At 46.1% G+C, this 51,457-nt stretch carries 45 protein-coding genes and 10 pseudogenes; 36 read left to right on the top strand and 19 right to left on the bottom strand.

The annotated features are described in order from the left end of the window. Positions 1 to 210 precede the first annotated feature (210 nt). Positions 211 to 1,023 carry a hypothetical protein gene (locus DES54_RS12445; protein WP_240635070.1) on the top strand — a complete coding sequence of 271 codons (813 nt, stop codon included), beginning with the start codon at positions 211 to 213 and terminating at the stop codon, positions 1,021 to 1,023. Positions 1,024 to 1,128: 105 nt separating this feature from the next. On the opposite strand, the gene DES54_RS12440 is transcribed toward DES54_RS12445, so the two are convergent. Then, complete coding sequence (locus DES54_RS12440; RefSeq protein ID WP_113867823.1) at positions 1,129 to 2,271, bottom strand: Fic family protein; 1,143 nt, start codon at positions 2,269 to 2,271, stop codon at positions 1,129 to 1,131. A gap of 523 nt (positions 2,272 to 2,794) precedes the next feature. Between DES54_RS12440 and DES54_RS12435 the strand changes: the two genes are divergently transcribed. Continuing rightward, positions 2,795 to 4,045: a tyrosine-type recombinase/integrase gene (locus DES54_RS12435; RefSeq protein ID WP_113867821.1), complete on the top strand. Its 1,251-nt coding sequence runs from the start codon at positions 2,795 to 2,797 to the stop codon at positions 4,043 to 4,045. Positions 4,046 to 4,430: 385 nt separating this feature from the next. Then, positions 4,431 to 4,756 (top strand): annotated as a pseudogene (gene tnpB, locus DES54_RS12430) (IS66 family insertion sequence element accessory protein TnpB). A 93-nt stretch (positions 4,757 to 4,849) separates the two neighbouring features. On the opposite strand, the gene DES54_RS19105 reads toward tnpB, so the two are convergent. From DES54_RS19105 to DES54_RS12420, 3 genes and pseudogenes are all read right to left on the bottom strand, one after another. Continuing rightward, a complete protein-coding gene (locus DES54_RS19105; protein ID WP_276309751.1) occupies positions 4,850 to 4,984 on the bottom strand; it encodes a hypothetical protein in 135 nt (44 codons plus the stop codon). Positions 4,985 to 4,989: 5 nt separating this feature from the next. Next, positions 4,990 to 5,598: pseudogene (locus tag DES54_RS12425) on the bottom strand (ISL3 family transposase); the annotation flags it as partial. Between the two features lie 3 nt (positions 5,599 to 5,601). Further along, positions 5,602 to 7,083: a DHA2 family efflux MFS transporter permease subunit gene (locus DES54_RS12420; RefSeq protein ID WP_113867819.1), complete on the bottom strand. Its 1,482-nt coding sequence runs from the start codon at positions 7,081 to 7,083 to the stop codon at positions 5,602 to 5,604. A 1,366-nt stretch (positions 7,084 to 8,449) separates the two neighbouring features. Between DES54_RS12420 and DES54_RS12415 the strand changes: the two genes are divergently transcribed. The 11 genes and pseudogenes from DES54_RS12415 to DES54_RS12360 all read left to right on the top strand — a co-directional run bounded on the left by DES54_RS12415 (position 8,450) and on the right by DES54_RS12360 (position 17,353). Further along, positions 8,450 to 9,379 carry a hypothetical protein gene (locus DES54_RS12415; RefSeq protein ID WP_113867817.1) on the top strand — a complete coding sequence of 310 codons (930 nt, stop codon included), beginning with the start codon at positions 8,450 to 8,452 and terminating at the stop codon, positions 9,377 to 9,379. A gap of 140 nt (positions 9,380 to 9,519) precedes the next feature. Continuing rightward, the gene (locus DES54_RS12410) at positions 9,520 to 9,705 is read left to right on the top strand and encodes an AlpA family transcriptional regulator (protein WP_113867816.1); all 186 of its coding nucleotides are present in this window, start codon (positions 9,520 to 9,522) and stop codon (positions 9,703 to 9,705) included. A 246-nt stretch (positions 9,706 to 9,951) separates the two neighbouring features. Further along, positions 9,952 to 10,536: a DUF2857 domain-containing protein gene (locus DES54_RS12400; protein WP_113867812.1), complete on the top strand. Its 585-nt coding sequence runs from the start codon at positions 9,952 to 9,954 to the stop codon at positions 10,534 to 10,536. Next, positions 10,526 to 10,735 carry a TraR/DksA family transcriptional regulator gene (locus tag DES54_RS12395; RefSeq protein WP_113867810.1) on the top strand — a complete coding sequence of 70 codons (210 nt, stop codon included), beginning with the start codon at positions 10,526 to 10,528 and terminating at the stop codon, positions 10,733 to 10,735. The genes DES54_RS12400 and DES54_RS12395 overlap by 11 nt, the downstream gene beginning before the upstream one ends. Positions 10,736 to 11,183: 448 nt before the next feature. Continuing rightward, positions 11,184 to 11,405, top strand: a complete 222-nt coding sequence (locus tag DES54_RS12390) for a hypothetical protein (protein WP_113867808.1) — start codon at positions 11,184 to 11,186, stop codon at positions 11,403 to 11,405. Positions 11,406 to 11,508: 103 nt separating this feature from the next. Further along, positions 11,509 to 12,174 carry a lytic transglycosylase domain-containing protein gene (locus DES54_RS12385; protein WP_113867806.1) on the top strand — a complete coding sequence of 222 codons (666 nt, stop codon included), beginning with the start codon at positions 11,509 to 11,511 and terminating at the stop codon, positions 12,172 to 12,174. After that, on the top strand, positions 12,171 to 12,452 hold the full coding sequence (locus DES54_RS12380; protein ID WP_113867804.1) for a TrbC/VirB2 family protein: 282 nt from the start codon (positions 12,171 to 12,173) through the stop codon (positions 12,450 to 12,452). The genes DES54_RS12385 and DES54_RS12380 overlap by 4 nt, the downstream gene beginning before the upstream one ends. A 9-nt stretch (positions 12,453 to 12,461) precedes the next feature. Continuing rightward, positions 12,462 to 15,209: a VirB4 family type IV secretion/conjugal transfer ATPase gene (locus tag DES54_RS12375; protein WP_113867802.1), complete on the top strand. Its 2,748-nt coding sequence runs from the start codon at positions 12,462 to 12,464 to the stop codon at positions 15,207 to 15,209. A gap of 23 nt (positions 15,210 to 15,232) precedes the next feature. Then, on the top strand, positions 15,233 to 15,952 hold the full coding sequence (locus tag DES54_RS12370; protein ID WP_113867800.1) for a TrbJ/VirB5 family protein: 720 nt from the start codon (positions 15,233 to 15,235) through the stop codon (positions 15,950 to 15,952). Between the two features lie 11 nt (positions 15,953 to 15,963). Then, a pseudogene (locus tag DES54_RS12365) lies at positions 15,964 to 16,238 on the top strand (EexN family lipoprotein). A 74-nt stretch (positions 16,239 to 16,312) separates the two neighbouring features. Continuing rightward, a complete protein-coding gene (locus tag DES54_RS12360) occupies positions 16,313 to 17,353 on the top strand; it encodes a TrbL/VirB6 family protein (RefSeq protein ID WP_113867798.1) in 1,041 nt (346 codons plus the stop codon). Between the two features lie 334 nt (positions 17,354 to 17,687). Here the strand turns inward: DES54_RS12360 and DES54_RS12355 are convergent, their stop codons facing one another. Continuing rightward, complete coding sequence (locus DES54_RS12355) at positions 17,688 to 19,193, bottom strand: SIR2 family protein (protein WP_240635020.1); 1,506 nt, start codon at positions 19,191 to 19,193, stop codon at positions 17,688 to 17,690. A 160-nt stretch (positions 19,194 to 19,353) separates the two neighbouring features. After that, positions 19,354 to 19,674 (bottom strand): annotated as a pseudogene (locus DES54_RS12350) (IS66 family transposase); the annotation flags it as partial. 319 nt (positions 19,675 to 19,993) lie between these two features. Here DES54_RS12350 and DES54_RS12345 point away from each other — a divergent pair. The 8 genes from DES54_RS12345 to DES54_RS12310 all read left to right on the top strand — a co-directional run bounded on the left by DES54_RS12345 (position 19,994) and on the right by DES54_RS12310 (position 28,345). Further along, the gene (locus DES54_RS12345) at positions 19,994 to 21,463 is read left to right on the top strand and encodes an AAA family ATPase (protein WP_113867796.1); all 1,470 of its coding nucleotides are present in this window, start codon (positions 19,994 to 19,996) and stop codon (positions 21,461 to 21,463) included. Then, positions 21,460 to 22,473 (top strand): hypothetical protein, encoded by a 1,014-nt coding sequence (locus tag DES54_RS12340; protein WP_113867794.1) that lies wholly within the window; start codon positions 21,460 to 21,462, stop codon positions 22,471 to 22,473. The genes DES54_RS12345 and DES54_RS12340 overlap by 4 nt, the downstream gene beginning before the upstream one ends. Positions 22,474 to 23,742: 1,269 nt before the next feature. Next, positions 23,743 to 24,426, top strand: a complete 684-nt coding sequence (locus DES54_RS12335) for a VirB8 family type IV secretion system protein (RefSeq protein WP_113867792.1) — start codon at positions 23,743 to 23,745, stop codon at positions 24,424 to 24,426. Continuing rightward, positions 24,423 to 25,316 carry a P-type conjugative transfer protein VirB9 gene (gene virB9, locus DES54_RS12330; RefSeq protein ID WP_240635022.1) on the top strand — a complete coding sequence of 298 codons (894 nt, stop codon included), beginning with the start codon at positions 24,423 to 24,425 and terminating at the stop codon, positions 25,314 to 25,316. Before DES54_RS12335 ends, virB9 begins: the two co-directional genes overlap by 4 nt. Next, positions 25,313 to 26,530 (top strand): VirB10/TraB/TrbI family type IV secretion system protein, encoded by a 1,218-nt coding sequence (gene virB10 / locus DES54_RS12325; protein ID WP_113867790.1) that lies wholly within the window; start codon positions 25,313 to 25,315, stop codon positions 26,528 to 26,530. Before virB9 ends, virB10 begins: the two co-directional genes overlap by 4 nt. A gap of 11 nt (positions 26,531 to 26,541) precedes the next feature. Then, a complete protein-coding gene (virB11, locus tag DES54_RS12320; RefSeq protein WP_113867788.1) occupies positions 26,542 to 27,570 on the top strand; it encodes a P-type DNA transfer ATPase VirB11 in 1,029 nt (342 codons plus the stop codon). Further along, positions 27,557 to 27,958 carry a cag pathogenicity island Cag12 family protein gene (locus DES54_RS12315; RefSeq protein ID WP_113867786.1) on the top strand — a complete coding sequence of 134 codons (402 nt, stop codon included), beginning with the start codon at positions 27,557 to 27,559 and terminating at the stop codon, positions 27,956 to 27,958. The genes virB11 and DES54_RS12315 overlap by 14 nt, the downstream gene beginning before the upstream one ends. An 84-nt stretch (positions 27,959 to 28,042) precedes the next feature. Beyond that, a complete protein-coding gene (locus DES54_RS12310; protein ID WP_113867783.1) occupies positions 28,043 to 28,345 on the top strand; it encodes a TrbM/KikA/MpfK family conjugal transfer protein in 303 nt (100 codons plus the stop codon). Between the two features lie 74 nt (positions 28,346 to 28,419). Here DES54_RS12310 and DES54_RS12305 read toward each other — a convergent pair whose 3' ends face one another. Then, complete coding sequence (locus DES54_RS12305; RefSeq protein WP_113867781.1) at positions 28,420 to 28,833, bottom strand: GNAT family N-acetyltransferase; 414 nt, start codon at positions 28,831 to 28,833, stop codon at positions 28,420 to 28,422. Between the two features lie 877 nt (positions 28,834 to 29,710). Between DES54_RS12305 and DES54_RS12295 the strand changes: the two genes are divergently transcribed. The 4 genes from DES54_RS12295 (at position 29,711) to ccdB (ending at position 32,981) form a co-directional block, all read left to right on the top strand. Further along, complete coding sequence (locus tag DES54_RS12295) at positions 29,711 to 31,585, top strand: type IV secretion system DNA-binding domain-containing protein (RefSeq protein ID WP_113867777.1); 1,875 nt, start codon at positions 29,711 to 29,713, stop codon at positions 31,583 to 31,585. Between the two features lie 8 nt (positions 31,586 to 31,593). Beyond that, the gene (gene mobC, locus DES54_RS12290; protein ID WP_113867775.1) at positions 31,594 to 32,340 is read left to right on the top strand and encodes a MobC family replication-relaxation protein; all 747 of its coding nucleotides are present in this window, start codon (positions 31,594 to 31,596) and stop codon (positions 32,338 to 32,340) included. A 114-nt stretch (positions 32,341 to 32,454) separates the two neighbouring features. Next, positions 32,455 to 32,673 carry a type II toxin-antitoxin system antitoxin CcdA gene (gene ccdA / locus DES54_RS12285; protein WP_113867773.1) on the top strand — a complete coding sequence of 73 codons (219 nt, stop codon included), beginning with the start codon at positions 32,455 to 32,457 and terminating at the stop codon, positions 32,671 to 32,673. Between the two features lie 2 nt (positions 32,674 to 32,675). Then, a complete protein-coding gene (gene ccdB, locus DES54_RS12280; RefSeq protein ID WP_113867771.1) occupies positions 32,676 to 32,981 on the top strand; it encodes a type II toxin-antitoxin system toxin CcdB in 306 nt (101 codons plus the stop codon). 130 nt (positions 32,982 to 33,111) lie between these two features. Here the strand turns inward: ccdB and DES54_RS18955 are convergent. Then, a pseudogene (locus DES54_RS18955) lies at positions 33,112 to 33,210 on the bottom strand (hypothetical protein); the annotation flags it as partial. Between the two features lie 16 nt (positions 33,211 to 33,226). Beyond that, positions 33,227 to 33,463: pseudogene (locus tag DES54_RS12270) on the bottom strand (integrase core domain-containing protein); the annotation flags it as partial. A gap of 77 nt (positions 33,464 to 33,540) precedes the next feature. Between DES54_RS12270 and DES54_RS18590 the strand changes: the two are divergent. Then, positions 33,541 to 33,717, top strand: coding sequence for a hypothetical protein (locus tag DES54_RS18590; protein WP_169050481.1), 177 nt, complete (start codon positions 33,541 to 33,543; stop codon positions 33,715 to 33,717). A gap of 341 nt (positions 33,718 to 34,058) precedes the next feature. Here the strand turns inward: DES54_RS18590 and DES54_RS12265 are convergent, their stop codons facing one another. From DES54_RS12265 to kwaA, 4 genes and pseudogenes are all read right to left on the bottom strand, one after another. Continuing rightward, entirely contained in the window at positions 34,059 to 34,718 is a 660-nt protein-coding gene (locus tag DES54_RS12265; protein ID WP_169050482.1) for a DCL family protein, read from the bottom strand. 133 nt (positions 34,719 to 34,851) lie between these two features. After that, a pseudogene (locus DES54_RS12260) lies at positions 34,852 to 35,037 on the bottom strand (zincin-like metallopeptidase domain-containing protein); the annotation flags it as partial. 170 nt (positions 35,038 to 35,207) lie between these two features. Continuing rightward, the gene (gene kwaB, locus DES54_RS12255) at positions 35,208 to 36,191 is read right to left on the bottom strand and encodes an anti-phage protein KwaB (protein WP_113867767.1); all 984 of its coding nucleotides are present in this window, start codon (positions 36,189 to 36,191) and stop codon (positions 35,208 to 35,210) included. 9 nt (positions 36,192 to 36,200) lie between these two features. Next, positions 36,201 to 36,683, bottom strand: a complete 483-nt coding sequence (kwaA, locus tag DES54_RS12250) for an anti-phage protein KwaA (RefSeq protein WP_280523370.1) — start codon at positions 36,681 to 36,683, stop codon at positions 36,201 to 36,203. Between the two features lie 328 nt (positions 36,684 to 37,011). Here kwaA and DES54_RS12245 point away from each other — a divergent pair. From DES54_RS12245 to DES54_RS18495, 5 genes and pseudogenes are all read left to right on the top strand, one after another. After that, a pseudogene (locus DES54_RS12245) lies at positions 37,012 to 37,924 on the top strand (IS5 family transposase). Positions 37,925 to 38,009: 85 nt separating this feature from the next. Then, a complete protein-coding gene (locus DES54_RS12240) occupies positions 38,010 to 38,387 on the top strand; it encodes an ASCH domain-containing protein (RefSeq protein ID WP_113867766.1) in 378 nt (125 codons plus the stop codon). A 156-nt stretch (positions 38,388 to 38,543) separates the two neighbouring features. Next, positions 38,544 to 39,131, top strand: a complete 588-nt coding sequence (locus DES54_RS12235; protein WP_113867765.1) for a ComF family protein — start codon at positions 38,544 to 38,546, stop codon at positions 39,129 to 39,131. Further along, positions 39,128 to 39,685: a hypothetical protein gene (locus tag DES54_RS12230; RefSeq protein ID WP_113867763.1), complete on the top strand. Its 558-nt coding sequence runs from the start codon at positions 39,128 to 39,130 to the stop codon at positions 39,683 to 39,685. The genes DES54_RS12235 and DES54_RS12230 overlap by 4 nt, the downstream gene beginning before the upstream one ends. Before the next feature lie 37 nt (positions 39,686 to 39,722). Beyond that, positions 39,723 to 40,010, top strand: coding sequence for a hypothetical protein (locus tag DES54_RS18495; RefSeq protein WP_147247299.1), 288 nt, complete (start codon positions 39,723 to 39,725; stop codon positions 40,008 to 40,010). Between the two features lie 613 nt (positions 40,011 to 40,623). Here DES54_RS18495 and DES54_RS12220 read toward each other — a convergent pair. From DES54_RS12220 to DES54_RS12200, 5 genes and pseudogenes are all read right to left on the bottom strand, one after another. Next, complete coding sequence (locus tag DES54_RS12220) at positions 40,624 to 41,046, bottom strand: hypothetical protein (protein WP_113867759.1); 423 nt, start codon at positions 41,044 to 41,046, stop codon at positions 40,624 to 40,626. After that, positions 41,043 to 42,914 carry a DEAD/DEAH box helicase gene (locus DES54_RS12215; protein ID WP_113867757.1) on the bottom strand — a complete coding sequence of 624 codons (1,872 nt, stop codon included), beginning with the start codon at positions 42,912 to 42,914 and terminating at the stop codon, positions 41,043 to 41,045. Before DES54_RS12215 ends, DES54_RS12220 begins: the two co-directional genes overlap by 4 nt. Before the next feature lie 58 nt (positions 42,915 to 42,972). After that, positions 42,973 to 43,155, bottom strand: a pseudogene (locus DES54_RS18945) (integrase); the annotation flags it as partial. Between the two features lie 128 nt (positions 43,156 to 43,283). Then, positions 43,284 to 43,772 (bottom strand): annotated as a pseudogene (locus DES54_RS12205) (GNAT family N-acetyltransferase). After that, positions 43,769 to 44,062, bottom strand: coding sequence for a type II toxin-antitoxin system TacA family antitoxin (locus DES54_RS12200; RefSeq protein WP_113867755.1), 294 nt, complete (start codon positions 44,060 to 44,062; stop codon positions 43,769 to 43,771). Before DES54_RS12200 ends, DES54_RS12205 begins: the two are co-directional and overlap by 4 nt. A 417-nt stretch (positions 44,063 to 44,479) precedes the next feature. On the opposite strand from DES54_RS12200, the gene DES54_RS12195 reads away from it, so the two are divergent. Continuing rightward, the gene (locus DES54_RS12195; protein WP_113867753.1) at positions 44,480 to 45,739 is read left to right on the top strand and encodes a tyrosine-type recombinase/integrase; all 1,260 of its coding nucleotides are present in this window, start codon (positions 44,480 to 44,482) and stop codon (positions 45,737 to 45,739) included. Between the two features lie 902 nt (positions 45,740 to 46,641). Here the strand turns inward: DES54_RS12195 and DES54_RS12180 are convergent. Beyond that, complete coding sequence (locus tag DES54_RS12180; protein ID WP_010301503.1) at positions 46,642 to 46,863, bottom strand: helix-turn-helix domain-containing protein; 222 nt, start codon at positions 46,861 to 46,863, stop codon at positions 46,642 to 46,644. A 120-nt stretch (positions 46,864 to 46,983) separates the two neighbouring features. On the opposite strand from DES54_RS12180, the gene DES54_RS12175 reads away from it, so the two are divergent. The 3 genes from DES54_RS12175 to DES54_RS12165 form a co-directional block, all read left to right on the top strand. Then, positions 46,984 to 47,244 carry a helix-turn-helix domain-containing protein gene (locus DES54_RS12175; protein WP_113867749.1) on the top strand — a complete coding sequence of 87 codons (261 nt, stop codon included), beginning with the start codon at positions 46,984 to 46,986 and terminating at the stop codon, positions 47,242 to 47,244. A 103-nt stretch (positions 47,245 to 47,347) separates the two neighbouring features. Continuing rightward, positions 47,348 to 47,614: a helix-turn-helix domain-containing protein gene (locus DES54_RS12170; protein WP_113867747.1), complete on the top strand. Its 267-nt coding sequence runs from the start codon at positions 47,348 to 47,350 to the stop codon at positions 47,612 to 47,614. 148 nt (positions 47,615 to 47,762) lie between these two features. Beyond that, a partial coding sequence (locus DES54_RS12165; RefSeq protein ID WP_244910740.1) for a hypothetical protein occupies positions 47,763 to 51,457 on the top strand: 3,695 nt, incomplete at its 3' end.

The following is a 51,457-nucleotide window of genomic DNA, read 5'->3' as shown; positions in this document are numbered from 1 at the left end:
TGAATGCTATGATCGGCATAACTCAGTCCGGTTGGTGATTTGTTTTGATTTGGCGATTGATCAGATCGCTCAAACCGGATTGAGTTCCCTTCAGTGATCTACTATTAGGCGCAGTTATTTAGTTTACTTGCTGTTTTCTCTATTCTGTTTCAATGGGCCAGATTTAACCAAATTGAATTAAATCCTTCATATCAGACGACAAGGGCTGATATGGTAAACATATTGCTTAAAAACAATACAAACTTGGTCAATGAGGAAGTAGAGAAGATAATAGACTTTCTTATTCTCAATCCCAATAAGATAAGAAAGTTACTTGGTACTGATTCTGAATGCTTTGATGTTCCTATATCTGATCACAATAAACGAGATCATCGATATAATATTCGCCCACTAATAGAAACAAGCAATAGTAATATAATCTGGGGCGCTGCGGCAGCTTATCGAGCTGGGACAATATGGATTGTTCATATTGCAAATGGATATCTTCCTGCCGAGTTTGAATGGAGCCACATTTCACATGAGGTTGGTAAGATAAAAGAGGGCATTGAAAAACAATTAGAAATAACCACTTTTAATATTGTAAAAAGGTTCGCAACCCAAATTGAACTTGGCATCGACTTTAAGAAACGCTTTCCAAAGAAAAAATTTCCTGATGTAGGTGATTTTGATACTTTAGCCTATTTTTCTGATAGCAACACCTGGTTGAATATAGAGTGTAAGTATAATCAGCCCTACTATTGCATTAAAGATATGCGTCGTTTACGAGAGAAAATATTTGGTAGAGGTGATAAAAGAGGACAGATTGGGAAAATAGAAAAAAGAATTAATTTTCTAGCGGAAAATTATAATGATATTCTTACCCTACTAAACTGGAATAACTCCAGAGATAAGCATGACGTCAAATTCATTAATTTGTACATTAGTAGACAAATTTACTGGTGGTTGAGATATCCACCCTATGAAACTAATATTAACTTTGTACAAGTAGATGCGTTAGAATCTTGGTTACAAGAAAATTTATAGCATATTAATTAACATATATTAAATTAAGGTGGTTTGGGAAATAACCACCTTAATATTTATAGAAGACAAAAACATGGAGTCTGTAATTTAATTTACTCATTAAGATTATAGGTTAGGAATAAATCCTTCTTCCCGCAGAACCCTAATCACTCCACGAATAAGATACGAGTTAGAAAACTTTGCCGTATAGGAACGAGCACCTTCTTCCACTGGTTGGAGCAGTCCCCGGTCAATCAATTTACCGAGCTGATAAGTCACCTGAGCTGGTTTCATGTCAGGTAAAGCGGTACGGAGATCACCCGCTTTTATCGTCCCTAGCTCAACAGCGCGTTTAAGAACTTTAGATTCCAACGGGTTTATTAGCCCTCTTTCAGATGAAAAGTCGATCGCCGGATACAGTATTTTTGTACTCAAAAAAGCATGGTTTGTCAGTTGATCGACTTTCTTCAACTCAGATGAAATTCCCGAAAGTACATATAAACACCATTCTTCTAAGCCCCGCTCTGTTCCCTTATCCGCTAACGAAAGCATGGCGTAATAACGCTCACGATCATTACAGAATACCGCTGTCGGATTAAGAACCCGGCCACCTGCCTGAACATTAAAACCATACTTGATCAATAACGCATAAGTCAGCAGTCTGACCGTTCTGCCATTACCGTTGCCAAAGGGGTGTATCCAGCCGAAGCGGTGATGCACCAGCGCAATTTTCATCAGATCATATTTTGGTTTATCGGCACGGTTAATAAAGGCTGTCAGTTCTGACATATAGTCAGGAACATGGATATGATCCGGCGGTAAATGGTCAGACTGAGCGATGCTGACGTTATGCTGCCGATAGGCACCGGGCGTTTTATCACCTTCCTGTTGCAATCCGACAACCGCCAGACTATGTAGCTCGCGGATAAAATATTCCGTTATCTCATCACCATTATTTAGATGCTCGTCGATGAATTCCATCGCAGCTTCAATATTATTGATTTCTTTGAGCTGATCCGTTGAACTCTGTGTTCCTTCAACTTTGCTTTCAACATAGTCGGCAAGCGTGGTGTGGTTTCCCTCAATCCTCGCAGAACCCAGACTCTCCAGCATGTGGAAAACGGCTTTCAACTGCGCAAACAGAATAGGGTGAACATCCGTTTCCAGCTTCAGATGCCGGAGTAACTCCAGTTCCGTCAGCGCATCGACCAAAGGGGAGTCAAAACTGGGGTTCAGGAGCGAGAGTTCAAAGTGATTAAATTGAGCCATGATATGTAGTTATCTCAAATCGAGAATGAGAACATCTCAAAATAATAGCAAAAATACCAATATAATCCATATATTATAAATCACACTTTTTATGATTATCTCAAAAATTAAAAATCCAACATATCAAATCTACGTTTAGGAGATATTCAATACAGAGAGCTGTCGACTGTTGCCTGCATAGGAGATGGAACGACGTTTTTAGCGCCGTTAGCCGCTAAAACACCGATTCATCGTGACAACCATCACAAAAACAAAGCGATTTTTTATGGGGGCTTTCGTGGGGGCGCTGCTTACGATAAATATCAACAAAATAGATAATTAACAGCAAGTTAATCGTGAGCATGATCCCGAGTCCGGGCACCACCATTTCTTTTTTATGCTTTCTTATGAATCCCTATATATCTTAAATTCAATAAGTTGGCGTAAGAACCCTTTCCGATACGTTTTGATTTATCCCTAGGTATCCGGAAAATGTGGGGTCAAATTGCGGGTCATTCAGTTCGATGAATGGAGTGACCCACACATGGCTCTGACCGACAGTAAAATCCGCGCTGCAAAAACCTTGGTAAAATCCTACAAAATCACCGATGCTCACGGCCTGTATCTACTGGTATCCACCAGCGGCTCGCGCCTCTGGTATTTCCGCTACAGCTTCGGCGGCAAGGAATCCCGCCTGGCTTTAGGCGCCTATCCGCAGGTGACGCTGGCGGAGGCCCGTGAAAAGCGCGACGCCGCGCGCAAGCTGCTGGCATCCGGCATCTGCCCTTCCCTGTCCCGTGAATCCGAAAAAACCGCTGTAGACAAAACCCGCACCTTTAAACATATCGCAACCTCGTGGCACACCAGCAGCCTCAGGCTCTGGTCGGCAAGCCACGCGGATAAAATACTTACCTGCCTGAAACGCTATGCGTTCCCTGACATTGGCGAAATGGATATCGCGGAGGTAGAAACCCGGCATCTGGCGCAATTAATCAAAGCCATTGATGACAAGGGCGTCCATGACGTCGCCGGGAGAATGCGCCAGTATCTGACCAAAATCATGCGTCACGCCGTGCAACAGGGCCTAATCAAATACAACCCCGCGTTTGATCTGGGCGGTGTCGTGACGCCGATCGTGGCCCAACATCTTCCCGCTTTGCCGCTGCGACGCTTGCCCGAACTGCTGGAGAATATGGATAATTACAAAGGTCGGGTACTGACCCGTCTGGCGCTCAATCTCAATCTGCACGTCTTTCTGCGCTCAAGCGAGTTGCGCTTCGCCCGCTGGGAAGAGTTCGACCTGAAAGCACGTATCTGGACGGTGCCCGCGCAGCGCGAAGCCGTAAAGGGCGTGAGATTTTCAGAACGTGGCGCAAAGATGAAAGACGAGCATCTGGTGCCGCTATCCAATCAGGCAGTTGCTCTGCTAAAACAGATCAAGGCGCTTAGCGGCGAGTCGGTCTTCGTTTTTCCGGGTGCGCGTGGTCTGGACAAACCTATGAGCGAAAACACCATTAATAAAGCGCTACGCGTAATTGGTTATGACACCAAAACCGAAGTCTGTGGCCACGGGTTCAGAACGATGGCCTGTAGCGCCCTAAACGAGTCAGGGCTATGGTCAAAGGACGCCATTGAGCGACAGATGAGCCATAAGGAGCGCAACGGCGTGCGGGCCGCCTATATCCACAAAGCGGAGCATCTGGAAGCCCGCATGGAGATGATGCAATGGTGGTCGGATTATCTGGACGTGAACCGGGAAGGATATGTTGCACCGTATATTTACGCACGACTGTAGTGATGTAATGGACGCACCATCCAACGTAGCCAGTGCCCTACTTTTCTGTCTACGTTAATTCCGGTAGCAACATCACATCACTACCGCCGAAAAAGTTTGCTGCTTAAATCGGCGCGAGATTCACAATATTGCGCCACTTGGAGGAATGACTTGTAAAGATGGAAGTTGTGACAAAGGCAACGCCGACTGTTAAGAGTGCAATCTTGCAGTAGGTATCTCAACTATCAACTTCGACCGCGCTTCATCAATCGACATGATCGCTAGGATTGTCGAATATTCTGCGACAATTCATCTCGTAACCTGTTCAGAAGATGGTATCTACATTGGCATGTAGAAGCTTGCGCTCGTCTAAATCTCAACAGGGATCAGGATAAAGATCTAATTTATCGTTGTTGGCGCTGAGCATCGGGGGAAGGCCTTGCGGAAGGGTTTCCATGGCCTGGCCGAAAAAGTCGAGGGCACTCTGCGCGAAGACCCGTTATTCGGTCATGTTTTGTCTTCCGGGGTCGGCGTGGCAATCTGATAAAGGTGCTTTGGTCAACCGGCGACGGCCTGTGCCTGCTGGCAAAACGTCTTGAACGGGGCCGTTTTGTCTGGCCGCTGACCCAGGAGGGCAAGGTGTTCCTGACGCAAGCCCAGTTGTCGATGCTCATGGAAGCCATCGACTGGCGGCAACCAAAACGCATTCCGTTTAACCAATCGATATTGTAATCACGCCCCTGCCACACATACCATCCCGGCATGAAACCGAAAAAACACGCCCTGCCCACTGATATGCCTGCAGTGCAGTCCTCCATCGCGTATTTACAGGACGAACTTAACTCGCGTAATGCGGAAATCGACCGCCTGCTGGCACAACTGACGAAACTGCGCCAGCTTTACTTCGGCGGCAGCTCGGAAAAGGCCGACCGGCAAGTTGGCGAAAAAAACGGTGCTCATCTACTGACATTGATGAACCCCTGCTTTAACAGCGTGTTGTTTCTCGTTTTCAGCATCCTGTAGATGTCGAGCGCCAGCTGTTGTGCCATTTTCAACTGGGGCTCTTTTTTGCACATCAGCCTGATGAACCGCGATGTATAGTTTTCTTCCCCTCTGATCATTCGCCAGGGCATCAGCCAACGACTGACCCGCGAGGCTGAGGGTAGACTTCCAGGAGCAGCAACCGAGGCGTTTATTCCCTTACGCCACATGGCAACGGCGTCCCTGACCGTCGTTTCATCGCCGGTAAAGCCAGCAGCCACCATTTCCCGCCATAACTGACTGGCGTTATGGTGGCCACTTTCCCGTTGTTGTTCCAGCCAGACACAGCATGGATCAAAAAGTTCGGGCCTGGGTGGTTTGGTCATATTTCAAGGAACGCCCCGACTGTATCCATCGGCGAACAGTTACGCGGGATAACCCGGTGATGCGGGATATTTCCCGCATCCTTTTTTATGGAGCGAACTCACTTCCATCCAGCGTTTATGCCTCTTTTTACGCCGCTGTTGTTTAATCCGCCCCGGACGCAGCAGTGATGATGACGTGGTTTGAGAACATGAAATGCTCGGTGATGGAAGTCATCTGGTCTTGTTTAAGGGGACGGGGCGGTGGCGTCGGGCGATCAGCGTGAGTGCAACTGAGCCGACGACGGCGATGAGGGCGATGACCGATGCTCCGATGTAGGCGTCCTGAATGCCGGTGGCGATGCCGCTTTCCGGACCAGCTCTGGTAGAGCCGATCGTCATGAGCGTGACGAGCGTCGCCGTGCCGGCGGCGCCGGCGAGCTGCTGCACGGTCGAGAAGGTCGCGCTGCCATGGGAGTAGAGCGCAGCGGGGAGCGGGCTGAGTGCCGAGGTCATCAGCGGAGTGAAGAGGAAGGCCAGGGCGATGTGCATCACGGTGAACATGGCCATCGCCAGCAACGGGGAACCGTCCTGTGCGAGCGTCATCGCGAAGACCATTTGCGACAGGGCGAGCAGGACTGACCCGGGCACGACGAGCGGGCCGGCACCGACTCGGTCGTACAGACGCCCGATGATCGGCGAGAGCACCGCCAGGATGAGGCCGCCTGGCAGTAGCAGCAGGCCCGTGGCGAGCTTGCCGACGCCCAGTTCGTCCTGCAGGTAGAGCGGGAGCACGGTGAGCGTGCCGAACAGGGTCATCGCCACCAGGGCTGTGACGATGATCGCGATCGAGAACTGAGCCGTGCGGAACGTGCGCAGATCCAGCAGCGCGAGGTCGTGGCGGGCGAGACGTCGTTGCCGGACGACGAATACCAGCAGAAAGGCGGCGCCGATGACGAGCGGTATCCAGGGGGCGATGAGCGCCTCCCCGTGTGCGGACTCGCCGATGCTCACTAGTCCGAACACGATGCCGCTGGACGCGAGAGCGGCGAGGACGACCGAGAGTACGTCGATGGGAATGCGGTGCGTCTGGGTCACATTGCGCAGTCGGAAGATGCCCAGTAGGAGCGCCGCCGCCGCGATCGGCAGTACCGTCCAGAACAGGAAGGGCCAGTCCAGCACACTGAGCACCGCCCCCGACACCGGGGGACCAAGCGCGGGTGCGGCCGCGGTCACGATCGAGATCGTGCCCATAATCGAGCCGCGTCGTCGTGCAGGCACCGTGTGCAGCACTGCCGTCATGAGTAGGGGCATCATGACGGCAGCTCCTGCCGCCTGCACGATGCGTCCGGCCAGGAGCATGGCGAAGCCCGAGGACAAGGCGGCAATCAGAGTGCCGATGGTGAACAGCGACATGGCGGTGATGAACAGCTGGCGGACGGTGAAGCGCTGCAGCAGGAAGCCCGAGGTCGGGATCACGATCGCCATCGTGAGCATGTAGGCTGTCGTGAGCCACTGGGCTGTCGCAACAGAGATGCCGAGGTCGTCGATGATGCTCGCCAGAGCCACGTTCATGATAGTCTCGTTGAGCACGACCACGAACGTCGAGACCACCAGGATACCCAGCACGAGCGGCGTGCCAGGTGCGAGGCGGTCGTCGGTGACACGCCCATCAGCCGAGGCGCGCTGCGTTGGGGCGCTCAGATCGCTAATCATTCGCCCACCGCCGTCTCCGATAATTGTTTTTATTTATGCGTGAATATGCGTAAGATTCTATGCAATTTTCCTTCATTTCACCCGTCATTAATCCAACCAAATAGTTCTCATTCTTGTTAGGTTCTATACTAACATCCTTATAATAGTGTTCACTGTTCATGATGAGTACACCTCAAGTCATTAGTATGATTATTGATAACTAACTGACATTTTCAGCGCATTCAATTACTTTTGATAATAAATGATTTCATAATGTTTCACATGGGTGTTCTTACCAAACGGTCGTTGTCACAGCTTTAGATATGGTTTTGTCCCAAAAACAGCACCAAGTTTAGTCACCGTTCGCACTACGTGAAGTCACTTAAAGATAATATTTGTAATTATTTTTAATAAATTTAAATGCTATAAGTGTAATGTCTCACTGGTTTTTGGGGGCTTTCTTCTGTGGAAAATCTTCATCTTTCGTCCACGATAACAACTTGCTAGGCTGAGGTTATTGGAGCGAAATTTATCTTCGGACTGAATCCATGAGGACAAGATAATAAAAAACTCTCAATTAATTCGCTACACATCGCGCACCAACTGCTCCGTCATTTAATACTTGTTTAAACCTGTTCTCTACGGCGCTAAAGCAAGCCTATCTCCACCATCAAATAAAGACAATTTAGAGTTGCAGACAGGTAATTCCTTGCGGTTCCAACCATATTCAGCTTCGCTAAGGCTCTTAGTGAGGCAAGGGCGGCCTGTAATGCAGTTTTATCTTTCACTACCCTAGGCATCAAACGGTTAACGGAATACCTATTGTAGTGTGGATTTTGGCCAACATTTCATCCAAGCATATAGTCTATAACGTAAAACAAAATACTAACGCCATACTTTATCCGAAAATACCGCCTTGATTATGCAGAATACACAGTTTTCATCTTCAGGTATTTTATAAAAAACACCTGGCAGCTTTCAGTTCCTAATCTTGATTAATGTGTATATATTAAAAACAAGCAATCCGTTTATTATTACCTTTTCATTCAGATAAAACTGTTTACTAACATGCCACCCGTCTAACGTAGCGCGGCACAGATACAGTCGAAGCATGCATGTATTTTCTGTCGAAATTCATGAGTGCATTTAATAGTAAACATTATCTTAACGGTTTTATTCGCATGATGACTCACATATCAATAATTTTATTTGCTTAAACACCGCACCATTATTTATCACCAGATCAACTTCTATTTATTTCGTCTATAAATAAATCATCTTTATTTGCCCACGAAAAATTTCAAGCTTTATGTTTTCCAATAGCTATAGCACATCATAGTTCTTTATTTACTCTGCCAAATTTCCATTATATAGAAGGGGAAATATCATGAACCAAAATAGTGGTTATTTTAGTATAGAAAACCAAGTCCCTAACTGGCTAACGATAAAAGAAGCGGTCAAGATATCCGATAGGCTGGCGAGTATAAAAATAACGAGTGCTGACATTTATCGTAATGCGTTAAGCGGAAACATTTTCCTTTCCATCTATTTTCAATCCCCGTTCATATTACGAAAAGTTAAAACATCAAATCATAAAGTTAAACTTCGAACGGTTGAAAACTCGCTTATTAATCGCCTATGTTTTCTTGAAAAAAATTGTTTTATTAATAAAAGAAGATTAACCGTCAGTACCATGGGTAAATACATTTCCCCCGCACAGAGTATAATGGACACAACTTTGGCAGGATACGAATATGTCCTTGTACAACGCTTGCTGGCTCGTTCCTTGAACATTCCATTGCCCGCGACTGGAGCACATGATATCAATTATGGTATTTCAGTCATGCTTTCTGGTAAAATATTTCAGGTATACGAAAAAGTCACATGGCAGGAGAGAATAAAACATCAAATCATGCGACTGCCGGAAAATATCACTCGGGACATTTATGAAAATATAGAATTCCAACGGATGAACAAATATTACCACGGGGGGCATTATTTTCCAGTTCATAACTTACCGCAAGACGCTTGTTTCGTCATTCGATACACCGAATTTGAAAAGTTAATCAACATGCCAATTAAAAGCAGAGTAATTCCAGCATCTTCAACACGGATATCCACACCACTATCGCGCCTGTTCTGGCTTGCCTGTAAACATAATGAGGCCATCAGCCCATTAATCAGGCAACCTTATAAGCTCCTGTCCATCTTTGAACATTGGGCATCAAATGACGGTGTCACCGATCATCTGAGCGGCGACACGCTGAAAACTGCTCTTGAACGCGGTTCGCCCACTTCCGTTTCGGCATCAAATTAAGATGACGTCATCTAATCGATCTAAGAGTCCGTATTAAGGTCTGTGAATTCCGTAATACGGGCTTATCCACTTTCTCTCCGCCCCTCCTCTGTGTTGTCGTGTCATCTCCGGGTTATCCCATTTCTGCACTGGAGGTAGCTATGACATCCCATCAGTTATTACGCCTAAAGCAGGTTGAAGAAAAAACCGGTCTGAAACGCTCGCAAATCTATCTGTATATGAAAAGCGGCATTTTTCCACGCTCAATTAAGATTGGCCCGGTCAGTGTGGCCTGGCTCGAATCTGAGATTGATGAATGGATTAACCTTAAATTGACCAACCGCTGAAAGCGTTTAAGAGGGAATGATTATGAAAAATAATCACGGCGTGCATTTGCCTGTCATTCTGGACCTGCTCAAGACCTTTGCGTTCGAGCCCAGAATCATACGTAATCCCTATTATGATGAGATCTGGACATCCATTAAAAATCGCGTGTTTGACCATCCCCCGAAAATAACCCAATGTTCTGGAGCATCCCATTTGGTTCGTCTGTTATGCCGCCTTCAAGAGAAACAGATAGAGGGGTCGGCATCATGATCCCATCACTGAACTACGCCGTATTAACCGATGCCCTTCACGCGCTGAAGGAAGGCAACATTCGCCACTGCGAAGCGCTGGGTTTCACTTTCGACGAAATGAACGCCCTCAATCAGCTGTCCCTGGATGAGCTGTTTATCATCAGCCGGGCATCAGCGCAGTTTATGGCTGTCACTGTCCATCATGACGCTTTACACCAAATCCTGGCATTGTCGCGTCAGGAGGTTCAGCGCCAGCAACAGATTAACCGGGCCATCGTTCTGGGTGGTTCAATTGCGCTGCTGAACCAATATTTTGGCCTCACCTCCAATGAAGTCTGCATCCGTCGCCGGTTGCTGGGGATCACCATCCCTCATGGCCGGACGCCCATACCAGATGAAGAGACCGATGCCGAGATCTGGCGACGATGGCAGAAACGCCATCCGGGAAATATCGCATCGCTCGACGCGCTGGATGTCATGATGCAGGTAACCGAAGAATTGTCCTCACAAGGGAATGGTCCGTCCCTCACCGCCGTCTTGAACCGTATTACGCTTTGCGAAAAAGAAACTTCGGACAGGAGGACATCCCATGCCGGATGAAATCGATCGCGATCAGGAATTTAATGAACAGCGTCTGGAGGATATGATTGAACAAAACCGTTTCAGACCGACAGCAACGCCATCATTGCCCTACTGCCGCCTGTGCGGTAAGTCCATACCCGATAAACGGCGTCAGACTTTGCCGGGCGTGACAACCTGTATTGAATGCCAGACAGCACTTGAACGCGGTCAACGCTGAGAATACGATGCCTTGCGTGCGGAGCGATATTCTTATCCGCACGCTTTTTATTATCTGCCTAAATCACTATCTATATTTGCATTGATTTAAATACAAATAAATCCGCCAGAATATTTCAGACAACCCCTTCACTCAAGTATTTAATCAAATTCGAACACCGTTAATTCCACACAGTTTTTCTTTTATTTTCCTGTTTGATTTTACTGTTACCCGCCTGAATCAGAAAGCGCACCCTAACCTCGCCATCATTCGCTGGCAGGCCTTATGGACGTTCATTCGTCCGGGCCAGGTATTCGCTCTTTAATAACAGGGGTCGGGCTGTCACGTAACCACAATTCAGGGTGCCGCTGAATGTCCTCGCTGACCCGTTGAAACCGGAATGCAGGATCGGGATGTGATTCATTTATTTATTTAATCCACTGTTGTTTATTCATTCAAGGAAAATAAGATGCGAAAACCCGTCTATCTCGCGTATGTCACTCAGGAAAGCCAACCTGATCTACTGGGTGAAAAAACCACGTACTGGACGAAAGTCGGCGTGGCGTTTGCTCATAACGGCAAACCCGGCCTGAACGTGATGCTGATGCCCGGCATTGCCGTCTCCGGCAAGCTGGTCCTCCTGGAGCCCAGAGACGATAACGATGCATCGCAGGAAATCCAGCCCGGCTAACATCCGAACAGGATCACCCCACATCCCTACGTTTTATTCCTTCACCCGGCATAGCACTTCAAATAGCCGTACGCATTGCCGGACTGACTTTACCGAGGCCACCATGCTTTCCCCCACTGCCTTTCTGGCGGCGGCCATGCAGTGCGCCGCCAGCGTTCATCCGTCCACATCGTTCGATGTCGCGCGCGTCGAATCAGGTTTTAACCCTTACGCCATCGCGGAGATTGTACCCAAGAGTGAAAGAGCGCCCGGTAATAACGGCGTTATTTCTCACCAACCAGATAACAGCGGAAACGCTCTTCGCGTCGTCAACAGGCTGGAGGCACAGGGCCGCCGCTATTCGGTCGGGTTGATGCAAATTACCAGCACTAATTTCCGCCATTACGGCGTGACCGCCGGTGATCTGCTTGACCCCTGCACCAATCTTTCCGTCTTTGAGCGCATCCTCACCGACTGCTACCGGCGCGGCGGCTCCCTAAAACGCGCACTCAGTTGTTACTACTCCGGCAATTTCGATACCGGCCAACAGCAGGAACCCGCCTTTAACCAGTCCAGCTATGTGCAGCGTATCGGCTACGTCGTCCCGTCAACACAGGAAGATAAACCACACCAGGTCGCCGTAAAAGCGGGGCCGGAGATGCGTTATCCCGCCACCGTCCTGCGCGGTGACATGGCCGATACAACCCCGTCGATTCTGACTTCCCTACGCTACCCGAACGCCATTATTCGCGGCGATTTACCCGTCCCTGTTACCCACGAGGAGAAATGACCATGCAAAAACGTCAATACTGGCCTGCGGCCGCGTACCTGTTACCCGCCTCCCGCGTGCTGGCGGCGGACAGCGGATTTGATAAAGCCAGCGATACGCTGAGCAATACCTCCACCGGCCTGCTGGGGCTGGCCGCCGTCACCATCACGCTGGCCACCATGTGGATTGGCTACAAGGTGCTTTTCGACGGCAAGAGTCTTTCTGACATGCGCAACGTCATTATTGGCGCCATCCTGATTGTCGGCGCGTCAGGCTTCGGGGCCTACTGGGCGGCGTAGGAGGAACGAATGACCACGCTGAACAAAGCGCTTACGCGACCTGCCGCCATAATGGGTATTCCCCTCGTGCCGTTCGTTATCGTCAGCGGGACGCTTGTCCTGCTGTCGGTCTATCTCAGCTATTACCTGGCGTTGCTGCTCATACCGGCCTGGATAGAAATGAAGTCCAAAGCACGAACGGATATTCATTATTTCGGTCTGCTCTGGCTGGCGTTTAAAACCCGTGGCCGGTTTGCCACCAACCGGCATTACGGCGCGAACGCTATGCTGGCCAATCGCTATGATGCCGTCGATGTTTCGGAGTTTACGAAAAAGATGAAGTTAAACGAGCGCATCACGCTGGATAAATACATTCCGTATTCCTCTCATATTCACCCCCAGGTGATAAGGAACCGCCATGGCGACCTGGTTGCCACCTGGGAGCTGGCTGGAGTCGTATTTGAATGCGAGGATGAACACCACCTGACATTCCTGGCAACCCATCTCAACAATGTGATTCGTTCGTATGAAGGACTGCCGGTCACCTTCTATATTCACCGCATAAGAGAGCAATACCGGGATGCGTTTGAGGCCCATTCAGGTATTCCCTTTGCGGATGAGGTCTCAGCGCGTTATTACCGGCCAATAAAGGATAAGCCGTTCTGGCGTCACCGGCTGTTTTTCACCGTCTGTTATGCGCCATTCTCGCGGCTGGAGAAAAAGGCCATGAAGAGACAGCCGGTCGGGAAAAGGCACGCCGCGCTGGATGACGCCCTGAAAGCGATGCTGGAGCATCAGGAGGCGCTGACGTCCGCCCTGTCCCGCTATATGGCAACGCCATTAGGGGTTTATGAGGAAAACGGGCGAGTGTATTCCTCGCAACTGGCTTTTTATCACCGTCTGTTAACCGGCAAATGGCAGAAGGTGGCGGTGACCCACTCACCGTTTTACGACACACTCAGCACACCGGATGTCTTCTTTAGCACCGATACCGCCGAGTGCCAGACGGTCGACGGCTCTCGTTTTTTCCGCAGTCTGGAAATCAAAGACTACTCACCCCAAACCCATACCGGTTTACTGGATGCGCTGCTGTATGCCAAAAGCGAGTATGTCCTCACACAATCCTTCACCTGCATGGCGCGGGATGAAGCGCAAAATCACATCCGGTTGGCGGAAAAACGACTGAACTCGGCGGATGATGACGCCATTTCGCAGCGCGAAGAGCTGATTGTATTGCGTGACCTACTCCAATCCGGGCATATCTCGTGTGGGAAATACCACTTTTCCCTGCTGGTCTCCTCAAACAGCGCCGACCGGGTGGTAAAAGACACCAACGCGCTGGCCCAGCCCTTTGCCGACCTCGGTATCATGACGTCCTTGTCCACCCTGTCTTTACCTGCCGCCTATCTGGCGCAGTTGCCGGGGGTGTATACGTTGCGGCCCCGGCTGGTTGCCGTCAGCAGCCAGAACTTTGCCGATATGGCCAGCCTACATAACTTCCATCCTCACAAACGGGACGGCAACCCCTGGGGCGAGGCCATCGCCATCCTGACATCACCGGGCGGCGGCGGTTATTACCTGAACCTGCACGACAGTCAGGCCGGGCGGGATGACTTCAATGAAAAAACGCCGGGCAATACGGCGATTATCGGAAAAACGGGGTCAGGGAAAACCCTGCTGATGACGATGATGCAACAATTGATGCAGAAATACCGCAACCCGGCGACGTTTGCCGTGTCCGCCACGATTAAACGGCTGACCACCGTTTATTTTGACAAGGACCGGGCGGCAGAGATGTCGATACGCCAGATGGGCGGACGTTACTTCCGTATCCGGACCGGCGTCCCCAGCGGGTTTAATCCGTTTTCACTGGCGCCGAGCCGGCGAAACATCAGTTTTATTAAACGGCTGGTGCGGATGCTGTGTCGCCGTAACGGCAAGCCGCTCGATCCACGCGACGAAGAGCGTATCAGTACCGCCGTGGATACCATCATGCTGGACTACCCGCCGGAATACCGCCGTTATGGTATTACCCGACTACTGGAAGTACTGCCGGAGCCGCCGACCAAAGACGCCCGCACCAATGGGCTGCGCATCCGGCTGAAACAGTGGGCGCAGGGTGGCGAATTCGGCTGGGTATTTGATAACGAAGAAGATACCTTCACTATCAGCGATATCGATAATTTTGGTATCGACGGCACAGAATTTCTGGACGACGACGACATCCGTGGCCCCATCACCTTTTACCTGCTGTACCGCGTCACCAGCCTGCTGGATGGACGCCGATTGGTTATGTTCATGGACGAATTCTGGAAATGGCTGGCCGACGTCGAGTTTTCCCGATTCTCGCTCAATATGCTTAAAGTCATCCGCAAGCTCAACGGCATCTTCATCCCCGCCACCCAGTCGCCCGATGAAATCGTTAAGCATCCCATCGCCCCGGCAATCATTGAACAATGCGGCACACAAATTTTCCTCGCCAACCCAAAGGCCAGCCAGGCGGATTACGTGGAAAAAATGAAAGTACCGGAGAGCGTGTATGACATCGTGCGCAATCTTGATCCGGGCGAACATTACATGGTGGTACTAAAAACGCCTCTGCGTGCCGGCGAAACCCGACCGTTTGTGTCGATGGCAAAAATGGACCTGTCGGGCCTCGGCAAAATCACCAAACTGCTGAGCGGGAGTGAAGACAACCTGAAAATATTCGATGCCCTTTATCAGGACGGCATGAAGCACGAGGAATGGAAAGCATCATTTCTTAAACAGGCAATATAACATCCAGACCGGAGAGAAAATCAATGCGTACCCGATATAGCATCCTGGCGTTATCGTTGTTTATTTCCGCTCCGTCGATAAGCGCCGGAATACCGGTTTTCGATGCTGTGCAGAATGCGGAATCCATTACCCAGTGGACTGAAAAACTCAAGCAATGGGAAGAAACCGTGACGCACTATAAAAGCGAGATTAACGCCTATAAGCAGCAATTAGCCACGGCGACGGGCGTACGGGATATTCAGGGTTTTCTCAGCGACGCCAGAAGCCTAAAAACGGATATTGATGCGCTGCGAAAGAATGGCGTTTCGCTGGATGACCTGCTCACGAACCAGAGCGGTGTATATTCCTCTGAACTTCAGAGCCTATATAATAAATATAAATCTTTCGATGCCTGCAATCAGTCCAGCGCGTCACAGAGTTACCTGACCAGCTGCAAACAAATCGTTCTCAATCAGGCGGTGTCCATTGAGAACACCAGCGATGTGGAAAACAGGATCAACAGCACACTCAGCGATATATCAGACTTATCTGACCGCATAACGAACGCTCAGGACACGAAAGAGTCCCAGGACCTGGCTAACGCCGTGGCGGCCAAAAGCGTACAATTAAGTGCGCTGACCAGCCAGTGGGAGATGTCAGTCAGGCAGTCTGAGCAGCGAACAACACTGCTGGAGCAGCAAAGACAGAAAGCCTTTGAGCAGCAGCAATTAACGGCACCGGTTGCTGATCTGAACACTCTATAGGGAGCTTAAACATGTCTAAATCCTTATTAACCTTATTCGTCGCCTCAGGCGTCATCGCATTATCCGGTTGTAAAGAGACAAAGTCCGAAGCCTGGTATAAGCAACATCCGGATGTACGTATACAGTTTATACACAATGCCTCATAGATGGTGAGGCGAGTGATAATTGCGAATTTGCCCACAGGGCCGCCATTATGTACGCGCAAATAGGCAAGCCAGGGATAAAGGAAAAATTCGAAGCACTGTTCCAGCAGGAAGCTAAAAAAATAAAATCTGTTACCGAGTAATATCCCCGCCAGTAAAAACAGGGACTCTTCCCTGTTTTTTATTCCCTGTCTATTTTTATATCAAGCGAGGCATTATGTCCGGTGGTATTTTTGTTGGCATGGACAAAAACATCATGGAAGGACTCAACGCCGTTTTAGAAGGTCAGTCTTCCACCTACGGCTCAATGATAAGCATTATAGTTGTCAGCTCATTCACCTTATTCATCGTTTATCGGGGGTATCAAACACTGGGAGGCAAATTACAGACCCCGGTTGAAGATGTCGTCTGGGATGTGGGCCGAATGTTGCTCATTACCACCTTTGTACTAAATCGCGATAGCTGGCTGGATGCCGTGATTGCTGCTATCGAAGGACTAAAGGATGGCGTAAGCGGCGATGATAATGTCTGGGTCCTGCTCGACACCGTATGGGAGAAGGCGCAGACGCTGGGGCAGACACTGTTTAATCTGGATACCTCCACCTATGTCCAATTGAGCGGGGGCTTCGCCGAAGTGCTGGTATGGGGTGGCGCGATCGTGCTTTTACTCGCCGCAACGTTTGTCAACCTGCTCGCCGAAATCACCCTACTGTTAATGACCACCACTGCACCCCTGTTTATTTTCTGTCTGCTGTACGGTTTCCTGAAACCCATGTTTGATAACTGGCTAAAAACCATTTTTACGGCGATATTGACGATAATGTTCTCTGCCTTATCCATCAGGATCGCCATCAATTACCTGAATAAAATACTGGATGCCGCTATAGCCACATCCAGCAATAGCAATATGGTGACGCTAGCGGCGCAATGTTTGTTGGCCGGGATCGCGTCGGGAGTTGTCGTTTATTTCTCCGCGAAGATTGCCAGTACGCTGAGTGGCGCAGCCGTCCAGGCCACATTACAAGGCGCAGCCATGAACGGCCTGAGCGGGCTGACGAAAAAATCCACTAGTGCAGCCAGACCGGCCATGATGGCCGGAGCCGCAGGGGCCCGACTGGCGATGAAACGGGGTATTAGTGCCGCCAGTGCCACGGGTAAACTCATCGCCGCAGGCACCGGCAAAGCCCTCTCTGCATGGCAAAAACGCGCCGCCGCCATCGAGAATATGAAACGTTTTAATCAGCAGCGTAACCGCTAACTCCTATCTGGATTAAGCCACCACTCAACCTGAAACTTTCTAATAGCAGAGCATGACTAGACCTGACAGGCTGCTCAGGGCGTGAAGCGGACGTTAAAGCTTGGTTCAGGTGCGCCCTTGGCGTCAAATAGGGCCACTTGTTACATGTGTGACTGATTATTAACTTAATAAGTTATTGATTGATCATGAATTTCGCTATCCATAATTTATCGCGTGATTAATTTTTTAACTTCATTCTCGAGAAGTGTTAGCACAATGCAATTTTTTTGAGGTTGAATTGGAATGGAAAATTAAGACCACACAAAGTGGTCATAATTCTCATTAAAGCAGGATTTTAATATGCGAGAAAATCATACAAACAAAGCAATTGTCTGTATCCTGTATTCACATTATGGGAGTTAGCAATTAAATATTTTTTAAGTTGCTCCAGGTTGATATTATCTTCGAAAACACCACAAGTAATCGTTCCTGCAACTTTCCACGCCGGAGTCTGTTCTAATATATCCTCAATTGATGTAAAGTCAGAGCGGCAAACCGCTCGACTTCTCTCAATTTGGCTGATTATTTTATCTAGTTGCCTTTCTTTAGCTGCCTTAATGTTTTCAAGTTCAGGGCATATTGAGCTAAATGCGTAGATCGGAAAATGCTCGTGGTGCCCTATAGTTTGCTTATTTAGAAGAGCTATAAGTTGCGTGTTCGCCTCGTCAACTATTTTAAAATAGTTTTGCATCATCTCAGATTTAGTTTGATATTCGTATCTTACAGTCCTTTCAGAACCGACAGCAATAACCATTTCTTCATTACGCAGCTCGTCAAGATTTTCTGTTATTTTTACCTTTATCTCGCCACCACTTTTTATTGTGTTCCATACCTTTTGTACCTTCCTAATATCCATAGCGGATACAGGCAATACTAAATTAGATATCGCGTCATAAACAGCTTTGTAGTTATCAGTTTTTATTTTATTTATCCTAATTATGGATAGTCCTTCTATGTTAATGTCATGCTCAGATATAGTAGTTGACATGTTCCCTTCAACGTATTCAACAAGAAGAAAATTGTCTTTTATCCGTTTTGCTAAGTCAGTATTCAAATCCACATAAGAAAAAATAGTCTGAAGGAGATATTTAATGTTTTTATCACTAATGCTGTAGCCAAGGAAAATAATAGGATTATGAATAAAAATAGATAATAATTGGGCTCTAATTAATTCGTATTTATTGTCGAAGCTTACATAGTCGTCTAGTGTTATTATAATGTTACTCGGATCACTTACACATCCATGTATTTTATAGACAGAGCCATATGGGTTGCTTAGTAAAATATTATTGCCAATTAGCGGAATGAAATCAAAAAAAACCTCTATGAGTTGGTCATAGTTTGTAGTAATAATAGAGCCTATGTTTTTCCTTGTCTTAATTAAACTGTTAATTTCCGCCTTCATAGAGTCTTTAATCTGAAGTTCTTTTAAAATAGATGTGAGATAGATTTTAAAGCGGCTAAGCTTTTTTCCACTTTTCATGCTATCATAAAATATATTATTTATCGCTTCGAATTTTCCGTGTCGATCTGAGGCTAAAGTGTTATTAAAAACTTCTTCAAGTTTCGTTGCTAAAATATCATAGCGATACTCATCTCCTTCAAGGCTTTCAGCTTTCAGATCGTAGTAGAACTCGGGATTCCCCGTCAAATCAACGGCGATTTTCATCAATAAGTCATCCCAACTAAAGGAATTTTTTAGATATCGAAGGCTAAAGCCAGTGCCAATGAAAAGAACTGGGTGATTTTTGTATTGGCTGACAAACTCTTGAATTTCCATACCACCTCTCAAAGTAGACATTTTATACCTCTATAAAACCAAATAGTTGTGAATAATTCCAACAGTCTTTCAAATTTATCAGTCATATGACCGAGAGAGAGTAGTTAAATCGTCGAGTTAGCATTAAAGTTTCGCTGGTATCAACCAAGTTGCCAGTGATTGCCACATTGAGTAGGGCCAGCTAAATGCTGCTTTGCACCGGCCAGTCGGCGATTACGGCAAGTACGTGGTGAAGGCAATGCTCCGGACCCATACCGCGCAGCTTGCATGCCCCTATCAAACTGGACGACAACGCACTCGCTCACCACCGTGCTTTGAACCGAAGAACAGGCAGCTTTCGTCCTATGCTGACCATCCTTAAAGCTTTTTCGGCGATATTGTTATCGACTTCTACCCAGCCATCCTCGGTAGAGTTCGTCAGTGCAGGCCATTGGCTCAGGGCATAAGCGTACGCCTTCGCAAGCTACGAGTGTCGCAACCGGATTTTCATCTTTTCTCGTAACTTTGTTTAGTACGTGTGGAAAGCATCGTGTATGCGAAAATTATTTATTCTGCAGAGTAACACGCCTGCTTTTGACTCCAAGACATTGACAGCAGGATCTCGGTCGGTTATGAGTGGACAATTGATTGAAGCAACGAATTTTGGACAGACTTGGATTACTGCGAAAACAGTCCGAAACGTTAGCCGTCAGTAAATATAGCTTTCCTAATGAATTTTATTGCTATCTGTGTTTCCAAACCGTTACATGTTTTTTCATTACAGGCTTAGTGGTAAATTTCTCTGCTAAGGGACAGAAAACTTAACATAGTGGCTTTTAAAGATGATCGATTTTTTGACATTTGATGGTCAGACTATACATGTAGGCTCTGGTGCGAAAAAATTCCCCAAATATTTTGACATTGACTCAATGAGCTTGCTGCTGGGCAAAAATGGTTCAGGTAAAACCCATTTACTACTGACGCTGGCGGAAATATTGACTGCTGGAGCTCCAGCAGGGGATCAGGGAAACTGGCAAAAAACGGATTTTTTCGACCGCCTGAGTCAACGGGATGCCCGCAACCCGCCAGAGGGTCTTGGGGTTATATATTATACCCCCTTGCCCTATCGTAGGGCCATCGAGCCACACCCCCATTTTATCAATGCCTCCACTATCTCTGGAAAAAAATTGCGAACCGGGATGTTGGAGCAATATACCCGTATCGCAAAGTCCCTTGGAGAAAAAACTCAATTGGTGGCACGTTTGTCCTATCGTCGCGATCTCTTTGAGCGTGTTATTGCGCCACAGTTACTGACACTGCCCGGCTCACTGACTCATTCGCGGGCGGAGATGCAACGCCAGTATCTTTTGGCGCGTCAACGTGACGAACAGCCAAACAGCAACACGCCAGAAATGCAACAATTCGCGGCTACGGTGGAAAACTGGTTTATCGATATTTTGCGTCAGAAAGGTGGTTCGGCTTATGTGAAATGTGTTCTGGCGACGCTGGAAAAGATGTCGAAATCCATCCGCCATCGCCATTTAGTGGTACTGTCATTTCTGTTGTCAAATCACCTATTCAATTGGGATGAAGCGCCAACACTGCCCGTTGAGAGAAAAATTGACGGCTTAATCGTACGCTTTACTGAGCTTTTAAGTAATTCTCATAATTTGCTTACTTCTCACGCACGCCATAGCACAATCGACACTAGCATCAGGCAAGGTATTGAGTTTGTTATAGATGATTCCCAGCACCTGCTGGCGATAACAAACAGCGAATCTGCTGTCGAACTCTCCTGGACCAACCTGAGTTCAGGATTAATGTCGTTAATGGAGCAATTCTCCCGCATTGATATAGCGCTTGACCGCCTGAAGGCAAAAAAAATGCAATCAGTTTTGGTGCTGATTGATGAAGGAGACACCTACTTACATATGGACTGGCAACGGCAGTTTGTTGAACGGCTCAATGCCTTTCTCGCTGAGGCCAAAAATCGTTGTCAGTTCGATTGTGTACAGGTGGTACTGGCAACACATTCACCGATTATTTCTGGTGATTTTCCTTCTTCAATGGTGCAACGTCTTGGCGACAACTTGTCCACCGATATTAAAACGTTTGGCAATTCAATGGATGCATTGGTACTGGAAGCATTTGACACACCTTCGATCGGTTCCTATGCCGCGCTCAAAGTACAGGCACTCCATAAATCTGTTATGGCCGGTAATTTAAGCCAAGAAGAGAAAAACTTGATAGAAGAAATCGGTGATGCCGGTCTGCGCCGAGCAGTATTAAATAATGTCAGGGCAGGATCATGATTATTGAAATTCCCGATGTTTGGATCAGTGCGGCGAAAAAACATGAACAATATCTCTGCAAAACCATTGCGGCGTATTTTAGAAAGGAATACTTAGCCGGGCCTCCGTGCCTGCTATTACATCAGGTTAAATTATTTGTTCGTCGTAATTTACGAACTATCGTTGCTACGTCTACACGGAACTTTTCGTCAGTCATTGATGATTTCAATCATACTTTTACCACTGATGATACAAAACAAAGTACGCAGCGTGATGAAGCCCTGGGAATGTTAAAAAATATTTTCAACTATGAAAAATTCCGTGATAGCAGAAAAATATGGGGAGCCTATCTCCTATGCGAGTGCTCAGTTTACAAGGTGTGCCCTTACTGCCATCTGCGCACCATTGATACAAATCCTAAAAGTGATGAATTGACAGGTTATCGACCTGATCTTGACCATTACATTTCACAGTCCAATTATCCTTTTCTCGCACTTTCTCTGGGTAACATCATGCCTTCCTGCTCAAAATGCAATGGTCCGCAGATGAAGCATGATACCGATTTCTACAAAGTTCCCCACCTCAATCCGCAGGTGGACAAAGCCGTGCTCAGCTTCAGCCTGCTTCCTGCCAGCGGCAAATCATGGTCACCGGAGTTACGCGCATTACGTGGTAGGAAGAAGGATTATTTGATTCATATTGCAGCACCAGAGGGAAACATAGCAGCCAGCAGGTCGCTCACGACTTTCCAACTGATTCCGCAATATCAAAATCATCTGCATGAGGCCTGGCGCATCGCTAAAAGCATACGCAAAAACCTTTCGTTCGCCAAATCTGTTGGACAAGTCACCGGCCTGAATATTCTCAGCCAGGACCAAGCTGAGGAGATAGAAACTATATTGGGGTTTTCACCTGACAGAGAGGACTTCCGAAATATTCCACTAGGTAAAATGATGCTCGATGTCTGGAATGATGTACAAAGCTGGGAAATATCTAGCTCTAGCCAAGGTCTTAACGCTTTTCCCCCCTAGCGTACTCTTGTGCCAGTTGCAGCATGATGCTGCAACTGGCACAAGGTTGCTGGAGTAGACTAGTTGAAATATGGCAGTCTCGAATGAACGAAAAACGGTCGTCATACGATACTCTCTCGCTAGAGCTTCCGGCTCATCTACGATTAGGCAGTCCGAAAACATTGTTAGGCAAAATATATTTATGGTGCCCTGCAACTGGCTGATTACTACCCACTTAAAACATCAAATCAAATTAAATTAGACGACGAGTTAGCTCTTATCAATGCCAAATACTCGTCTAAGTTAAGTATTCTCAGGAACTATAAAATTCAAAAAGGAGTATTGAGGGTACTTCTTCGATCAGGACATATTCCCCCGACTCAAAGAAATAATAACTAACATAAGAAAAATGCATAAAGTATGCAAAGGTGATTATCCCGCTATCACACACGAACAAATAAACTCCTTGCAATTAACAGACAATCTCACAAAATCCACATTGATAAACATGATCATACCTATACGATCCACGACGATTAACGCGGGTTATGAAATAAGCGATCACGCAATTGTTGTGCCACGTAGCGATAGAAATGATATTCCTGGCAACATTAAATCCGCATTGAGACTGTATGATGAAGATGCATAAAATTATTATTTAATCAGCACAATCACCATTGAAAAGACAAATAAAATCGAGGAGGAATTATGGGACTTCATCATTTTTATGAGAAAGAATTTTCCGAAAAAAAACAAATGAAATATCTATTGAGCTAATTGGCGAATTATATAAAGAGCCCATATTAGAAATCCGATATTTTTCTGACAAAAAACAGCCAAAATAATTATTTCATTTTTTCGGGAAAAGAATGCACATTGAAATTTATAAAATATCGATAAATGTCAATATTATAGGAGTTTAGCATTCGTCCATCAACTGAAAACGGATCTACCCACTTTGTTGAACTATCACAAATCACTTTCACGACATTCGCTTCTTCCTGGAGATTCAAAGGAGTTGGTAATCTGGTTGCGTTAAAATCGATTGGTAACCACACTTCTACATCTAATCTCTTCCCCGCTCATCATATCCGAATTCGTAGCGCGTCGTGGCAATAACACTGACGCCACCACATCCGTTAAATAAAGGGCCTGATATGAAACTCAGCATCGTCTTTCTGATGCTATGCGCGCTTACGGGCTGCGCACAGCATAACTTCATCCTTCCGCCGGTATCCGGCGATCCTAAACCGGTTAATTCCCCGGCCATCATCCAGGAGCTGACAAACCATGCCTGAAACAGAAAAAGTCCTTGCGTCGTCCCGAAATTTTGAAACCGTTATTCTGGAAAAGGATGCGCGTGAAAAAAAGGTTGCCTGGCTGATGGCAGCGGTCGGTTTTATTCTTGCCGCGATGGCAATCGTAGCCCTGATTATCCAGCTGCCGCTAAAAACCACCGACATTGAGTTATGGTCCGTGGATAAACAGACCGGTCGTTATGAATATATGACCCGTATTAAAGAGCGGGATATTTCGACGGAAGACGCCCTTGCGCATTCGTTGGCGGCGCATTACGTCAGACTCCGCGAAGGGTATAACTATTTTTCACTCCAGCGCGATTATGACGATGTGCAGTTATTCAATAGCGACAGCGTGAATAAAGAGTATCTGGACGGATTTAACAGCGACCAGGCACCGGATGTCATTTTCAATAAAGCGGAATATGTCGTGTATATTGACATTATTTCGAACGTCCACGCCTCCGCCACAGCGCCCGACCATCTGGCGACATTACGCATCAGGCGCACCATACGCCGCATTGCGGATAACTCGGTCAAAACGGATGTCTGGAATATTCGCCTGACATACCGCTACCTCCCACGCAAACAACTCACAGACAGCCAGCGCGAAGTGAACCCGATGGGCTTCATCGTCACCAGCTACCAGCGCGATAAAGAACTGAGGACTGAATGATGCTGAAAAATAGTCTGGGCCTTACCCTTATCCTGGCGTCATACGTGGCCTGGGGTGCCGCCATGCCCAGTGGAAGTACCTGGGACAGCCGGATGCAGAACGTCTTTTACAACAGCCAAAACGCCACGGTCGTCAATACCCGCCCCGGCTACGTCACCACGCTGCTGTTCGACGATGATGAGGAGGTTATTGATGCGCAGGCGGGCTTTCCCAAAGGCTGGACGGTGACCCGCAGTGATAACCGGGTGGGCGTCAGCCCGAACCCCATTACCCAGCCGGTGACGGATGCCAGCGGCAATAACGTCAGTCAGGTCTTTCTGCCGACCGCGAAAGACTGGAAGACCAATCTCTTTGTCGTGACGTCAAAACGTGATTATAGCCTGGAGCTGAACGTATTGGATAACGACTCACCCTCCCAGGCATTCGTTATCCGCTATCGCTATCTAGATGAGGCCCGCCGGCAATCAGACGCCGCCAATGCGAGTCGTATGAAAATGCTGCGCGAAACGCAGGAAAAACAGCAGATAGCAGCGGCATTCAAACAGGCCACCTCACCACGCAACTGGCGCTATACCAAACGGGTGGCGGCAGGCTCGGCGTCCATAGCACCGGACTTCACTTACGATGATGGCCGCTTTACCTATATCGGCTTTTCACCGGTCAAAATCCTGCCCTCTCCCTTCCTGATCGTTAATGGTCAAGAGCAGGCGGTCACGCCCCGAATTATCAGCCAGGGCAATTACACCGTGATGGTGGTACGGGCGTTGTCGCCTCGTCTGGTACTGCGCTATGGCAATGCCGTGGTGGGGATTGAAAATGCAGCATACGGGCAAGCCACTGTCGCCAGTGGCGACACCGTGTCACCCGCCGTCACGCTGGAGGCCAAATGACACACCCATCCTTCCCTGAAGCAACGGAAAAAACCACGACAGAACTGGAGTCAGAGGCCCGCGAGCGCGCCCGCTTGGCGATGGCGAGCCCGGAGCAGGAACAACAAACGCCGCCCGGTCAGCCCGAAGTGACCCGCTTTCGAAAATCATCCGGTCGCCGGACGCTGCTGGTCTGCCTGGTTAGCCTGGCCGTACTGATTGCACTGGCACTCGGCGGCGATCGCTTGCTCGGAGCGCTGAAAAAAGGTGACGAAAAGGAAGCCGACGCCGCACCTGCGCCTTCGACCGGCGCGGGACAACATGCACGAACCAACCTCGGCATGGACAGCAATCCGTTCGGTCTGTTCGGACAGAACAAGCCGGAAACGACGGCGGACAAGGGCCAGGCGCAAAACTCCGCGCCATCCTCCCCACCGGCATTGCCCACGTTGAACAAGGCAACGGCGCTGGCTGACGGGCTGAACAACGCCACCGAGGCCGCGCAGCGAGGCAACACGCGAACCACCCGAAACGAACCGCGCGACAATGCGGGAGCGACCGGCAGTCCGACAACCGCCTCCGTTACCCGTGGCAACAATGAAAAGCCTGGGGTGGCTAAGGTCACCGGCGTCAGGCGGCTGAACCTCGATCCTGATCTCTACATCCCGGTTGACCGCTATATCCCCTGCTCAATGATGCGGCGGTTTGTCTCCGATGTGGGCGGCGCGATTTCGTGCCTTATCAGCGAGGATGTCTACAGCGCCAGCAACCATGTAAAACTGATCCCGGCGGGCACCGTCGCCAGGGGCGTATACCGCGCCGGGGCATTACAACACGGACGCAGCCGGATGTTTGTTATCTGGATGGAGTTACGCACGCCTGAGCCCGGCAGCCTGCAAATTCCGCTCACGGATACCGGGGCCACCGGCCCGCTGGGTGAGGCGGGTATTACAGGCTGGATTGATACCCATTTCTGGGCGCGTTTCGGTAATGCCCTGATGCTGAGCACCGTGCAGGATGTGGCTGCGGCAGCGGCGGATTCAGCGCCGGGAAAAGACCGCAACACCGACTATACCGAAAACACCCGCGCCGCCGCGTCGGAAATGGCGAAAACGACGCTGGAGAACAGCATCAATATTCCGCCCACGATGTATCTGAACCAGGGCGACGTTATCAGTATCATGACCGGCACCGATATTGATTTTTCCTCCGTCTATCGGTTGCGCATGAAATAGAGGGGGGATATATGACGACTGAAAACCTGTCTCTTGATTTTATGAAAAACCAGCTGTTCGGTGATTTCCTGCCGCTGGACGGCCTGACGGAAATCGCCATTAACCGTCCCGGCGAGATCCACACCAAAATTCGCGGAAAATGGCAACGGCACGACGCTCCGGTCACCCTGCGTCAGTGCTACGCTTTTGCCAAAGCATTGGCTTCATGGAATGAGGACAACGTGGATGATACGTCGCCCATTCTTTCCGCTACGCTGGGATCCGGCGAGCGTATTCAGGCCGTTATTCCCCCGGCCTGTGAGCGGAATACGGTTTCCATCACGCTGCGTAAACCGTCATTCGAGCAGAAAACGCATCAGTCCTGGATTGATGCCGGTTTTTATAACCGGGTGACAGGTAAGGAGCAGACTGAAAGCAAGGATGATGAACTGGCCCGATATTATACCAGCGGGGATGTCCCGCGCTTTATTGAAAAGGCCGTTGAGTATGGTAGGACAATATTCATTGTGGGGGAAACCGGCTCCGGCAAAACCACCTACATGAAAACGCTGCTGCATTATATTCCTCAACACCTGAGACTCATCACCATTGAAGACAACCCCGAAATCCGATTTTACCACCACACCAATTATGTTCATCTATTTTATCCGGCGGACGCCGGGGATGATGCCATCGTCACACCCGGCAGGCTTATCCGGGCCAATTACCGGATGAACCCGGACCGCATTCTGCTGGCGGAAATTCGAGGCAAGGAAGCGTGGGACGCGCTGAAAATCGTCGGCTCCGGTCATGAAGGTCTTATCACCTCCCTGCACGCGGGCAGCCCGAAAGACTGTATTGAAGGCATTATTGACCGCTGTTTTGAGAACCCTGATTGCCAGAATATCCCCTTTGAGGTGCTGTTACGCAAAGTGCTTAAAAGCGTAGATATTATCGTCAGTATTGATATTCACGGCGATATCCGCCGGATGGGTGATATCTATTACAAATATCTTCACCTGGATAAAATGAAGGAGACCTTCAACTATGCGAACGATTGACCTGTTTTTAATCAGTGCGATGATAGTTATCCTTTCTGGCTGTTCATCCCCACCGGAACCCGTTCAGCCCGAATGGGATAAACCCGGCGTGGAAATGAATACGACACGCCCACAGTGGTCAGAGAACCGGGTTATTTTGCCGTCTCCCACAGTCGATGACCACTGGTCAATAAAAATGGCCTTCAACCCTGACGCGGTTTACCCGCCCGATGTCTGGTATGCCGTTGTCCATTCCAGTCAGATTATTGTTAACGCACCGGATAGTGAACGTTATTTCAGGGCGAAAACCTGGCTACGAAAAAACGGTTACTCCGGCGTCATTACCTTCCTGCCAAAACTGAATAATTGCCTGACCTGTAATACAACAGAAATTGAGTTTTATCGGTAACACCATACACACCCCAGGTTTTCCAGATACCCCCTCCCGACGACCCAACATTCAATAGCGCCTTACCAACCAGAGGTAATCAACATGAAATCGATCATGCTGCCTGCATTTTTTCTCTGTATTGCTCCGTTATTGCCATCCACTGCGATGGCTGCCGATGCCTGTGAAGTCGTTTTATGTATGTACGGTAAAACGACGGGTAATGACGGAGGAAAAGAATGCAGCTCTGCTGAACGTTCTTTCTTTAATATCGTGAAAAAGAACAAACACAGTTTTCTGCCCAGCCATACAGCCGATGCCCGTAAAGCATTTTTGCTCGAATGCGAATCAGCCGATCCGGAATTTATCAGCCAAATCATCAGCAAATTTGGCCGTATGCGCGGTTGATCAATTACCGGCACGTTTGCCGGGTGAGCAGATTATTATACGAGTAACCGGGACCATTACTGGCTGATTTGAATTTAAAGAACTTTCTTCATAGACGGTGAGGCATGAAAAATAAAACCATTACTTTCATAGAACGGCATTGCTTCTTTTCTCGCATCAAGAAAAACAAAATTCATTTCTCTCTCTTTTGCTTCCTTTATCGCAAAGCTCAGCAATAATTTTCCTATACCTGAACCTCTTTGTTTTTCATCAACAACCAGGTCATCAATGTGGAGATGAAAACCACGAGCTAACGTATGTACATGTCTAAATCCCATTACGCCAACAATGTTCTCACCTGAGTATGCAGCAACTAGCTCATAACCGTTAAATATTTGCATTCTAACCCTTCTGATAAATTCTTCTTCTGTCAGGTCCCTCAACTGCGATATTATTTTATAAGCATCAACCCACTCTGTTGGTAAAATTTTCTTTATTTCAATAGACATTGTTCTTCTTCCTCTGGTTTCATTTTCAACATAAAATTTGACAAAGGTAATGACTTGATGATATCGAAATCATAATACATTGGCAATCGACACTGCTTTCAGGAGAGGTTTTTAACTAATATTGAAATGCTCCTATTCAGTTAAATCCCGCTAAGCGATGAAATCAAATCTATATGATTGTTATCTCATTTTATCGAAATCATCATCCAGTTAAGGTGATAACAACAATCACAGATGCGGTTTTTGGGCTGTTAAATTCATGCGCAGAGCATGAATTTAACAGTGGCGTGAGGCGAGTAAATTCAATTTCGAAGAAATTGCTAATTTGCGTCGCCCGAACCCACCGGCGAGCGTTCACCCCCAGGTGAACCGAGCTGGCCGGGGGGAGCCGAATAAATTTTGCCGCCCCAGCGAGCAAAAAGACGCGCCCACGCGTCGGTTTATTTGGGGGGCGTAGCCCCGCACACCGTCGCGGCTAAGTCTCCGGCCAAAAGCCGGTAGCGTGGCGCGACCACCCTCTTTGAAGGCGTTTTCCCATTTTTTCGCTTGGCCGGAACGGACAAAAGAAAAAATAGGCGAAAAACGACGTCTCAAAGGGGGTGGTCGCGCGTAGCGGGCGACGGTGTGCCGCTGTTGACGTTGGGGGTTTTGGTGCGGCGTCCAGCCACGACATTACCCCCATGCGACAGTCCATAAGGGCGTCCAGCCCGCGTGAACTGGCGCACGCCGTTCGGGCCGGGAAGTATAACCTCCCGGCGCATGGTCACAACGCGGCCACCTCACGAGCCCCATGCTTTCGCCCCGCCTTTTCGCCCAACACCGTGGGGCGAATTGATGGGGCGATGCTATGGGTCGAGTTGCTGACGAAGGAGGCATCATGATCTTAAATAAGCTGGCCGTTTCACTGTCGCCGATAGTGAATGGCGCGCTAACCTTCATTGCTTTTATGCAACAGCATCAACTGATGCTGGCGCTATTATCGGGGCTGACAATACCGTTTTTCGCGTCGATGAAAAGCGATGAACGGCAAAAAGCCCCGTTCTGGAAAAAGCTGTTAATCGCTTTTCCCATGCTGTGTTTTCTTTTCGGTACGATGGCCCCGGTTGTTATCTGGATTTTTCAGTGGCTTTATCAGGGCCGTGTTATCGCCAGCATTCCCGTTCTGGCATGGTCGGTACTGATTGCCTTCACCATAGCGGGTTTTATTTTCCATATTCTGCTGCGCAGGACATTAACGCCAGAATTGGACAAAATAAAAAAACGGCTCGTTAAAAAGTCAACGCTTGAGCGGGAATTACGCACCGATGTGCGCACGGTGAAATCGTTACTGCCGGAAACGTTGCATTATGATCCACTGGATTACATCGACTTGAGCAAAGGTATTTTTATCGGGATGGACCGGGATAAACTGCCGATGTACCTCCCGTTAAAAGACTGGCAAAGACAACACGCGGATATTATCGGCACAACCGGTGCCGGTAAGGGGGTGGCTACCGGGATATTACTTTATCAAAGTATCCTGGCCGGTGAAGGCATATTCGTCATGGACCCCAAAGATGATGAATGGGCACCGCACCTTTACCGGAAAGCCTGTGAGGATGCAGGCAAACCCTTTGCCTTAATCGACCTGCGAAAACAGCAATACCAGTTAAACCTGATTGAAGATATTACTCCGGATGAACTGGAAGAGCTTTTTGTCGCCGGTTTTAGTCTGGCGGAAAAAGGGCAAGAATCTGACTTTTACCGCATTGACGACAGAAAGGCGGCGCGCATCGCGGCGCAATTCGTCAGTCACCATCCAGACTCAACCGTCCGTGATATTTATAACGGTGATTACGTTCAGGGTATTGCGGAAAACATCAAAGCCTTTTTCGGTAAGATTGAGGAACTAGCATTATTAAATGCCATCAATGCGCCGACGGGATTTTCACTTAAACAGATCTTTGACGCAGGCGGTTGCTGTTATGTCATTGGCTCCATGCGAAACAGCAAAATCATTACCGCACAGCGAATGCTCCTGGTTCGCCTTTATCAGTTAGCGGAAAGGCGCGACCGGGTAAAAGAAGCCCCCCGTCCCATTGGCATTTTCCTCGACGAGCTGAAATACCATCTGTCAAAACCTGCGCTGGAGGGATTAGGCGCGGCACGGGATAAAGGTGTACACATCATCATGGCGCATCAGTCTGTCGCCGATTTAAAAGACTGCCCGGCAGATTTAAAAGGTGACGCCGTTGTTGGCGCGGTTGTCGAGAATGCCAAGTTCAAACTGGTTTATCGTGTAATGGACCCGGATACGGCTGAATGGGTGGCCAAGATGTCAGGCACCATATTAGTGGATGATGAAGTCCGCAAGGCGAAAACCGATACCGTGCTGACAGAAACCATCGACAATGAACGCACAATCAGACAAGCGGAGCGTTTCTTTATTGACAGCAATATGATCCTGAACCTGCCTGATTTTGTCAGCTTTATATTCACCACCAGAAAACTTCCATCCGCATCGTTGATTTCGCCGATAAAGGTAAAAAAGCGCGCACTAGAGATCTTTTTTGTTTCTCCTGAAATTGCCGCCTCAGCGGCATCGGTAAAAGTCTCGCTGGATTTCAGCGAGGAAGAAAAAACACCCGTACCCACAACAACAACGCCGAATGTCATGGCAACCCGGCCCGATCTTTTCTTCACGGATGAAGACAATAAAGCCACAAAGCCGACGCCTGACGAAGAAGAAAAACTGTCCCTTCTCGATTTTTAGGAGGCCAAATGCTTATCGCCACGCATAGCGAGCGCACCGCACGCAACAGCGAGAAAATAAAAAGACTGCTGAATTTCCTGAAAGAAGAAACCTACAGCGATTTTAAAACGCTGATGCTGCTTTTCGGCTTCAGGGATCACAAATCGCTGTATACGCTGCTGTCAAAAGTCGAGGGCATGGGGTTAATACAAAAGCATGTGCTGGAATCACGGACGATGAAAGTTTCATTGTGGGGAATAACCAGTGACGGGTTGGCCGTCGTTTTGACCCCGGACGATGACCTTTTCCCGACGCGGTTTGAGCCATCAAAAGTTACCGGCTGGACGCTGGAGCATCACCTTGATAATCAGCTGGCCCGGATCATCCTTGAGAAAAAAGGTGCTACCGGATGGATAAACGGCGATCGCACTACCTTCCTCAGCCAGTATCAGGTCAAACACAGACCTGACGGGTTGATAACGCTCCCGGACGGAAAAGTCATCGCGGTGGAAACCGAGCGCCACTTGAAAACCAAAGCCCGTTACCAGTCAATCATTGCCAGCCACCTGCTGGCGCGCACCAACAAATACTGGATTTACGTTTTTTATCTCGTGCCCGACCAACAGAAAAAACGCGCCATTGAACTGCTGTTCGCCAGTATAAAACACGTCATCGTTAACCATCAGCATATCCCGCTGGAAGCCCGTCACCGTCATGTTTTCCGTGTCTATACCCTCGCCGAACTGCACCAACTGGAGCTGCATCACTATGCTTAAGCCAGTGCTTTTGTGCTGTCAGGTTTACCCATACGGTAAGCCTGCCGCGTGGTTGTTTGATGAGTAATTACTTAAGGTATATACTCACAGTATGCGCAAAAGAGGAGCACGACCATGAAACACAGAGTCAGCGTTACCGTGGACAAAGACAATTATCAGGTTCTGAATGCTGCCGGCGTCAATATTTCTGGTCTGGTGAATGAAGTCATCGGCAAGGAAGCCCGTCGCATAAAGGCTGAGGAATGGAAGAAAGAGAACCACGAAGGGATGGAGGAAGTCGCCAGATTTATCGCACAGAATGGCTCTTTCGCCGATGAAAACAGGAACTGGTGATCATGCAATTCACTGTTTATCAGTATAAGCGGGCAAGCCATTACAAAATGTTTGTCGATGTGCAAAGTGATATTGTCGATACGCCAGGGCGGCGAATGGTCATCCCGCTGATAGCATCGCATCACCTGTCTGAAAAAGTGAATAAAACCTTGTTCCCCCTGATCCGCATCGACGGCGAAAATCACCGGCTGATGACAACTGAACTATCAAGCGTTTCCGTTGAGGTCATCGGTGAAATTATCGCGGAAGTAAGCCATTGTGCCGATGAAATCAAAAATGCTATCAATCTCATGTTCTGGGGTGTTTAAACGCCCTTAAAAGGCTTTCACTAAAAGGGCGGTATATCTCCCATCACCAGAAAATACAATAAGCACCTATAATCCGGAATGTGAATGTATGATTAAAGCCGCATTCCTTTGCGGCTTCCTCTATTTTCGTTCAAACCTTCTCCATCAAATAACGATCCGCTTTCGATACCGCGCTGGCGGCTTTGAAAATATAGCGTTTGTCGTTTTTCAATGCTTTCAGCCAGGAAGTGTAGTCCCTCCGGTTTTTAGTACCACCGCCAATGAGGGTCTCCGGCCAGTTTTTGCCTCGCATAGATAACAGGTGGCATATCGCCAAGTGAACTATGCGGGCGTTCCTCGTTATATTCTGAACGCCAATTTTCTGTTAGTTCTCGGACTTCAGATAGTGTCCGGAACAAGTACATATACAGTATTTCTGTCCGCAGCGTTTTGTTGAACCGCTCGATAAATCCGTTTTGCATTGGCCTGCCTGGGTATTGAAAAATGGCCGGGCCACAAAAGCTCGGCCAGCGACATTAGCCTGCAAAACCAACTAGCTAATTGTGCACAACAGAGAAACATGAGTGAGGCTGTATCATTGCAGAGCATGCCTCAATGGTCCCATAACGGTTCCCTATATTGCCAAATCAATATTGTGAGCCACGGGATTCAGCATCGTCAGGTCAATATCGAAGGGCAAGGTGAGTTCGCCATCCGGTTACCGTTCTGGCGGCGCAACCACCAGAACGAGCGTTAGTTTTCCTTTTTTATTTTGCATACATCGGTGAGCATCATCCACAGCGTTCAGCGTGACGCTTTTTATTTTTCTACACCGTTACCGGTTAAGTCTAAAAAAATTTCCTGCCTAAAAGACTGCATTCCTTTGCGGTTTACAATGACCTACACCATTCCCCTATAGCCTTTTATCAAAAAATATTATTGCTCATCGCGGTCAGCAATAATATTTAATTTGGTTATCGCAAATCACTGTATTTATATTGACAAATACAGTAAGAATTGCTGTAATCACGACAATTATTAACACACACTTTATTTATAGCCAAAACATTATTTAAGCAAATGATAATATTTCTTAGCTTAATCATTATTTTTTAACTTGCGTAGGTTTGCCTCTGCACTAATTAATTCTAAAGTTACATTGCGTTGATGATAGTCGCGCCATTCTTTTAATAGAATAGGGTTTGAAATTAGCCCTCGCTGATCAGCATCTTCCGGTTTAGGATTATTTAACGAAATCCCATCAATATCTAGACTACAAGCATATAAAAAGTCATTTAATAGTTTTTCAAACGACGGAGAAAGGTACGATACATGACTATTTTCGTAAGTTAATCTTATTCCAAAGACAGGACATACTTGCTCTACGTTCAATTTTTCACGCTTATAAGCCATGACGGTTTCTTTTACAGCTCGACGAAATGCCATTGATACAATTGTTTTCTGAGAGGCTGGCCTTATACATTGAACCCAGCTGCAATCAGTTGTTGTATTGTCGATCCTATGAATATACAGACAGCGATGGTTATGAAAATCCCTTTCCACTTTAATATGATCGATTCCCACCCCTTTCTTTTCTAAATACTGTGGATGTAGGGTAAATAACAAATTAAAAAAATGCTCATCATCCAGCTTAAGACGCTCACCTGCTTCATATACGTTGATCCTTCTACGAGCCTCCTCTGTAGCACTTGCCTTGGTCTTAAAATGATATGAGCCAAACACTATTGGTTTTGCCATAGAAATCTCCTCAAAGGATTTAAGTTGTTTATTATTTAAAATACTTTTTACTACTCTATACTTAAACATCATGAAATACCATGCTGGTATGCATATGCAGCGAGATCTAGCAAGCTTATATGCGTACTCTGCTTCAGATTTTATCCCTTAGATAGCAATGGACTTTTGATTCTGCACTAACAGCCTTGAAAATATGGCGTTTATCATTTTTCAGTGCTTTCACTCAGGAAGCAATATAGCTTCCATGCTGAACCCCTGTGACAATCCCCAGATCAGCCCTCAGAAAAGCACTTCCTAGTTCGGCCACTAACTCTTCCTCTGGTGGTCAACAATTTTCGGACAAGTGACAAAGAAGGTTGGTGCAAGTTGAAAAGGACTTTATTCAAAATTACCTACATACATCCAATTTACTTGGCATAGTTGATAGAAAGAAAATGATACTAGAATATGCAAAAAACATTGTGGTGATATTAATCACCACAACAAAAATCAATTCCCCTTAGGAGCATCTGTTACAACCTTAACCGTATCTTTGGCTAAACTTTCATAATAAAATTGAGTCAATTGTGATGTTAAAAAATCATCCATTAAAATCTTTATGAACAAATCTTTTGATACTTTTGTATCTAAAGATATCTTTGTGCCATCAGCACTGAATCGGATTCTATTTTTTAAATATGGATAGATCTTACAAAACTCTATTATTTTATTATTCTCAATTTTTGCTTCAATCACCGGTGATGCCTTAGCAATTTTTGTTAGCTTTCTTGCATATTTTACATCTTCTAATAATTCCTTTATGACATCTATGTCAACCAAGATATCCATTTGCTCTATAGCCTTCATACCTATTTTGGCCTCCCTTTTTATAACCTCATGAAAGCCAAACATTTTTTCAACTGATTTCAGATCAATAACATATAACTCTCCTTCAATCTTCATAATTTGAAAGTTTCCACTTACTCGGAAAAAATCGTTTTTTATTTCTTCAAGTCTGGTTTCGGATTTCATTAAAAAGAAACCTGTGCGTGAAAAAATGTTGACCGGTGCCATGGTCTTATAAAGGACGATTTGTTGATCTGCATTTCCTATGCAGATCAACAAAACTCTGATGTTATCAATTAATTGTTTATTAAAATCAAAAACAGGTTCAATTAGCTGACCTAAAGTAGGATGAAGTGAAGTTAGTTCAGCTGGCCATTGAATGTCATAATGATAAATGACATTACCTCTTTCATCTGCGGATGAAAGAGGCAATATATGTAAATCTTGATTATCAATAATATTGTCTTGAATACTATCTAAAAATAGTTGTTTAAGACCATCTTGAGCACTCCCCTCAATATCCATTCGGTAGGGAGTAGAACTATCCTTAAGTATTGCATATACAATTATAGCGATATTATCTTTATTTTTTATATAATAGCTAAGGTTTGAATCTAACCCTTTTTTATCTAAATATTGTGTTGACATATGATATCCTTAATTACCAGAATAATAAACTCTTTCATCAAGCAGGATATAGCTAACCATATCTTCTTCTTTTAACTGACTTCTTGTAATTAAAATTATCCCAGATTTTTCTTTGCCTTCAGAAAATTTTGCATCTAACTTGTAAATATTAAAACCTAACAGTGCTAGTGATGGGTTTGCGTAAAATAAATCTGTTTTAATGTATATAACGCCCATAATAACTAATAGCGCTGCAAGCACGAACACATAACGTTCTTTTTCAAAATCAAATGTAATAAGAGGTATTATATATGTCGCTAAAAAAGTTAAGTGTTCATAATTGATCTTTTCTATTTTTTTTATTTTTAACGGAAGCTCAACACTTCTATTTGTATCATATTTAAATCTTCGATAAGCAATCCCACAGTAAATCAATAGGAAAAGGCAGATAATAGGCACCACATTTGTTTTTATTAAGAGTTCCCATCCAATAAATTTGCACTGAGACGATATACAAACAGGAACTTTCGCTGTAATAAATATAAAAAAAAAATAATATAGCTAGCGATAATATATACAGGTCAATTTTCCTTCTTATTCTTTCTTTTGTTTTCTGCATTTCGGCATTCATAAAGTTCTCCTCAAAGAGAATAATTTACTCTTTTCACTTATCGATGCACCTAATAATTAAAGTACAAGCTAAAACCATTAATGTCGAATTGTATTTCAAATAAAATAATTCACGACGTGGGGACACTTATATGAGCTTTGTTGAATAAATCTAACTTCTGCCAGCTTGCAGGATAAGATCACACATCTTATTGATAAAAAAGAATATTTCGTGACGAAGAAAAAGTTCAGAGTCACCAACTGGAACACCGACAATAAGGCCTTCGCCAATCGCAGTTCCCTCACTTTCTGGCTTGATGAGTCTCCTGGTACGAGAGTGGCACGCCGTCATCACGAAGCCGCCCGTAAAGTTACTCGGACCTCGCCATTTCCACCGTACTGATGATTAAACGCGTATTCCGTCTGACTCTGCGTGCTGCTCAGGGGTTGATTGATTCAGTTTTCTCTCTTATGGATGTCCCGCTTCGCTGCCCGGATTACAGCTGCGTCAGCAAACGCGCGAAATACGTTAATGATAGTTTTAAAGCGTCCACTCGGGGAGAAATCGGTCATCTGGTGATTGATTCCACTGGCCTGAATGTTTTCGGCGAAGGTAAGTAGAAAACCAAAAGCATGGCAAGGAGTACCGTAGTTTCTGGAAAAAACTGCATCTGGCCGTTGATGCAAAAAACGCATAAAATTATCTGCGCCGACTTGTCGCTGAACAACGTCATTGATGCAAAAGCGTTTCCTGGGCCCATCCGACAGACGCACAGGAAAATCCAAGTAGCGGCCGCAGATGGCGCCTACGATACGCAGCTTTGTAACGATGAACCCCGTCGCAAGAAAATCAGGCCCTCCAGCCCCTCCCCGCGCTGGAGCCGGTCACTGACACAACCGTGCGGTAGCGAATCAGCGTCTATCGAGGACAAATGCTCGGTAGAAATGGATCGGATTAAAACCGCCGGTCAATAGCAGAAACGGCGATATACCGAGTAAAACTGTTGTTCGGTGGTTCTCTAAAGTTGCGCGTTTAGTATGGTCAGGTTGCAGAGACTATGGCCATGATCCTTGCTCTGAACAAAATGACGTTGGCAGGTATGCCGATAAGTGTGCATATTGCCTGGGAGTTAACTTATCCATAGAGACTCTGAAGCATAATCTGATTTTTTCAATAAAGCCGAGTCATGTAGTAGAATCAAGAGATTACACTAACAGGAAGGGTCTCTAATGAAAGCACTTTCCGTTGTTCGACCGGGCGGTACCAATATCGCAAACGGCCTAAAAACGCTAGAAATAAGGCGATGGTATCCTGAAGTTGGAGCAGGCGAAGAGATACTGCTTGTTGAAAATGAAAATTACCTTAGAGAAGAAGGACAAGAGGAAGTTGGGGCTGCCGTAGCCATCATAACCTTAGGGGAAATCAGAAAATTTAAACCAGAAGATATCATTCAGGCGTGCGCATCATATTATGAAGAAGGTTGGTTAGCTTGGGAAATAAGAACAATCAAGAAAATTGATAGTCCGTTCTCAATCCGCGCAGCACGAAAGTTCTATGATATTGAGGATTTCGTTATCCAAACTGCGCGTTTCACAACAATTCGGTAAAACGCCAATTCTGCCGAACACCTACGGCGGCCCTTGTCGTGATTCGGTAAAACGCGGATATCACTGATGCTGGCAATATAAAGTTCCCCTTTCGGGTAGTTCCTAATCGTTGTAATTTGATATTGAATGGTTCCAATTTTACGCTGAGGATAACAAATGGAAGTGCATATCAAGGAGTTACATGGAAACTGGCGCCTGGGTTACGCAATGGATAAACATATCATTAAGAGTGTGTTCATTGGTTACAGTGAGTCTGGTCGTGCTCAATTTGATACAGAGCGAACCGAAGTAGGGGAAGCATTGTTTCAACTTAAATATCGTGACGACTGGAACCAAGTGCAGCCGTTAGCCCAATGTCTCCAGCAACATGCTTTCCCTCTTTTCGAAAATGTCGGCTTCATTGTGCCTATGCCTGCATCGATTGAAAGAGACCGACAACCTGTAACAGAGATTGCACAGGTATTAGCCGGGCTAGTCAACAAGCCATGCTTTGACAGCATTCTGAAAAAAGCACCTGGTGGCCCTTCCCTTAAAAATTTGCACACTAAAGCGGAAAAGGTCGCTGTTATCGGTAACGCATTCTCGATTACCCCTGCCATTACAAATGAGGGACACTGGAATGTTCTGGTGATTGATGACCTTTACCACACCGGTGCGACTACCGAAGCTGCATGTGCAGCGCTTCGGGGTTATAATAAGATTAACAACATCTATGTCGCGGCGCTTACTTGGAAACCATCATGACTACTGTTTTTGTTGCAGGCTCAATAACTATCAAGAAGTTAGATCCTCTTATCGTTGAGCGGTTAAAAAAGATAGTGGATCAGAAATTTAGCGTGGTTGTCGGAGATGCCAACGGCGTTGATTCGTCCGTTCAGCAGGAACTATTACAGATGGGGTGTCATACCACCACTGTATTCAGTAGCTCACCTAAACCGCGTAACAACTTGGGTGCATGGCCTGTGAACGTGGTCAAAACAGACCATGCGCGTGGTACACGCGCGTTTTTCACCGCTAAAGATATCCAGATGGCAGAAAAAGCAGACTTTGGTCTGATGGTGTGGGATGCGAAAAGCACCGGGACGCTTAGTAATGTGGTCGAGTTGCTTATGCGGAAAAAAAACTCTGTGGTGTTCGTTAACAAAGAGAAGAAGTTTGTAGTCATTAAATTACCTGAACATCTCGAAGAACTTGTTCAGTGTATGTCAGCCTCTGATTTTGCTAAAGCTGATGAAAAGATAAAGTTAACTGAAAAAATTCACTTCCTTAAAAATCAGCAGATAAAAATGTTTGCTTAAAAACAGTGGTTTGGCTTTTTTTTATTAAAGGATTGAAATGACCTGGATAGATGTTTTCGACTCAGCGGTTAAAATTGGCCTCGGTGCACTTATTACCGCTACATCCACGTATCTGATACTAAGAAAAACTCACAGGCATGAATTTGATAAAGAAGTCCATATGCATCAACTGAAATATTTTGAAGAAAAAAAAATTAAATACATTGAGTTTCTTTCTCACTCGCAAATGCTTGTACAGAAATACAGAGATCGCAGCTGTAATGCGCAGGAAGATGATTATATTAGCTATCTCAAGATCTATAACGAAATACAGGTTATTTCGTAAGACAAAATCAGGATCGGCGCTTTTAACCTTCTCAATGCTGTTAATGAATTTATCGTCATCAGAAAGGATGAACAGGACCATGAGCTTTTGAGAGCATTACGTAAAAGGGTTGATGCCCGCATCGGTGAATTTCAGTATCTGGCGCGTGAAGACGTGACCGGAAGCGGAGCAGCCTAGTCCCAGAATTTTCAAACCTCGCTTTCGCGCTTGCCGGTACGTCAGTCGCTATGCGCAACCTCCTGTACCAGGCAATGCGCTGGGGGGTGGCCGGAAAATACCTTTTCATGGGCCTGGATAGTTGCGGTTAGCGGGCAGCATTAATGTACACGCTTCGGCAGTTGCAAACTGAACCCCAGTGGAGCCGAAAGCATATCTACGTCAAATGTTGGCGGCTATTGCGAATCACCCGATCAATAAGATAAAAGAACTCCTGCTGCCATGGAATCTCAAAATCTCTGCTTAATAACTGCCAATGCGAGGCTAGGTTGGCGCTTACGCGGGTCGTATAGAGTTGGAATGTAGAATATGTTGTAATAATACAGTTCTTCTGACGGGATGTGCTATCCAAAAAAAATAAAGCGCCAAGACGGGGCGCTTTATTTAATCGTTTATCTCAACTCACCAGTTTTAATTCTGGCGGTAAAACATGACTTGCGTTATTGGGGAGCATATCTAAAATCATTTGATATACTTCCTCTCTTTTTAACTCAGGCAGAGCATTGAGCTGATTTATTAAGTATTTCTTTAAAGAGTTATCTCTATCCCATTGGACAGAATAACTACTATTGTTTATCTTTTGTTCAATTTTAAGCAAGGTTTTATTCTCATCATAAATGTAACGCATGATGATGGTATTTTTTTCATCATCAATATTTTCACTATAGCTTATTATGAAATGAACAAACGAATTAACCTTGTATGTTTCTATCCTATTATATTCTTTGTCAAATATAGCTGTTACAAGTTCATCAGGCTGTACACCTTTTATTGAACAAAAAGCAGCTAAATTTTTTAAAATTTGAGCTACATTAATCATTTTAACATCCTCGATACTTCATCTAAAATTGCAGGCAATACATTAATTGAATTCTGCAACGTTTGGTTATCTCTCTCTTTTACTGGACCAAATTGTCTAAATAATTTACCTAAAATGAATTTTACAATAATAGCATCATTTGCATCAGTTGTCTGTAAATTCCTTAGGTGAGGTGAAAAAATAGATTGTAACTCTTGTCCTTTCTCCTCAAGCCCATTAATAATCAGAAGGTTAGATGCTTCTTCTTTTATCTTAGCCGTTAAGATTTCTCTCATTTTTTTGCGAGCAAGATGTGGTCTTTTTTCTAATAAATCTTGGTCTATTATTCCCGCTGCTTTTCGTGATTCTTGTTCAACTAAATTTCTTTTGAAAAGTTCTAGAGTGTCATCTGGCAATGTTAATCCTGCATCAAAACTCACTTTTTTTAATTTTTCTAATTGATCATCAACTGATTTATTAATTTCAGCGCGTTTTTCTTCAAATAAAGAATTGAAATCAATGTCATCAAGATAGGAATCCTGATCACTTACATATGCCCCCTCGCTAGCGACACCAGCCAAGAAGCTTTCTCTTTCTTTGTAATCATCATCAGTGAATGTATATTCACGATTACTAGTTCTACGGGCTCGATCAACCTCGCTTTGGAAACTCTCCCACATTGTGTTTAGTCCGATCTCTTCATGAAAAATAACTACGCCATTGTTGTCAATTTCAAATGCAGTGATTTCATCTTCTGGAATTGCACGTAATATCCTGCCGACAACTTGGGCAAAAGCATTAAGGCTCCTGTAGGGTCTGAAAATAGCTAAGATACTTAAATATTTGTGATCGTAGCCTTCCATCAGCATATTGACCGAAATAATCACATCCGCATTATTATTTTCAATATTAAGAAAAGCATCTGCTTTAAGATCATCATCCATTTCGCTATGTATAATGATTACGCGAAGATTTTTTTGCTCATACCATTTTGCTAAGTCTTCAGCGTGCGCAATACTGCAACCTACAGCAAGTATTTTATGGGGTACATTTGGTGATGCATCTTTAAGTATTTTTAATTTTAAAATACTGTGCTCAATCACATCATTTGAACACTCTGGTGATAACGCAACGCTTTTTTCTATCCATTCTTTATCTTTAAATTCTAAGATGTCATCCTTAGTTAATTTTTTATTAGGTATGTCTGGAGTAGTGAAATATAATTCATGAGCATTTACAGTCTCTTTTCTTAGCCACTTTACGTATTTTGCCCGCATCACTTCTGATAAGGGTGTTTCATGAATTTTTTCTCCAGGAACCTCTTGAGCATCCCCCCGATATGGTGTCCCAGTAACATGTAAGACTTTTGCATTAGAAAAATATTTCAACGCATCACGCCAACTTTGTGCCGGGGCATGATGAGCCTCATCAACAATAATAAAATCGAAGAAGTCATCTGGAACTCTATTAATTAATGAATTTTTACGACCTCCAGATATTCTTTGTATATTGGAAAATATAATATGGCTTTTTTCTAAATGATCGAGTGAGATGTCTGGAGTATATTCGCTGACAACAGGGATATCCTTACTGCTAAAAACAATGTCATAATTAACCCAGAAATTATCCTCTAGGACCTCCTGCGTTTTTCTTATACTATCTTTCGTTACAAGTCCTGGAGTAATAATTAAAACTCTTTTTTGAGATACCCCATATGGAGCAATGGAGATTAAACCACTTTTCCCTGTACCTGTTGGAAGTACAACAAGCGCTTCACGGTTATCAGGATTATTGAAAAATTCCCTAATTTTAATATAAGCCTCAATTTGGGGAGTCCTCAACTTTCTGTTACCTTCAATGTTTACTGCTGTGTTAGTAAAATAAGACATGTAAACTCCTTAAATTAAGTAATCAGCGAACCATTCAAGCATTTTTTCGTTTTAAGAGTTACTGAGCATTGTTATAAGTTCCTCTTATGCCGTTTTTATCAATGTGTACCAGTTGCTGCTCTATCCAGTTACTGTTATAGCCTTCTTCATTCAATATTGTCGATAAATTATATCTAAAAACGTGGCCTGTAGCTCATCCATTATAACCTCGAAGCTCAATCACCTGATTTACACTCTTTTGACCCTACCTCAATATTCTGCTTCACCAAAAACTGGAAATCCGGCATGATAAACCATTCCGTTGATGGAGGTGATACCGATGTAAAAGACCCGCTATAACGAGGTACAAATCGCTTTATGTGAGGGAAATCAAACGCTCCCCACCAAATCCCCCAACGTCGCCATCAGCATCATTGAATCAATCGGCGAGGGTTCAAACCCTACCCGCAGGTAAAATTCCCGCGCCTCATCAAATAGCGCATGAACCAACATCCCGCGAATACCGATAGTTTCCGCCACCTGAATCACCCTTAACCCGGCATCTCGCATCAGTGCCTGCCCGAAGCCTTGGCCGTGCAATGATGTATCTACCGCCTAACGGCCCAGCGCTATTACCGGGATCGGATCAGGCATATTGTGGCGAAAGCGTCCAGGCACGGCAATTGTCATCACTGCACTGGAAGCCAATGAGTAATACGCCATCACCTTCGAGTCGTCGCAGCAGACAAACGTTCGGGATGCGCCGGTTAGCTGATTTTTCATCGCCCGCTGTTTTAGCCAGTTGTCCATAGTATTCACGCCGCAACAAAATGAGAATAAGACGTGTCCGGCCTGAAGAGGCCCAGGGGCTAAGATCAATTTTTCTGTTCCCACGGCGCAGGCGTTTGCATGGTTTTACGCAGCGCGGCATTGGGTGCAGGAGCTTGATCCAGACGAGCCAGAAATTCCTGATAGGCGTCCGGGTCCGCCATAATGATGCGCTGCTCGATCAACGCTTCCTCTGCCGCAGCGTGCGCGGCTTCCAACACAAAGTCAGTACGGTTTTTACCTTTAACCTTCGCCGCGCGATCGATAAGATCGCGCTCGGCAGGTTTGATGCGTAAATTCAACGTCTCACACTTGTCAGAAACGTTGTTCGTCACTTGCATAATGAAATCCTCCGGGCTGTCCTCTGGATATCAATTATCCAGCACACGCAGCGCTGATGTCATTACGATTTACTAAAAGCATGGGGAATCGAACCAAAGGAACGAACCGGACTTATTACCGTGCCGCCGACCCACTCTTTTGATCTACAAACAAAAACACGGGTCAGTCTGCGGGTCTTGACAACGGGCGGCGATAAAATTTATGATGGAATTCAACTTAATAGAGAACTGAATGTACCCGAGTCCGGGCACCACTATTTAGTTTCATGGCGTTCCTATAAGTCCTGAAACGTTAAAAAATCAGTAAGTTAAAGAAACCTGATGGTGCTGAAAAGTTCCTTCAGGTTTTTTGACATCCAGAGTTTTTGGGGGCTTAATTGGGGGCATGTTGGTTCGATAAACTCTGGAGCCCCCGCTATGCCCCTCACCGATACCGCCATCCGCAACGCCAGGCCGCTCGATAAACCTTACAAACTCAGCGACGCGCAGGGTCTGTACCTGCTGATTAAACCTAACGGTTCCAAGCTCTGGCATCTCAAGTACCGCTTCGGCGGCAAGGAGAAGAAGCTAGCGTTTGGCGCTTACCCGACTGTCTCGCTTGCCAGTGCCCGTAAACTGCGTGAAAAAGCCCGCACTATTCTCAGCGCAGGGGACGATCCCAGCGTAAAAAAACAGCACGACAAACAGGCGAAGAAAAACGGCAATACCTTTGAAGCCGTCGCCCGTCAGTGGGTGGGCGCTAACATTCGCTGGAGTGAGGCACACGCCGCCAAAGTCCTGCGCTCACTGGAACTGCACGTTTTCCCACTCATCGGCAATGTCCTTGTCACCGACCTGAAAACCGCCAACCTGCTGATCCCGCTGCGGGTAGCGGAGAAAAAGGGTTGTCTGGAAACGGCTGCACGGATACAGCAACGCACGACAGTCATCATGCGTTACGCCGTACAGGAAGGACTGATTGCCAGCAATCCGGCCAATGACCTCTGCGGCGCTATCACCCCGCCGCCGAAAAACCATTACCCTGCCCTGCCGCTGGAAAAGTTGCCGGAACTGCTGGAACGAATCGAAGGCTATTCCGGCAGACTGCTGACAAGATTGGCGGTACAGCTTAATTTGCTGATCTTTATCCGCTCCAGCGAATTACGTTTTGCCCGTTGGAAGGAGATCGATTTGGATAACGCCATGTGGACACTTCCCGTACAGCGTGAGCCTATCGCTGGCGTGCGTCACTCAGAGCGCGGCGCAAAAATGAAAACACCGCATCTGGTGCCGCTGTCAAAACAGACGGTGACAGCGCTGAAACAGCTAAAACTGTTGTCCGGCAATGGGGAATTACTCTTTCCCGGCGATCACGATGCCCGTAAGCCAATGAGTGAGAATACTATCAACAAGGCGCTGCGCACGATGGGTTATGACACACAGGTGGATATCTGCGGACATGGCTTCCGCACGATAGCGTGTAGTGCGTTGATTGAATCAGGTCGCTGGTCAAAAGATGCCGTGGAGCGGCAGATGAGCCATCAAGAGCGCAACCACGTTCGTGCTGCCTATATTCACAAAGCGGAACACCTCGACGAACGGACTCAGATGATGCAATGGTGGTCAGATTATCTCGATGCCTGCCAGCATCAATTCATCCCGGCTTATCGCTTTGAGAAGTCGATTAAGGTTGCCTGAGCCAGACTGATACACCGATGGAATAAGCCGCTTCTAATCGAACAGAGGCGGCTTATCTTGTTTCTCTACGCCGCTGTTGCATCAGGGCTGAGGCGGAGCGCAGCAGAGCGAGCACCGAACATCCCTGATAAAACAGCGGATTTTTCACCATCGCAATTACCCGTGTTTACAGGGACAAGTGATATGACAGGCCACGCTTGTATGGCTTTTTAATGGATGCGAACAGCAAAAATTAAAAAGTGGCGTGAGGCGAGTAAATTCCATTTCCTAGAAATGGCTAATTTGCGTCGCCCGAACCCACCCGCGAGCGTTTCCCCCAAGGGAAACCGAGCAGGCCGGGGGAGCCGAATAAATTTTGCCGCCCCAGCGAGCAAAAAGACGCGCCCACGCGTCGGTTTATTTGGGGGGCTTGCCCCGCACACCGTCGCAGCTAAGTCTCCGGCCAAAAGCCGGTAGCGAGGCGCGACCAACCCATTTAAAGCAGCGTTTCCCGTTATTTCGCACCGAGCTTGCGAGAAAGAGAAATAACAGGCTAAAACGCGCGTCTTAAAGGGGTTGGTCGCGCGTAGCGTGCGACGGTGTGCCGCCGTTGACCTTGGGGGTTTTGGCGTGGCGTCCAGCCGCGACATTACCCCCATGCGACAGACAATAAGGGCGTCCAGCCCGCATGAACTGGCGCACGCCGTTTTGTGCCGGGAAATGTATTTTCCGGCACAGGGATGCATTGCTGCCAGCGCATTCGCCTCATGCGCTCGCCACATATACTTGCCCCATACCATGGGGCGAAGGCACGGGGTGAGAGCATGGGGCGAACAACAAAAGTAAACTGTCGCGCTTCGCTTGCCTTCTCCCGAACCGTTACCGATCTAGTTCGATAACGGTTCGGGAGATCCTGTTTTACTTTAACGATCTTCTGATTTGCGGTAACGGGAAGGCCAGATTTCCGCAGGTGAAACCCCCAGCGCTTCCGCAATCAGCTTTTCCCCTTTCGGCCAGTGTTTTGTTAACGCGTTTGCCAGCGTGGAAGACGCTAACCCCGCTTCTCGGGAAACGGCCGCCAATGTTGTTCCCTTCTTTCTTAACCCGGCGATGATATCTGCCGGGTGCCAATCCTTATCAATCATCTCCATGATCCTTATTTTGTGGCCTCACATTAAACATCATTTGTTCAGATAGTCTAAACAACCACAATGTTAAGTAATGCTAAACACTAAGTCAATGTATGATCATTGATGGTGTAATGGATGCTGCCTACTCGTCTCAAAACCGCCCGACTACGGGCTAATCTAACTCAGGAAAAATTGGGAGTTCTTGCTGGCATTGAAGAAGAAACCGCTCGTTCCCGCGTGTCTCAGTATGAAGGTGGGATACATCGTCCAACATTTGAAATGATGTGCGCATTTGCAAAGGTACTTAATGTGCCGGAATGCTACTTTTACACCGTTAACGATAATTTTGCTCAGATGGTTCTGGAGCTTTACCTTAAACATCAGAGTCATTCTTAACGAATGCAAATAAATCCCCGCCTCTATTGTTCAGGAAGTCTAAGCAACCTACATGTAAAGTAGTGCTAAACATGCTATCAGTATCCTTATTGATGGTGCCATCATGTTGCCCATTCGCCTTAAAACGGCTCGTTTACAAGCCAATCTCACTCAAGAAAAGCTAGGCGTACTGGCTGGCATTGAAGAAGCCACTGCACGATCACGCATATCCCAATATGAAAGCGGTATACATCGCCCAACATTTGAGATGATGTGCGCGTTTGCTAAAGTGCTTAATGTGCCGGAGTGTTATTTTTATACGGTTGATGATAATTTTGCTGAAATAATTTTAAAATTACATAATGGTGAAATGGTTCAATGGAAAAAATAAATTAATCTATATAATGATTTTGAAAATTAAACTAATCATATAGCAAATAGTAGAATACAGAAAATAAACGCTACTTACCAATAGCCCCCATTTTATTCATTCAGTAACCTAAAATATAATCCAGAAAACACATCTTGAGGATCTCAATATGAGGATCACCGCGACTCAAATCGAACAGTGGGCGGACACAAGAGACGCTCAGGGAATATTGCCCATTTTGATCCGGCGATTAATCAGCATGACCACAACAATAACAGCATTGAGCATGCCCGGCGGTGATTCTGTTTCAGGCAGTGGCTGGGATGGTATTGTCCAGGCTGACAAAGGCAACATCTGGGTTCCTGATGGTTCCTCTTTCTGGGAAATGGGCTGTTCCTCCGACATCATTACTAAAGCCCGCTCAGATTTTCGGAAACGAAATCAACAAATTTCACCACAGGAAGCGGCTCAAAGCCGCTTCGTTTTCGTATCACCACGTCGGTGGCCAAAAAAAGATAACTGGCTCAAAGAAGCCCGGGCTGAAAATATCTGGTCCGACGTTTATGCATTTGATGCTGACGATCTGGAGACGTGGCTGGAAAACGCGCCGGCTGTAGCTCTCTGGTTCGGTGAACTAACGGGCCATACTGGCGCAGGCATTGAATCTATTTCCCATTTCTGGGAACGATGGCGCAATCAGTCACAATTTCCGTTAACAAAAGAAATCTTACTGGCGGGTAGAAAAGAAGAAAAAAATACGCTGAACGGCTTTCTGTCAGAGGAAAAAGAACAAATTATTATCCGGGCAGACAGTCAGGAAGAAGCTATCGCTTTTGCCTGTGCCAGCTTAATAGAAATGGGGCATGAAAATATAGCAGCCTGTATAACTACTGATGATGGATGGCGCTTTATTGATAAAAATCCCTCAATTCAGCTTTGTCTGGCGATGAACAGTGATATTTCCAGACAAAGTCGATGCCAGCCTGAACGAACTGTTTTTATTCCATTTTCCCTGGGCGATCACAATACGACAGGCAATAAGCGAAGCGATACCATTACGCTGGAGCGTCTTACCCGAAGCGATTTTGAAGAGAAGCTCATTGCTTTAGGAGAAGAAGAATCCGATGCAAGGCGGTTATCACGAACAACCGGGCGATCCTGGTCAGTTTATCGTCGCCTTAGGGCCAGAAACCCGACAATTTCATCTCCCGTATGGCTGACCACATCGCCAGCAAAAGCGTTAATCACGTTGACTCTGGTGGGGTGCTGGAATGGCAAAAAGGAAGGCGATAAATATTGCGTTGAAACTATTGCGCAAAAAGATTACGAAGAACTGGAACAGGAACTACGTGAAATATCTCTTCGGGATGACTCTCCGGCTTTACAGATTGGTGATGTATGGAAAGCAAAATCGCCCATTGAGCTACTGTATCAGCTTGCCCCCCGACTAATAGAAAGTCAGCTCGAACGTTTCTTCTTGGTTGTAAAACAAACGCTGCTTAAACCTAATCCGGCCCTGGAGCTTAAAAACGAAGATCGCTGGATGGCATCTATCTATGGAAAAGTTCGTTCAGAATCAGATTTTATTCTGAAATCAATCGCTGACTCACTGGTGAAGCTCAGAATCTACGCTGAAAGCAGTGAAGGGATTAATTCAGACTTCATCATTGCTGCCATCGACAATCTGGTTAGAGATCTGTTGATGGATGCCGATGGTGAGAGGTGGCTGTCATTAACAGACGTATTATGTTCGTTAGCTGAAGCATCACCAGAGGTGTTCTTAAAATCCATAGAAACAAGCTTGCAGTCAACAGAGGTTGCCGTTACTCGCCTACTAACGGAAACGACTGAAAGCACAGGCTTTGGTATGCGTTGTTGGCATGCTGACTTATTACATGCGCTGGAAATCCTGGCATGGAATCCAAGGCGATTACTCAGAGTCAGCCTTATTCTGGCAACGCTATCATCATTAAGAATTCAGGGAAACTGGGCCAATACGCCGGGAAATACCCTGAAATCGTTGCTCAGGCCCTACTGGCCTCAAACAATGGCTACTGATGAACAGAGACTTATCGTACTTGATATGCTTATCAAAAAACACGAGAGCATTGTCTGGCGTTTTCTCTATGAACAAACCGATCCTATGGGTGGTATGTATATGGAAAATGCCAGACCAAAATGGCGGGATGATGATGCTGGCAGTGCACAAATGAGGGGGATTTTTCTTAGTGCATATTATTCTGCACTGGGTGAGCGAATATTGAATCTGGCAGAAAATAATGCTGAAAGAATAGCAGCTCTTATCAGGCGAATAGATCATTTTGAAGGTGCCTACCAGGAAAGACTTATTGCATTAATTAAAAGCACAATTTCTTTTTCTGATGGAGATAAGGAAATTGTGAGGGAAGCACTGTATCACTATCTGAACTGGCATAATTCGTATAACACAGATGGAGATAAAAAAAGCAGAGCGGTTGCAGAAAACCTCATGACATTTGTCAGTTCGTTTACTATCCAGAATATTATTCTTGATAAACGTCGACTGTTCACTTCTCAATATCCCGTGTTGGCTGAAGGGAGTGAGAAAAACTATAAGGAACATAGCAAAGAAATAATTAAAATGCGAACCAACGCAATAGAAGAGATATATTCCAGGCAAGGATGGGATGGAATCTCATCTTTAATTTCAGTAGCACAATCACCATCTGTAATAGGTGAATCCTTAGCTACCTGCAACTTAAATTTAATGGATTCATTCTCATGGATTATTGATAAATTCAAAGACAATGGTTTCCCATTTCACGATCCATTGATAAGTTCATTTTATGCCTGGCTCCCTGAAGAAAAACAACTTATTCTGTTAAATTCTCAAGAGTTCAAAAATGAGATGGATAGTGATGAGAAAATTGCCGCATTCCACTCAATACTCCCACCCAATATGGCCACATGGTACAACCTTGCAAGTTACCCCGAAAGCGCTCAAACCCTGTACTGGAAAAGGATAAACTATCCACATATCTGGAGTGATGATGCTGATGAAATTGACTACTTCATCGGAAAAATGATGCTTTCTGAAAGGTATATATCGGCATTTAATCTCGTAAAACATCGTATGGAAAAAATTTCCTGGCAAAACATCTTGAAACTGTTAAATGGATTCAGAACTAGTACCGAAAAAGATGTACCAATACCAAATGGCTGGCATTTGTCCAAGGCTATAGGATACCTTGAATCATCAGGTCAGGTCTCGCGTTTAGATTTGGCCTTACTAGAGTTCTTCTTTTTTTCAGCGTTCAGAAATTCTGGAGAAGGAGTGAAAAACCTTTACTCAGAGTTACTTTCCAATCCACCACTCTTTATACAATTAATATGTCTTGCTTATAAACCAGAATCCGAGAAAGAGTATAAACAAGATGAATCCTTAATGGCTGCGGCACAACAAGCAGGCAGAGTTCTGAATCAAGGAAAAGGGATCCCCGGTCTGAAACCAGATAATAATATTGATGAAGTCATATTTAATAACTGGATTAAGGAAGTCAGGAAACTGGCGACAGAAAATGACAGAAGCAATACTACCGATTATATAATCGGCGAATGGCTATCCCGCTCAAAAATTACAAATAATTCACCATGGCACAGCATAATAATCAATGATTTACTGGAAGAAACAGAACGGGATGAAATCAGAGAAGGTTTCTATTTTGGCACTATTAATAGCCGTGGTACAACAGTAAGAGCTTATTATGAAGGCGGTGATAAAGAACGAAAGCTAAATAACTGCGCCTATTACCGCTCCACTTTTGTTAGTCCAGGTTTGTTGCCTGGGAAAGGTGATGCGGTTTTAATAAATTGTCTGACATTTTT

Origin of the sequence: Brenneria salicis ATCC 15712 = DSM 30166 (genome assembly GCF_003315515.1) — a bacterium.
GTDB classification, from domain to species: domain Bacteria; phylum Pseudomonadota; class Gammaproteobacteria; order Enterobacterales; family Enterobacteriaceae; genus Brenneria; species Brenneria salicis.
The sequence above is the reverse complement of the archived record's forward strand: the minus strand, read 5'-3'. Positions and strand labels throughout refer to the sequence as shown.

What these genes read in the sequence shown, in the direction of transcription:
- DES54_RS12395 (WP_113867810.1), top strand. Translation starts at nt 10,526, where the DNA reads ATGCCGGATGAAATCGATCGCGATCAGGAATTTAATGAACAGCGTCTG.
- DES54_RS12445 (WP_240635070.1), top strand. Translation starts at nt 211, where the DNA reads ATGGTAAACATATTGCTTAAAAACAATACAAACTTGGTCAATGAGGAA.
- ccdA (WP_113867773.1), top strand. Translation starts at nt 32,455, where the DNA reads ATGAAACACAGAGTCAGCGTTACCGTGGACAAAGACAATTATCAGGTT.
- DES54_RS12170 (WP_113867747.1), top strand. Translation starts at nt 47,348, where the DNA reads ATGTTGCCCATTCGCCTTAAAACGGCTCGTTTACAAGCCAATCTCACT.
- DES54_RS12240 (WP_113867766.1), top strand. Translation starts at nt 38,010, where the DNA reads ATGAAAGCACTTTCCGTTGTTCGACCGGGCGGTACCAATATCGCAAAC.
- DES54_RS12195 (WP_113867753.1), top strand. Translation starts at nt 44,480, where the DNA reads ATGCCCCTCACCGATACCGCCATCCGCAACGCCAGGCCGCTCGATAAA.
- DES54_RS12440 (WP_113867823.1), bottom strand. Translation starts at nt 2,271, where the DNA reads ATGGCTCAATTTAATCACTTTGAACTCTCGCTCCTGAACCCCAGTTTT.
- DES54_RS12305 (WP_113867781.1), bottom strand. Translation starts at nt 28,833, where the DNA reads ATGTCTATTGAAATAAAGAAAATTTTACCAACAGAGTGGGTTGATGCT.
- DES54_RS12335 (WP_113867792.1), top strand. Translation starts at nt 23,743, where the DNA reads ATGCCTGAAACAGAAAAAGTCCTTGCGTCGTCCCGAAATTTTGAAACC.
- virB10 (WP_113867790.1), top strand. Translation starts at nt 25,313, where the DNA reads ATGACACACCCATCCTTCCCTGAAGCAACGGAAAAAACCACGACAGAA.
- DES54_RS12315 (WP_113867786.1), top strand. Translation starts at nt 27,557, where the DNA reads ATGCGAACGATTGACCTGTTTTTAATCAGTGCGATGATAGTTATCCTT.
- DES54_RS12415 (WP_113867817.1), top strand. Translation starts at nt 8,450, where the DNA reads ATGAACCAAAATAGTGGTTATTTTAGTATAGAAAACCAAGTCCCTAAC.
- DES54_RS12345 (WP_113867796.1), top strand. Translation starts at nt 19,994, where the DNA reads ATGATCGATTTTTTGACATTTGATGGTCAGACTATACATGTAGGCTCT.
- DES54_RS18590 (WP_169050481.1), top strand. Translation starts at nt 33,541, where the DNA reads ATGAGTGAGGCTGTATCATTGCAGAGCATGCCTCAATGGTCCCATAAC.
- DES54_RS12265 (WP_169050482.1), bottom strand. Translation starts at nt 34,718, where the DNA reads ATGGCAAAACCAATAGTGTTTGGCTCATATCATTTTAAGACCAAGGCA.
- DES54_RS12200 (WP_113867755.1), bottom strand. Translation starts at nt 44,062, where the DNA reads ATGCAAGTGACGAACAACGTTTCTGACAAGTGTGAGACGTTGAATTTA.
- DES54_RS12435 (WP_113867821.1), top strand. Translation starts at nt 2,795, where the DNA reads ATGGCTCTGACCGACAGTAAAATCCGCGCTGCAAAAACCTTGGTAAAA.
- DES54_RS12385 (WP_113867806.1), top strand. Translation starts at nt 11,509, where the DNA reads ATGCTTTCCCCCACTGCCTTTCTGGCGGCGGCCATGCAGTGCGCCGCC.
- kwaB (WP_113867767.1), bottom strand. Translation starts at nt 36,191, where the DNA reads ATGTCAACACAATATTTAGATAAAAAAGGGTTAGATTCAAACCTTAGC.
- DES54_RS12295 (WP_113867777.1), top strand. Translation starts at nt 29,711, where the DNA reads ATGATCTTAAATAAGCTGGCCGTTTCACTGTCGCCGATAGTGAATGGC.
- DES54_RS12380 (WP_113867804.1), top strand. Translation starts at nt 12,171, where the DNA reads ATGACCATGCAAAAACGTCAATACTGGCCTGCGGCCGCGTACCTGTTA.
- DES54_RS12400 (WP_113867812.1), top strand. Translation starts at nt 9,952, where the DNA reads ATGATCCCATCACTGAACTACGCCGTATTAACCGATGCCCTTCACGCG.
- DES54_RS12310 (WP_113867783.1), top strand. Translation starts at nt 28,043, where the DNA reads ATGAAATCGATCATGCTGCCTGCATTTTTTCTCTGTATTGCTCCGTTA.
- virB9 (WP_240635022.1), top strand. Translation starts at nt 24,423, where the DNA reads ATGATGCTGAAAAATAGTCTGGGCCTTACCCTTATCCTGGCGTCATAC.
- DES54_RS12355 (WP_240635020.1), bottom strand. Translation starts at nt 19,193, where the DNA reads ATGTCTACTTTGAGAGGTGGTATGGAAATTCAAGAGTTTGTCAGCCAA.
- DES54_RS12230 (WP_113867763.1), top strand. Translation starts at nt 39,128, where the DNA reads ATGACTACTGTTTTTGTTGCAGGCTCAATAACTATCAAGAAGTTAGAT.
- DES54_RS12175 (WP_113867749.1), top strand. Translation starts at nt 46,984, where the DNA reads ATGCTGCCTACTCGTCTCAAAACCGCCCGACTACGGGCTAATCTAACT.
- DES54_RS12360 (WP_113867798.1), top strand. Translation starts at nt 16,313, where the DNA reads ATGTCCGGTGGTATTTTTGTTGGCATGGACAAAAACATCATGGAAGGA.
- virB11 (WP_113867788.1), top strand. Translation starts at nt 26,542, where the DNA reads ATGACGACTGAAAACCTGTCTCTTGATTTTATGAAAAACCAGCTGTTC.
- DES54_RS12390 (WP_113867808.1), top strand. Translation starts at nt 11,184, where the DNA reads ATGCGAAAACCCGTCTATCTCGCGTATGTCACTCAGGAAAGCCAACCT.
- DES54_RS12370 (WP_113867800.1), top strand. Translation starts at nt 15,233, where the DNA reads ATGCGTACCCGATATAGCATCCTGGCGTTATCGTTGTTTATTTCCGCT.
- mobC (WP_113867775.1), top strand. Translation starts at nt 31,594, where the DNA reads ATGCTTATCGCCACGCATAGCGAGCGCACCGCACGCAACAGCGAGAAA.
- DES54_RS19105 (WP_276309751.1), bottom strand. Translation starts at nt 4,984, where the DNA reads ATGAGCACCGTTTTTTTCGCCAACTTGCCGGTCGGCCTTTTCCGAGCT.
- DES54_RS12375 (WP_113867802.1), top strand. Translation starts at nt 12,462, where the DNA reads ATGACCACGCTGAACAAAGCGCTTACGCGACCTGCCGCCATAATGGGT.
- DES54_RS12220 (WP_113867759.1), bottom strand. Translation starts at nt 41,046, where the DNA reads ATGATTAATGTAGCTCAAATTTTAAAAAATTTAGCTGCTTTTTGTTCA.
- DES54_RS12340 (WP_113867794.1), top strand. Translation starts at nt 21,460, where the DNA reads ATGATTATTGAAATTCCCGATGTTTGGATCAGTGCGGCGAAAAAACAT.
- DES54_RS18495 (WP_147247299.1), top strand. Translation starts at nt 39,723, where the DNA reads ATGACCTGGATAGATGTTTTCGACTCAGCGGTTAAAATTGGCCTCGGT.
- ccdB (WP_113867771.1), top strand. Translation starts at nt 32,676, where the DNA reads ATGCAATTCACTGTTTATCAGTATAAGCGGGCAAGCCATTACAAAATG.
- DES54_RS12235 (WP_113867765.1), top strand. Translation starts at nt 38,544, where the DNA reads ATGGAAGTGCATATCAAGGAGTTACATGGAAACTGGCGCCTGGGTTAC.
- DES54_RS12410 (WP_113867816.1), top strand. Translation starts at nt 9,520, where the DNA reads ATGACATCCCATCAGTTATTACGCCTAAAGCAGGTTGAAGAAAAAACC.
- DES54_RS12180 (WP_010301503.1), bottom strand. Translation starts at nt 46,863, where the DNA reads ATGATTGATAAGGATTGGCACCCGGCAGATATCATCGCCGGGTTAAGA.
- DES54_RS12215 (WP_113867757.1), bottom strand. Translation starts at nt 42,914, where the DNA reads ATGTCTTATTTTACTAACACAGCAGTAAACATTGAAGGTAACAGAAAG.
- DES54_RS12420 (WP_113867819.1), bottom strand. Translation starts at nt 7,083, where the DNA reads ATGATTAGCGATCTGAGCGCCCCAACGCAGCGCGCCTCGGCTGATGGG.